General features: G+C 65.7%; 48 protein-coding genes and 6 pseudogenes. 27 read left to right on the top strand and 27 right to left on the bottom strand.

Features of this window, described 5'->3' with window-relative positions; translation table 11 throughout:
* The first annotated feature begins 357 nt into the window (after nt 1–357).
* Complete coding sequence (locus OR16_RS39450; RefSeq protein WP_006156553.1) at nt 358–1,101, top strand: H-NS family nucleoid-associated regulatory protein; 744 nt, start codon at nt 358–360, stop codon at nt 1,099–1,101.
* Nucleotides 1,102–1,163: 62 nt separating this feature from the next.
* Here OR16_RS39450 and OR16_RS03330 read toward each other — a convergent pair whose 3' ends face one another.
* Nucleotides 1,164–2,216, bottom strand: a complete 1,053-nt coding sequence (locus tag OR16_RS03330; RefSeq protein ID WP_006156552.1) for an NAD(P)-dependent oxidoreductase — start codon at nt 2,214–2,216, stop codon at nt 1,164–1,166.
* 475 nt (nt 2,217–2,691) lie between these two features.
* Here OR16_RS03330 and OR16_RS03325 point away from each other — a divergent pair, with 475 nt between their 5' ends.
* A complete protein-coding gene (locus OR16_RS03325; RefSeq protein WP_006156551.1) occupies nt 2,692–3,651 on the top strand; it encodes a Bug family tripartite tricarboxylate transporter substrate binding protein in 960 nt (319 codons plus the stop codon).
* A gap of 48 nt (nt 3,652–3,699) precedes the next feature.
* Nucleotides 3,700–4,619 (top strand): annotated as a pseudogene (locus OR16_RS03320) (SMP-30/gluconolactonase/LRE family protein).
* A gap of 21 nt (nt 4,620–4,640) precedes the next feature.
* Here the strand turns inward: OR16_RS03320 and OR16_RS03315 are convergent.
* Together OR16_RS03315 and OR16_RS03310 are read right to left on the bottom strand one after the other, a co-directional pair.
* Nucleotides 4,641–5,381, bottom strand: coding sequence for a hypothetical protein (locus tag OR16_RS03315; RefSeq protein WP_006156548.1), 741 nt, complete (start codon nt 5,379–5,381; stop codon nt 4,641–4,643).
* A gap of 55 nt (nt 5,382–5,436) precedes the next feature.
* Nucleotides 5,437–6,450 carry a S1C family serine protease gene (locus OR16_RS03310; RefSeq protein ID WP_050982872.1) on the bottom strand — a complete coding sequence of 338 codons (1,014 nt, stop codon included), beginning with the start codon at nt 6,448–6,450 and terminating at the stop codon, nt 5,437–5,439.
* Between the two features lie 328 nt (nt 6,451–6,778).
* On the opposite strand from OR16_RS03310, the gene OR16_RS03305 reads away from it, so the two are divergent.
* Nucleotides 6,779–6,964, top strand: a complete 186-nt coding sequence (locus tag OR16_RS03305; protein WP_043418293.1) for a YjfB family protein — start codon at nt 6,779–6,781, stop codon at nt 6,962–6,964.
* 238 nt (nt 6,965–7,202) lie between these two features.
* Here OR16_RS03305 and OR16_RS03300 read toward each other — a convergent pair whose 3' ends face one another.
* The 7 genes and pseudogenes from OR16_RS03300 to OR16_RS03270 form a co-directional block, all read right to left on the bottom strand.
* Entirely contained in the window at nt 7,203–7,565 is a 363-nt protein-coding gene (locus OR16_RS03300; protein ID WP_006156545.1) for a hypothetical protein, read from the bottom strand.
* Between the two features lie 71 nt (nt 7,566–7,636).
* Nucleotides 7,637–8,998 carry a TolC family protein gene (locus OR16_RS03295; protein ID WP_006156544.1) on the bottom strand — a complete coding sequence of 454 codons (1,362 nt, stop codon included), beginning with the start codon at nt 8,996–8,998 and terminating at the stop codon, nt 7,637–7,639.
* A 10-nt stretch (nt 8,999–9,008) separates the two neighbouring features.
* Complete coding sequence (locus tag OR16_RS03290) at nt 9,009–12,149, bottom strand: efflux RND transporter permease subunit (RefSeq protein ID WP_006156543.1); 3,141 nt, start codon at nt 12,147–12,149, stop codon at nt 9,009–9,011.
* Nucleotides 12,142–13,308: an efflux RND transporter periplasmic adaptor subunit gene (locus OR16_RS03285; RefSeq protein WP_006156542.1), complete on the bottom strand. Its 1,167-nt coding sequence runs from the start codon at nt 13,306–13,308 to the stop codon at nt 12,142–12,144. The genes OR16_RS03290 and OR16_RS03285 overlap by 8 nt, the downstream gene beginning before the upstream one ends.
* Nucleotides 13,309–13,753: 445 nt before the next feature.
* Nucleotides 13,754–14,110 (bottom strand): hypothetical protein, encoded by a 357-nt coding sequence (locus OR16_RS03280; protein WP_006156541.1) that lies wholly within the window; start codon nt 14,108–14,110, stop codon nt 13,754–13,756.
* Nucleotides 14,111–14,137: 27 nt separating this feature from the next.
* Nucleotides 14,138–14,839 carry an MgtC/SapB family protein gene (locus OR16_RS03275; protein ID WP_202801069.1) on the bottom strand — a complete coding sequence of 234 codons (702 nt, stop codon included), beginning with the start codon at nt 14,837–14,839 and terminating at the stop codon, nt 14,138–14,140.
* Between the two features lie 485 nt (nt 14,840–15,324).
* Nucleotides 15,325–16,391: pseudogene (locus OR16_RS03270) on the bottom strand (MFS transporter).
* A gap of 565 nt (nt 16,392–16,956) precedes the next feature.
* Here OR16_RS03270 and gnd point away from each other — a divergent pair.
* The 3 genes from gnd to OR16_RS03255 all read left to right on the top strand — a co-directional run bounded on the left by gnd (nt 16,957) and on the right by OR16_RS03255 (nt 20,771).
* On the top strand, nt 16,957–17,949 hold the full coding sequence (gnd, locus tag OR16_RS03265) for a phosphogluconate dehydrogenase (NAD(+)-dependent, decarboxylating) (RefSeq protein ID WP_043418286.1): 993 nt from the start codon (nt 16,957–16,959) through the stop codon (nt 17,947–17,949).
* Nucleotides 17,949–19,541: a glucose-6-phosphate dehydrogenase gene (gene zwf / locus OR16_RS03260; protein ID WP_006156538.1), complete on the top strand. Its 1,593-nt coding sequence runs from the start codon at nt 17,949–17,951 to the stop codon at nt 19,539–19,541. Before gnd ends, zwf begins: the two co-directional genes overlap by 1 nt.
* A gap of 267 nt (nt 19,542–19,808) precedes the next feature.
* Nucleotides 19,809–20,771, top strand: a complete 963-nt coding sequence (locus OR16_RS03255) for a chemotaxis protein (RefSeq protein WP_006156537.1) — start codon at nt 19,809–19,811, stop codon at nt 20,769–20,771.
* A 55-nt stretch (nt 20,772–20,826) separates the two neighbouring features.
* On the opposite strand, the gene OR16_RS03250 is transcribed toward OR16_RS03255, so the two are convergent.
* The 5 genes and pseudogenes from OR16_RS03250 to OR16_RS03230 form a co-directional block, all read right to left on the bottom strand.
* Nucleotides 20,827–21,555, bottom strand: coding sequence for an amino acid ABC transporter ATP-binding protein (locus tag OR16_RS03250; RefSeq protein ID WP_006156536.1), 729 nt, complete (start codon nt 21,553–21,555; stop codon nt 20,827–20,829).
* A pseudogene (locus tag OR16_RS03245) lies at nt 21,536–22,200 on the bottom strand (amino acid ABC transporter permease). Before OR16_RS03245 ends, OR16_RS03250 begins: the two are co-directional and overlap by 20 nt.
* Nucleotides 22,197–22,862 (bottom strand): amino acid ABC transporter permease, encoded by a 666-nt coding sequence (locus OR16_RS03240; RefSeq protein ID WP_006156533.1) that lies wholly within the window; start codon nt 22,860–22,862, stop codon nt 22,197–22,199. The pseudogene OR16_RS03245 and the gene OR16_RS03240 overlap by 4 nt, the downstream one beginning before the upstream one ends.
* Before the next feature lie 146 nt (nt 22,863–23,008).
* Nucleotides 23,009–23,791, bottom strand: coding sequence for a transporter substrate-binding domain-containing protein (locus tag OR16_RS03235; RefSeq protein ID WP_006156532.1), 783 nt, complete (start codon nt 23,789–23,791; stop codon nt 23,009–23,011).
* 66 nt (nt 23,792–23,857) lie between these two features.
* Nucleotides 23,858–24,592, bottom strand: a complete 735-nt coding sequence (locus tag OR16_RS03230) for a GntR family transcriptional regulator (protein ID WP_006156531.1) — start codon at nt 24,590–24,592, stop codon at nt 23,858–23,860.
* Nucleotides 24,593–24,957: 365 nt separating this feature from the next.
* Here OR16_RS03230 and OR16_RS03225 point away from each other — a divergent pair, with 365 nt between their 5' ends.
* Nucleotides 24,958–26,007 carry a porin gene (locus OR16_RS03225; RefSeq protein ID WP_063709560.1) on the top strand — a complete coding sequence of 350 codons (1,050 nt, stop codon included), beginning with the start codon at nt 24,958–24,960 and terminating at the stop codon, nt 26,005–26,007.
* A gap of 190 nt (nt 26,008–26,197) precedes the next feature.
* Entirely contained in the window at nt 26,198–26,710 is a 513-nt protein-coding gene (locus OR16_RS03220; RefSeq protein ID WP_006156529.1) for a GlcG/HbpS family heme-binding protein, read from the top strand.
* Nucleotides 26,711–26,884: 174 nt separating this feature from the next.
* Here OR16_RS03220 and OR16_RS03215 read toward each other — a convergent pair whose 3' ends face one another.
* Nucleotides 26,885–27,649, bottom strand: a complete 765-nt coding sequence (locus OR16_RS03215; RefSeq protein WP_006156528.1) for an alpha/beta fold hydrolase — start codon at nt 27,647–27,649, stop codon at nt 26,885–26,887.
* Nucleotides 27,650–27,798: 149 nt separating this feature from the next.
* Here OR16_RS03215 and OR16_RS03210 point away from each other — a divergent pair, with 149 nt between their 5' ends.
* Genes OR16_RS03210 through OR16_RS03200 form a run of 3 tightly spaced genes read left to right on the top strand, consistent with a single transcriptional unit; the run spans nt 27,799 to nt 30,801 of the window.
* Nucleotides 27,799–28,929: a Bug family tripartite tricarboxylate transporter substrate binding protein gene (locus OR16_RS03210; RefSeq protein ID WP_237716911.1), complete on the top strand. Its 1,131-nt coding sequence runs from the start codon at nt 27,799–27,801 to the stop codon at nt 28,927–28,929.
* Nucleotides 28,930–28,978: 49 nt separating this feature from the next.
* Complete coding sequence (locus OR16_RS03205) at nt 28,979–29,611, top strand: c-type cytochrome (RefSeq protein ID WP_237716910.1); 633 nt, start codon at nt 28,979–28,981, stop codon at nt 29,609–29,611.
* A gap of 53 nt (nt 29,612–29,664) precedes the next feature.
* Nucleotides 29,665–30,801, top strand: coding sequence for an acetamidase/formamidase family protein (locus OR16_RS03200; protein WP_006156525.1), 1,137 nt, complete (start codon nt 29,665–29,667; stop codon nt 30,799–30,801).
* A gap of 84 nt (nt 30,802–30,885) precedes the next feature.
* Here the strand turns inward: OR16_RS03200 and OR16_RS03195 are convergent, their stop codons facing one another.
* Nucleotides 30,886–31,725, bottom strand: coding sequence for a helix-turn-helix domain-containing protein (locus tag OR16_RS03195; protein WP_006156524.1), 840 nt, complete (start codon nt 31,723–31,725; stop codon nt 30,886–30,888).
* 232 nt (nt 31,726–31,957) lie between these two features.
* On the opposite strand from OR16_RS03195, the gene OR16_RS03190 reads away from it, so the two are divergent.
* Nucleotides 31,958–33,118 (top strand): alpha/beta hydrolase family protein, encoded by a 1,161-nt coding sequence (locus OR16_RS03190; RefSeq protein WP_006156523.1) that lies wholly within the window; start codon nt 31,958–31,960, stop codon nt 33,116–33,118.
* A gap of 65 nt (nt 33,119–33,183) precedes the next feature.
* Here OR16_RS03190 and OR16_RS03185 read toward each other — a convergent pair whose 3' ends face one another.
* Nucleotides 33,184–34,677: an efflux transporter outer membrane subunit gene (locus OR16_RS03185; RefSeq protein ID WP_081488641.1), complete on the bottom strand. Its 1,494-nt coding sequence runs from the start codon at nt 34,675–34,677 to the stop codon at nt 33,184–33,186.
* 142 nt (nt 34,678–34,819) lie between these two features.
* Between OR16_RS03185 and OR16_RS03180 the strand changes: the two are divergent.
* From OR16_RS03180 to OR16_RS03165, 4 genes and pseudogenes are all read left to right on the top strand, one after another.
* Nucleotides 34,820–35,379: pseudogene (locus tag OR16_RS03180) on the top strand (winged helix-turn-helix transcriptional regulator).
* A 21-nt stretch (nt 35,380–35,400) separates the two neighbouring features.
* Nucleotides 35,401–36,513 carry an HlyD family secretion protein gene (locus tag OR16_RS03175; protein WP_006156520.1) on the top strand — a complete coding sequence of 371 codons (1,113 nt, stop codon included), beginning with the start codon at nt 35,401–35,403 and terminating at the stop codon, nt 36,511–36,513.
* A gap of 71 nt (nt 36,514–36,584) precedes the next feature.
* Nucleotides 36,585–38,159, top strand: coding sequence for a DHA2 family efflux MFS transporter permease subunit (locus OR16_RS03170; RefSeq protein WP_043418277.1), 1,575 nt, complete (start codon nt 36,585–36,587; stop codon nt 38,157–38,159).
* Nucleotides 38,160–38,184: 25 nt separating this feature from the next.
* Complete coding sequence (locus OR16_RS03165; RefSeq protein WP_006156518.1) at nt 38,185–38,403, top strand: hypothetical protein; 219 nt, start codon at nt 38,185–38,187, stop codon at nt 38,401–38,403.
* A 22-nt stretch (nt 38,404–38,425) separates the two neighbouring features.
* Here OR16_RS03165 and OR16_RS03160 read toward each other — a convergent pair whose 3' ends face one another.
* The 6 genes from OR16_RS03160 to OR16_RS03135 form a co-directional block, all read right to left on the bottom strand.
* A complete protein-coding gene (locus OR16_RS03160) occupies nt 38,426–39,127 on the bottom strand; it encodes a TetR/AcrR family transcriptional regulator (protein WP_043418259.1) in 702 nt (233 codons plus the stop codon).
* A gap of 86 nt (nt 39,128–39,213) precedes the next feature.
* On the bottom strand, nt 39,214–40,203 hold the full coding sequence (locus OR16_RS03155; protein WP_006156516.1) for a tripartite tricarboxylate transporter substrate binding protein: 990 nt from the start codon (nt 40,201–40,203) through the stop codon (nt 39,214–39,216).
* Between the two features lie 24 nt (nt 40,204–40,227).
* A complete protein-coding gene (locus OR16_RS03150) occupies nt 40,228–42,210 on the bottom strand; it encodes an acyl-CoA synthetase (protein WP_237716909.1) in 1,983 nt (660 codons plus the stop codon).
* Complete coding sequence (locus OR16_RS03145; RefSeq protein WP_006156514.1) at nt 42,167–42,973, bottom strand: enoyl-CoA hydratase/isomerase family protein; 807 nt, start codon at nt 42,971–42,973, stop codon at nt 42,167–42,169. Before OR16_RS03145 ends, OR16_RS03150 begins: the two co-directional genes overlap by 44 nt.
* Before the next feature lie 74 nt (nt 42,974–43,047).
* Entirely contained in the window at nt 43,048–44,232 is a 1,185-nt protein-coding gene (locus tag OR16_RS03140; RefSeq protein ID WP_006156513.1) for an acetyl-CoA C-acyltransferase, read from the bottom strand.
* Between the two features lie 350 nt (nt 44,233–44,582).
* Nucleotides 44,583–45,134, bottom strand: a complete 552-nt coding sequence (locus OR16_RS03135; protein WP_006156512.1) for a TetR/AcrR family transcriptional regulator — start codon at nt 45,132–45,134, stop codon at nt 44,583–44,585.
* Between the two features lie 275 nt (nt 45,135–45,409).
* Between OR16_RS03135 and OR16_RS03130 the strand changes: the two genes are divergently transcribed.
* The 8 genes and pseudogenes from OR16_RS03130 (at nt 45,410) to OR16_RS03095 (ending at nt 53,265) form a co-directional block, all read left to right on the top strand.
* The gene (locus OR16_RS03130; protein WP_043418256.1) at nt 45,410–45,865 is read left to right on the top strand and encodes an SRPBCC family protein; all 456 of its coding nucleotides are present in this window, start codon (nt 45,410–45,412) and stop codon (nt 45,863–45,865) included.
* A 136-nt stretch (nt 45,866–46,001) separates the two neighbouring features.
* Nucleotides 46,002–46,505, top strand: a complete 504-nt coding sequence (locus tag OR16_RS03125) for a (2Fe-2S)-binding protein (protein WP_006156510.1) — start codon at nt 46,002–46,004, stop codon at nt 46,503–46,505.
* Nucleotides 46,498–48,873 (top strand): xanthine dehydrogenase family protein molybdopterin-binding subunit, encoded by a 2,376-nt coding sequence (locus OR16_RS03120; protein ID WP_006156509.1) that lies wholly within the window; start codon nt 46,498–46,500, stop codon nt 48,871–48,873. The genes OR16_RS03125 and OR16_RS03120 overlap by 8 nt, the downstream gene beginning before the upstream one ends.
* Nucleotides 48,870–49,754 (top strand): FAD binding domain-containing protein, encoded by an 885-nt coding sequence (locus OR16_RS03115; protein ID WP_006156507.1) that lies wholly within the window; start codon nt 48,870–48,872, stop codon nt 49,752–49,754. Before OR16_RS03120 ends, OR16_RS03115 begins: the two co-directional genes overlap by 4 nt.
* A gap of 74 nt (nt 49,755–49,828) precedes the next feature.
* Nucleotides 49,829–50,383: a DUF302 domain-containing protein gene (locus tag OR16_RS03110; RefSeq protein ID WP_158001322.1), complete on the top strand. Its 555-nt coding sequence runs from the start codon at nt 49,829–49,831 to the stop codon at nt 50,381–50,383.
* A gap of 81 nt (nt 50,384–50,464) precedes the next feature.
* Entirely contained in the window at nt 50,465–51,652 is a 1,188-nt protein-coding gene (locus OR16_RS03105; protein ID WP_006156503.1) for a thiolase family protein, read from the top strand.
* Nucleotides 51,653–51,756: 104 nt separating this feature from the next.
* The gene (locus OR16_RS03100) at nt 51,757–52,287 is read left to right on the top strand and encodes a winged helix-turn-helix transcriptional regulator (RefSeq protein ID WP_043418254.1); all 531 of its coding nucleotides are present in this window, start codon (nt 51,757–51,759) and stop codon (nt 52,285–52,287) included.
* 41 nt (nt 52,288–52,328) lie between these two features.
* Nucleotides 52,329–53,265: pseudogene (locus tag OR16_RS03095) on the top strand (2-dehydropantoate 2-reductase).
* Here OR16_RS03095 and OR16_RS03090 read toward each other — a convergent pair.
* Nucleotides 53,262–54,281: an AraC family transcriptional regulator gene (locus OR16_RS03090; protein ID WP_006156501.1), complete on the bottom strand. Its 1,020-nt coding sequence runs from the start codon at nt 54,279–54,281 to the stop codon at nt 53,262–53,264. The pseudogene OR16_RS03095 and the gene OR16_RS03090 sit on opposite strands and share 4 nt — an antisense overlap.
* A 168-nt stretch (nt 54,282–54,449) precedes the next feature.
* Here OR16_RS03090 and OR16_RS03085 point away from each other — a divergent pair, with 168 nt between their 5' ends.
* On the top strand, nt 54,450–54,986 hold the full coding sequence (locus OR16_RS03085) for a carboxymuconolactone decarboxylase family protein (RefSeq protein ID WP_006156500.1): 537 nt from the start codon (nt 54,450–54,452) through the stop codon (nt 54,984–54,986).
* 234 nt (nt 54,987–55,220) lie between these two features.
* On the opposite strand, the gene OR16_RS45200 is transcribed toward OR16_RS03085, so the two are convergent.
* Together OR16_RS45200 and OR16_RS03075 are read right to left on the bottom strand one after the other, a co-directional pair.
* Complete coding sequence (locus tag OR16_RS45200) at nt 55,221–55,643, bottom strand: hypothetical protein (protein WP_237716908.1); 423 nt, start codon at nt 55,641–55,643, stop codon at nt 55,221–55,223.
* Nucleotides 55,591–56,490, bottom strand: coding sequence for a cation:proton antiporter (locus tag OR16_RS03075; protein ID WP_043418248.1), 900 nt, complete (start codon nt 56,488–56,490; stop codon nt 55,591–55,593). Before OR16_RS03075 ends, OR16_RS45200 begins: the two co-directional genes overlap by 53 nt.
* 163 nt (nt 56,491–56,653) lie before the next feature.
* On the opposite strand from OR16_RS03075, the pseudogene OR16_RS40745 reads away from it, so the two are divergent.
* Nucleotides 56,654–56,833 (top strand): annotated as a pseudogene (locus tag OR16_RS40745) (transglycosylase domain-containing protein); the annotation flags it as partial.
* Nucleotides 56,834–56,918 lie beyond the last annotated feature (85 nt).

Here is a 56,918-nt window from a genome sequence, read left to right as displayed (position 1 = left end):
TGGCCGTGCCGTGTTGCGCACAAGCCGTGGCAGGGACAACCGGAAAAAGCGCGGCCGGGAAGCTGTATATGATAATCGTTCTCATTTAACTTGTGTGGATTTTGCATAGCGGTTGGGCGTGGCGGCGGGGCTTGGACGCGTGGTGGCCGGCGCTGTCCGGCGGCGGATTCACGGTCCTTGAGGGGCTGCCGGGCAGGGGCTTTTGGGCCGGCTTTTGCCTCCGGGATGAGGGCTGCGCGGGGGCAGGTCCCGCGCTCGGCTATCATGTGCGATCCTCAGGATGACCGGTGTGCGGCCAGCGCCGCATCCGCGACCGTTCCCCCGCCCCATCTACCTGCATTTATCGTGTCTTTTGCCATGCCTTCTTCTGATCCCGCCGACGTCAAGAAAGTCGCCGCCATCGTCTGGATTCGCGTCCAGATGGAGCGGCTCGGCATCTCCATGGATGAACTGGAGGCGGCAGGCTGTTTTGACTGGGTGGCGGCACCGGCCAAGCAGCCGATCGCCCGGCCGGTAGCAGAGGAAGCCGGGACGGATGCCATACCGGCGTTGTTGCCTGCGGGACCGATCACGGCGCCGCCCGCGCTGTTGCCCGCTGGGCCAATCATCGCGCCGCCCGTGGCGGCCGCTGCGCCATTGCCATTGCGCAAGGCCGAAGCGCGCAAACGCGCTCCTGCTCCTGTCAGGCAAGCAGTGCCGCCAGTTGTGCCTGTCGCAGCGCCTGTGGTTGTTGCCGCAGTCGCTGCTCAAGCCGTGCCCGCGGAAAAGCCTTCCGCGGCGCCGGTTGCCGAGCCAGTGGCGACGCCGGCCGTAGTTCCCGCACCTGCACGGGTCACCATGTCAGTGCCCGCGCAGAAGGCGGGAGTGGTGAAACCGGCGGCACCTGCCTCGGCGCCGGCACGGGTAGCCGAGGCCGTCGACGCGCCTGCTGCTGCAGCGCCTGCGCTGGCACCGGCTCCCGCGCCGGCACAGGCGAGCGCGCCCGCGCGCCGCTACCGCAATGCAGAGGGCCAGGTCTGGGATGGCGTGGGGCCCATGCCGGCGTGGCTGCTGCGCGCGGTCAACGCGGGCCAGTCGGTGGAGCATTTCCGGGTGAATTGACGGCAGCGGCCGATGGCCGCTGCCTTGGTAGCTGCGAGCCAGCTACCGCGCCGCGCTGCCGTTCAGGCCAACGGGTTGAGGATCGTGCGGCAGCGGATAAACGACGTTTCCGCATCCAGCGCGGCGGCCAGAGCCGGCGAGGGGACCTTGTCCAGGTCGGTCACCACATAGCCCATCTGGCCATGCGTTTGCAGGTGCTGGGACACGATGTTGACCCCGTCGCGCGCCAGCAACGTGTTGAGCGCGGCGAGCGCGCCGGCGCGTTGCCGTGCACGTTGAGCAGCCGCGCCGGCGACGTTAGCGGGCCAGGGCTCACCTCGGGGAAATTCACCGCGCCAATCGTGTCGCCCGTCCTGAGGAAGGCGATCAGCTTGGTAGCGACTTCCGTGCCGATATTCTCCTGCGCCTCTTCCGTGCTGCCGCCGATATGCGGCGTCAAGATGGATCGCGCCGCGCCGGAACTGCCGCAGCACGTCGGCATCGATCATCTTCTTGGTCTGCGCGGTGGCGGGCACGTGCAGCGTCACGATGTCGGCCTGCGACACCGCATCCGCCAGCGAGCGTGCCGCGCGCGCCGAGCCGAGCGACAGCTTGGCCTGCACATCGTAGTACACCACGCGCATGCCCATGGCCTCGGCCAGCACGCCAACCTGCGAGCCAATATTGCCGTAGCCGATGATGGCGATGGTCTTGCCGCGCGCCTCGAATGATCCGCTGGCACCCTTCGCCCATTTGCCGGCATGCGCCAGCGTGTTCTTTTCAGGAACGCGGCGCAGCAACAGGATGGCCTCCGCGATGACCAGTTCCGCCACGGAACGCGTATTCGAGAACGGTGCGTTGAATACCGGCATGCCGGCACGGGCCGCGGCGTCGAGGTCTACCTGCGAGGTGCCGATGCAGAAGCAGCCGATGGCCACCAGGTGCTTGGCGGCTTCGATTTCAGCGGCGCCAAGGTGCGTGGCGGAGCGAATGCCAAGAATCTGGTGGGCCGCGGGTGCGCGATGCAGTTCGTCGCCCGCGAGCGCGCCGGTGCGGCGCTCTACGGTGACTTGCGCTTCCTTGAAGCGCTCGACGGCGGTGTCATGGATGTTTTCAAGCAGCAGTGCTGAGGTCATGGCGATTGGGAGATGGCGGCAAAGGCGCGAGGTGGGTGCGGCAGCGTCAGGGCATGCGCAATGTGAAGCGTACGCTGCCATGGTAACGCAGGCAGCGCTGCCGGGCGGAACACCCACATTGCCGCCAATGGCAAATCCGCCCCGCCCGCGGCGAGGGCGGCTAGGGAAAGCCCCCGGATTGACCCGCGCATCAACGCCTCATACAATTAATTGGAACATTGTTCTATCTAACAGAACATAAATTGAGGCGGGGGTGAGCGCGGCGGCGTCGCGAATACCTTTTTGCGGCTGGAGGATCCTGGCCTTCACGGTAATGGCCACATGATGATGCTGGAGACGAACAACCTCGAGATTACCGGCCTGCTGCAGCAGTGGATGCTGGCCAATATCCGCTGCCGGGCCGCTTGCCAGGCCTGGACCATCGACAACGCCCCGTAGCCAATGACGGGCCTTGAGATCCTAGAAGGAGACAACCATGCATTTCCGTCATTGCGCCAGCCTTGCCCTGGCCGCCGTCAGCCTGGCTTCGCACGCCGGCACCTGGCCCGACAAGCCGGTGCGCATCGTCGTGCCGTACACCGCCGGCGGCACCACCGATTTCGTCGCCCGCCAAGTGGCGCAGAAGCTCACCGAGAGCACCGGCAAGTCGTTCTTCGTGGAGAACAAGCCCGGCGCCAGCGGCACCATCGGCACGCTACAGGTGGCCCGCTCCGCGCCCGATGGCTATACGCTGCTGGCCAACGACACCACGTACACCATGCTGCCGTCGCTGTTCAAGACGCTGCCCTGGGACTACAACAACGACCTGGTGCCGGTGACCACGATCGCGCAGACGCCGGTGATACTGATCGTGCCGGCGAGCTCGAAGTTCAAGACGCTGCAGGAACTGATCGACTTCGCCAGGCAGAGCCCCGGCAAGCTGAATTTCGGCTCGGGTGGCGCCGGCAGCTCCACGCACTTGTCCGCCGAGGTCTTCAAGAAGGATGCCAAGGTGTCGATCACGCATATCCCCTACAAGGGAGCAGGCGATGCGCTGATGGGGCTGATCGGCAACAACGTGGATATCCTGATCACCGCCACGCCGACCGCGGTGCCGCAGATCAAGGGCGGCAAGGCGCGCGCGCTGGCGGTCACGGGCGCCGCGCGCGTGCCCGCGCTGCCGGACGTACCGACCTTTGCCGAAGCGGGCCTCAAGGACTACAAGGTCATCAACTGGTTTGGCCTGGCGGCACCCAAAGGTACGCCCCCTGCGCTGGTGGCCAAACTGCAGGCGGAGGTGGGCAAGAGCGTGAACAGCCCAGAGGTGAGGGAGCGCCTGGCCAGCATGGGCGCCCAGCCTGGCGGCATTGCGCCGGCTGACTTCGCCAGGCGCATCAAGGACGACACCGCGCTGTGGGGCCAGGTGGCAAAATCCGCCGATGTGAAGGCCGAGTAACTGGGCACGCGCCGCCATTGCGCAGCGCCAGGACAATAAGGAACGAATATGTACTTCAGAACGGTGCCCCGGGAGATTTCCCTCCAGGTCTTCTCGGCCATGCCCGCGCATTTCCGCAAGACCGGCGTGCGCTCGGAGTGGGCCGATGCCAACAAGGGCGGGGCCTGTATCGACAGCTTCCTGGAAGGGCCGGTATTCGACCCCGCGGGAAACCTGTACGTGACGGACATCCCGTTTGGGCGCATCTTTCGCATCTCGCCGGCCGGGGCGTGGTCGCTGGTCGCGCAGTACCAGGGCGAGCCCAATGGCATGAAGTTCCTGAACGCGCGCGAGCTGGTGGTGGCCGACTATCGCAACGGGTTGCTGCGCGTCAAGGTGGACACGGGCGAGGTGACCACCTTGCTGGGGCGGCGCAACGCGGAGCAGTTCAAGGGCGTGAACGATCTGGTGATCGCCCGCAACGGCGACCTGTACTTTACCGACCAGGGCCAGACCGGCCTGCACGATCCCACCGGCCGCGTTTATCGCTTGCGTTCCGACGGGCAACTGGACCTGCTGCTGGCCAACGTGCCCAGCCCCAACGGCCTGGCGCTGTCCTGCGACGAGAAGGTGCTGTTCGTGGCGGCCACGCGCGGCAATTGCGTATGGCGCGTGCCGCTGCAGGCCGATGGCAGCGTGTCGAAGGTGGGGCAGTTCTTTACCTTCTATGGCACCAGCGGCCCGACGGCATGGCCATCGACAGCCGTGACCGGCTGTTCGTGGCGCATGCCAGCCTGGGCTGCGTGTGGGTGCTGAGCAGGCGCGGCGAGCCAGAGGCCATCCTCACAAGCCCCGCGGGCGCCACCACGACCAACCTGGCGTTCTTGTCCGCCGTTGAGGCGGGGCAGCGCCGCAAGGTGTTCGTCACCGAATCGGAGACCGGCACAATCCTGTTCGCTGACCTGGACGAGGCCGGGCTGGGCGCCTGACGGCACTTCAGCCCGCGACGGTCACTTCGATGGCAGCAGGTCTTGCAAATCCCGTAACGTCGCTGCGGTTGTGGGCCTCGCGGGCGCGGCGAGCGGCGGCACCGGGCGCGGCGCGCCATTCGTGCCATTCTTGCCAGTTGCGCCAGCCAGGCCGTTGCTGCCGCCAGCGGCGGCATGCGGCACGGCAGCCGGGTCGAGCCGGCCGTTCTGGCCCAGCGCGATCTGCGCGCAGCCGGTCAGGAAACCGTCTTTCTTCAGGCTGTTGGTGATATCGATCGCCAGGACGGCCGCGCGCTCCTCGATGGGAATGATGGTGCCGCCGCGGCTGAACGTATATTTGCCTTTCCACACCGCGCGGTTCTGCCTGACATCCGTCAGCGTCGTGCCATAGTTGATCGACAGGCGGCCGCCGGACGTATTGACTACGCCCCCGCCATTGGCGATGGTCAGCACCGTATCGGCGCCGAACGTACGCATCCTGCCGGTCAGCGCGGACGAATCCAGTTCCAGCCCCGAGATCTCGTCGTACGCCGATTCCACGCCGCACTGGCGGGTCACCTCCCGGAACTTGGCCGAGAACGCCATGGAAAAGTCGCTGTTCCAGCCCATGCCGGTGGTGCCCAGCACATACATGCGGGTGGGCTTGCCAGTGTAGTCGCTGGCGCGGCTGGTCACGCCGACGGTGGTCGGCGCGCAGCCGCCCAGCAGCATCGACCCCACGGCCAGCGCGGCCGGGGTGCTGATTCGAAAGAGGTTTCCCATGTCTTGTGCCCTGAGAGAGATGGCGAGGCGAACGGCTCCGGCCGGCGCCCGCAAGTTACTTCGTATAGGAAAAGTAATAGGGACTGGTAGCGGAGCGCATGACAAAGCGCCCGTCGGCCTCGGTCAGCCGATAACACGTCTGCATTGCGCTGAAGCTTGGGTTGGCCATCTCCAGGCAGACCTGGTTGGCTTCCGGCTCGATGCGGTACCGGCCGGGCGAATAGCCACGGCTCACTGAGTTGGTCACATCCAGGCTGCCGCTTTCCCTGACCTGCATCCAGAGCGTGACGCCGGACGGCGCGATGATATTGATCCGGCCCAGATGCGTGAAATGGCTGGCCAGCTCGGCCCCGGTCAACTGCCTGCCCTGCGCCGCGGCCGCGGGCTGCGCCGGTGCGTAAGCCGTGGCGCCCTGGCCAGGCTGGCTCGGCGGGACGGCCATGGCAGGCGGGGCGACGGATGCCGTCTCGCTACGGAACTTCTGCAGCGCCAGCGCGGAGCGCGCCGGCACCTCGCTGATCCATTGCGCGGGAATGGCAAAATTGATGTTCTGCGCGTCGGTCCGCATCAGGTAGGTAATGCCGACGAGTTGCCCGTCCGTATTGAACAGGCCACCACCGCTGGAGCCGGGGGAGATCGGGGCGGTGGTCTGGAGCCGGACGATGCGGTCGCGCTCGTCCTTGTTCAGCGAGGAGAGCAGGCCATCGCTCAGTGTCAGCTCGTAGCCGCGCGGCGCGCCGATGGCGTAAACCTTCTGCCCCACCTTGAGCGCGGACAGTGGCGCGATCTTCACGGCCGGGGCGGTGAGGCCCCTGGCGCGCAGGATGCAAAGGTCGCGCTCGACATCGGCGTGCACCAGGCTGGCGCCGTACGTGATCTTCTCGCGCCGGATGCTGATGGACTTGCCGCTCTTGAGCACGTGGCAGTTGGTGACCAGTTCCTCCGGCCCGATCACCACCGAGCTGCCCAGGCCGAACCGCGTGCCTTGCGCGTCAAAGACGGACACCACCCAGATGCTGGGCGATTCCCGTTCATAGAGCTCCGCCGAATCCAGCGCCAGGCAATCCATTGAGATGCCAAAAGCCAAACACGAAATAGCGATGTTTCCCGCAATCTTTTGCGCCCGACCCATGATGTTCATTCTGGTGACTGGTTTCGCCGGATTCAGCCGCCACCCCGAAGGTGCTGGCTGTCTGGTCTTTCCCGGCCAAACCGGCCGGGCTGCTAATCATAAACGTTCCGGATGCCAAGCGGGTGGCACGCTATTCTGGTCGCCGCCCTAAAGCTTCCGGGTTGGTTGCCGACAACATGGATGCTGGGAGGTGCGCCTTCCCGCTGGTTTCAACGCCAATCGTAGCTTCACCCTCAACTTCGATTTCAACCTGGAAGGTCATTCAATGGATATTTCCCTCGTCAGTGCGGCTAGCAACTCGGGCGGCGATCCGGTGCCCACCATGATGCTGCGCAAGTCGCTAGACCTGCAGGCTCAGAGCGTGGCAACCCTGCTGGACTCGATGCCGCAAGTCAGCGTCCCGGCCAGCAATCCCCCTCACCTTGGCCAGAGCATCGACATCAAGGTCTGATCCGGTAACGGGGCCCCGCTCGCCCGGGTTGACATCGAACGGGTGCGGGAGGGGGCTAGACGGCAGCGCCGGATACGGAGCGGCCGCGAGCTGGGGCTGGCCGGCGCGCGGGGTATTGCCATGAGCTGGCCTGGGGCTTGGCGCAAGGATGCGAGAGGAGGGTTCCGCCGCGCCAATCGTAGCTTTGCGCCGGAGTTCGGTCAATCGCGCCGGGCCCCCGCGCGGGTTGGGCAGGGCGTTACCCGGCGCCGCCAGCCGGTGAAGGCACCAGTGCCACGCGTCCGGCGCGCGCCGCCTCGGCATGGTCGCCCATGACCTCCAGGCGCAGCAGGACGATGGGCACGGACAGGAGGGCGCGTTCCAGCGCGACCAGGAGCTGCCCGGCGCGCATCTGCTGCATCCGGATATCGAAGCTCAGCATGCACTTGATCGGCGGCAGGCCTAGCGGCAACTGCCGCTCGTTGACCGGATACTGGCCACAGTCGCTGGCGGCGCAGCGCAGGGCCAGGCGCACGTCGGGCACGTCGTCCAGCCGCGCGATCACGCTCAGGCGATACAGGCGCCACCGCTGGACCGGTGGCGCCAGGTTGACTGCTTTCATGGCGGGTCTCCGTTAATTAGTGGCAATCGAAGCGTTTGGCGCACCCGGCCGTAGCCGGGCGCAACGGCCCTTCAGAGCGCGGGCCGCAAGCCGGTGGAAAGTTGCAGTTCCACCGTGGCGTTCGCCAGGTCCGCCTGGGCCTGGAGGTAGTCGAGGTAGGTCTCGTCCGCGGTGCGTTGCGCATCGAGCAGTTCCAGCAGGGAGGCAGCGCCCCGGCGGTACGACTGGCGCATGCCGTCCAGCACCCGGTCGGCGTCGGCGATCACCGAGTCGCGGTACCGTTGCAGGTTGTCCTGCGCGGCCTGGAACGCGGTGAGCGCGTTGCGCACATCGATCTCGGTTTTCAGCTCCGCCTCGCGCAGGACCAGCATGGCCTGCGTGACCTCCGACTCCGCCTGGATCAGTTCGCCGCGCTGCAGCCGCGACAAGGGCAGGGGAATCGACACCGACACGCCCAGCATGCGCGAGCGCGCCGTGCCGTCGCCGCCGGGCTGGCCTTCATCGTCCAGGGTGCCGCGCACGCCGGGGGTCATGGTCATGGCGAAGCTCACGGTGGGATCCACCCAGCGGTTGGCGCGCGCCAGTCCCGATTTGTCGCGGGCATTCTCCAGTGTGGCGCGCGCGATGCGCACCTCGTCGCGCGCCTCCATCGCCTGGGCGACCTGCGCGCCGCCATCGGTGCCAGGATCGTAGGGCTGGAACTCGCAAGCCAGTGGCGCGTTGCCGAAGGCCTCGGCCACGCGCACGCCAAGCTGGATGGACAGCTTTTGCATGGCGGCCTGCGCGGCGGCGCGCGCCGATTTCACCTCGGCGGTGAAGCGGTCGCGCTCGACCCGCGACTGCGACAGCTCCAGGCCGCCGATGTCGCCCGCCTTGCGGCGGATCTCGTTGGCGCGCACCACGTTGGACAGGGCGGATAGCGTCGACTCCTGCCGGACCAGGGCCTCGCGGCTGCGGCAGGCTTCGACAAAGGCGGTGGCGGATTCCTGGTACAGCGTGTGTTTGAAGCCCTGCAGGTTGGCCTCGGTCAGGCGCAGGTTGCTCTGGGCGGCCCGGATGCGCGCGTTGCGCTTGCCGCCCAGTTCGATGGGGATCTCGATCTCGAACTCATGGGTGCGCGGCGGCTTGGACGACACCGCGCGGCTGGTCTCGATGTTGCCACGGCCGTATTTGAGCACCGGGTCCGGGCGCACCCCGGCGATCGAGATCTCGGCCTCGGCCCCGCGAATGGTTTCCCGCTGCGCGGACAGGCCGATGTTCTGGCGCTCCACGGTGTCGAGATAGGAGGAGAAGCGGACCGGGGCGCGCGCCGTGGCCGCGGTGGTGGCGGGTGTGTCCTGCGCCCAGGACGCGGATGCCGCCAGCAGCGACGCAGCCAGGACGAGGTGGCGCAGCGCGGGTGCGGCCTGCAAGTTCTTGTCTTTGATTTGCATGGGATCCTCCTCAGGCCTGGCCGCCGGTGCTGGTCGCCGGTGCGGTGCCTTCGGCATCGATTTCCGATTCCCTGGTACCTTGCGCCGCGCGCTCGGCGCGGGCTTCGACCAGGTAGTAAAGGGCGGGCAGCAACAGCAGGGTCAGCAAGGTGGCGGTAAAGAGGCCACCCACCACCACGGTGGCCAGCGGGCGCTGCACATCGCTGCCTAACCCGACCGCCAGCATCGCGGGCGTCAGCCCGATGGCGGCGACGGTGGCGGTCATCAGCACCGGCCGCATGCGGCTAGCCGCGCCTTCGATCACCGCTACGCGCAGGGCCAAGCCGTCCTGCGTGCGCAACCGGTTGATCTGCGCGATCATCAGCACGCCGTTGAGCACGGCCACGCCGAACAGCGCGATGAAACCCACCGCGCTGGATACGTTCAGCGTCATGCCACGCAGGTGCAGCGCAGCCAGGCCGCCGATGGTGGCCAGGGGCACCGCCAGCAGCACCAGCGCCGGCTGGCGCAGGTTGCGGAACTCGGCAAACAGCAGCACGAACATCAGCGCGAGCGTCATCGGCAGGATGATGGCCAGGCGTGCCTGTGCGCGTTCGAGATTCTCGAACTGGCCGCCCCACTCGATCTGGATGCGCTTGTGGTCATAGGACACGGCGCGCTCGATGACGGGCTGGGCCTCCTTGAGGAAGCCGGACAGGTCGCGCTCGCGCACGTTCAGGCGCACGATGATGTGGCGGCGCGCCATCTCGCGCACGATCACGCTTTCGCCGGACACGGTGGTGATGCGCGCGACTTGCGCCAGCGGCACCTTGGCGCCGTTGGCGGCGCTCAGCATCAGGTCGCCCACGCCAGATGTGCTGGCGCGCATGGCCGGCGGAAAACGCACGGTCATGTCGTAGCTCTTCTCACCCACATAGAGCTGGCCGACCGGCGCGCCGCCGATGCCGGTCGAGATCAGCTCGGCCACGTCGGCCGCGTTGATGCCGTAGCGCGCGGCGGCGGCGCGGTCCAGGTCGATCTTCAGGTTGGGCAGCGGCGGCTCCACGTCGATCGCCACATCGGCCGCGCCGGGCACGCCGCGCAGCGCGGTGGCCACTTCGCCGGCAATGCGGCGCACGTCGCCCAGGTCGTCGCCGAACACCTTGACCACCAGGTCGCTATGGGCACCGGAGAGCTTGTCCTGGACCCCGTCGATCATCGGCTGCATGAAGCCGACCGAGTAGCCCGGCATCTGCGCGTAGCGCGCCGCCAGCTTGTCGATCAGCTGCTGCTTGGTCATGCCCGAGGCCCAGGTCTTGTACGGATGCAGGCCGACGCTGGCCTCGATATGCGAGGGCGTCCAGTAGTCGGTGCCGTCATCGTTGCGCCCGGTCTGGGTGACCACGTAGGAGACTTCCGGGAACTCGCGCGTCACCCGGCGCAGCTCGCTGGCCATGTTGGAGGCGCGCTCCAGGGTGATGCCGGGCGGCATCTGCACCTGCAGCCACAGCGAGCCTTCATCCAGGTAGGGCAGGAAGTCCCGGCCGATGGTGGCGCCAAGCGCCAGCACGCAGGCCAGGGCCAGCGCGCTGCTCGCGGCCACCCAGCGGACCCGGCCGATGCCGCGTTCCAGCGCCGCGCGGTAGCGCACGCCCAGCCAGTCCAGCACGGGGTTGTGGAACACGCGGCGCGGCTTGCGCATGGCAATCCAGGCCAGCCCCGGCACCAGCGCCAGCGCCACGATCAACGCGCCGAGCAGCGCCGCGCCCACGGCGAAGGCCATCGGCGAGAACAGCTTGTACTCGATGCGCTCGAAGGAGAACAAGGGCAGGTAGGCCGCCACGATCACCAGCATGCCGAAGAACATCGGCCGTGCCACCTGCAGGGTCGCGTCGATGGCGTCGCGCGGGGTGAGCGTGCGGTCCTTGTCCCGCTCGCGCCGGCGCAGGATGTTCTCCACCAGCACCACCGCGCCATCCACCAGGATGCCGAAGTCGATCGCCCCCAGGCTCAGCAGGTTGGCCGGAATGCGCAGGTGATACATGAAGACAAAGGCGATCAGCAGCGATAGCGGAATCGTCAGCGCCACGATGAGCGCCGCGCGCGGGCTGCCCAGGAACAGCAAGAGCACGATGCCGACCAGCAGCATGCCCTCGGTCAGCGTGAAGCCCACCGTGCGCATGGTGGCGTCGATCAGCGAGGTGCGGTCGAGGTAGGCGACTACCTTCACATCCTTGGGCAGCAGGTTGTCGTTGAGATCCCGCACTGCCTCGTGCACGCCCTCAAGCGCTTCCGATGCGTTGAAATCCTTGAGCAGCAGCGTGATGCCGGAGATCGTGTCGGGGTTGTCGTCCTTGCCCAGGATGCCGCGCCGCTCCACGTTGCCGTAGCGCAGCGTGCCGAGATCCTTGACCAGCACGGGGGTGCCGTCCTTGCTCGTGACCACCACGTTGCCCATGTCATCGAGCGAGCGCAGCAGGCCCACGCCACGCACCACGTACGATTGTTCGCCGCGGTCGATGACGCTGCCGCCCGCATTGACGTTGTTGGCGTTGAGCGCCTCGGTGACCTGCGTCAGCGTCAGGCTGTACTGCGTCAGCCGCGCCGGGTCGAGTTCCAGCATGAACTGCGTGGTGAGCCCGCCGAAATTGGTCACGTCGACCACGCCGCGGACCTTCTTCAGGCGCGGGATCACGGTCCAGGTCTGCAGCTCGGAGAGCTCGCGCAGGTCGCGCGTGTTGGACTCCAGCGTGTAGCGGTAGAACTCGCCTGTGGGCGAGGTGTACGGGTCCAGTCCCGGCTTGGCGCCGTAGGGCAGGTCGACCTCGTTCAGGCGTTCCTGCAGGCGCTGTCGCGCCCAGTAGCCATCCGTGCCATCCTCGAACACCACGGTGATCAGGGATAGCGCAAACAGGCTACGGGTGCGCAGCACGTGCATGCCGGGTGTGGCCAGCAGCGCGCGCTCCAGCGGGATGGTGATCTGCTGCTCGATTTCCTCCGCGCCGAGGCCCGGCACCTGGGTCACGATCTGCGAAGTCACGTCGGCAATGTCCGGATAGGCTTCGATGGGCAGTTGCTTCCAGCTGTAGGCGCCGTACAGCGCCACCAGCCCAAAGACCAGCCAGATGATGGCGCGCCGGTTAAAGCATAGGGTGACGAGGCGGTCAATCATGTAGCAGCACTCCGTTTTTTACGACGATGCGTTCGCCGGCCTTGAGCCCGGCGAGGATCTCGACCTGTCCGTCGGCATGCGCGCCCGTGGTGACCACGCGCGGCTCGAAGCGCAGCGGCGCCTTCTCTACCAGCACGCGCGTGTAGAGCCCGCTTTGCAGCAGCGCCGTGGGCGGCACCAGCAGCGCCGCGTGCTTTTCTCCCGCGAAGATCACCTTGGCAAAGAGGCCCGGGCGATAGCGTCCATCCGTGTTGTCGATGGCCACGCGGACCTTGACGGTGCGGGTGTCGGGGTCGAGGATCTCGCCGATGTAGCGGACCTTGCCGGTCACGGGCTTGCCGGGGTAGGCGTTGAGCAGGATCTCGGCGGGCTGGCCGACGAAGATCGAGGCGATGTCTTTCTCCGACACGCTGGCCGCGAGGTAGACCGTGGACAGGTCGGCCACCGTCATGACCGGCGCGCCGTTGTCGTTCCAGAAGCCGCCCTGCGCGCCTTCGAGCTCGATCACCCGGCCGGCCAGCGGCGCGTGCATGGTGTACTGGCGGTGCGACTGCGGGGCGCTCCCGGCGCCAAGCTGCGCGAGCCGGGCAGCCGTGGTTTCGGCGTCGCTGCTAGCTTGCGCGTAGGCCAGCTGGGCTTGTTCGTAGTCCTTGCGGGCCGCGATCTCGGCCTCGAACAATGCGCGTTGGCGGTCCAGGTTCAGCCTCGCGTCAAGCAGCGCCGCGCGGGCCTTGCTGGCCTCGCCCTGCGCCGCGCTCAGCTCGGCGGAATCCAGCGTGAGGAGCGGATCGCCCTTGCGCACGACATCGCCCAGCGCGGCGTGCAGGCGGACGATGCGCCCGGGCATCGGCGGCACGATCTTGACCAGCTTGGCGGCATCGGGCTCGATCGTCCCCGGGACCTCGATGGGGCGCTCCAGCGCTTGCTCGACAATGGTCTGAACCTGCAGCTGGGTACGCAGCGGCGATGCCTCGGGCACCGTGATGAAGTTGCCCTCGCGAACCGGTTCGGTGCTGTGCGCGGGTGTGTTGGCGATGGCGCCAGGCAGGCTGGCGCCATCGCAGCCGGCCAGCACGATGCATGCTGTGCAAATGGCGGCGAGCACAAGGCCTGGCGGCCGGTGCAGCGGCAAGTGTTGGCGGGTGGCGGGCGTATGCATTGGTCTTTCTCCTCGGTCGGTGCGCTTTTCCGTGGCGCTAGCCAGGGCGGGGGCACCGCTTGTTGCCGGTGCGTCGTCGATGGAAGCGCAAAGCGCAAGGCAGGATCCACGGACGACAGGAATCGACAGGCGTGACGCATCCCCGGCGCTGCGAGGTGGCAAGTCCACGCAGGTAACCGGTGATGGGCGAAACGCCCGCGTTGCTAACGGGAGGGCGGCGGCGCGGAAGGCGGGGCGGTTCCGGCGCACACGCGGCCGGGATGCCGCGAAACGCAATGGGAGCCAGGCGGGTCCAGGTGGCTGGCGCCGCGGCTCCGGCAGGGTGCTGGAAGCGGAATCAGGCCAACGGGAACACGCCGTGCCTTCGGCGCTGCCTACTGGAAGGGTCGGGGTCCATGTCTTTCCTCAGGCAATCGGGGTGGATTCTGGTGGGCCGGTCTTGCTCTCAGGCCGCCGCTAACGCACGCTCGGGCTGCGGCACGGTTTCCCAGCGCACGGCGCGAACCAGCGGCTCCAGGCCAAGGCGCTGCACCAGCTTGACCATGCCGGGCCTGCCGCCCGGCTGGCAATGCACCAGCACGCGCATCTCGACCAGCTCGCGGCGCTCGCACTGGCGTGTGCGCAAGCGTTGCAGCGAGAAATCGTGGGCGGCCAGCTCATGGCGAATCTGCTGCTCGAGCCGGGCGCCATAGTCGTCCTTGCAGAGCAGCACCACCTGGAACAGCTGGGCGGCAGTGCCGCGGCCCGCCTGGGCGGCGCGGCGGTTGGGGGCCTGGGGGAGCATCCAGTTGAACAAACGCATATCCAGCTCCTTTCTTTCTCCTTGGGGTTATTCGAGCGCGCTGGCCGGAATGGCCCAGCGCACGAGGGAAACGCTCTTCTCCATGCTGATGCGGCTGACGATCTGCTCGAGCTTGCCTTCATGGCCGGGCGCGGCCAGCACGTCGGCGCGGACTTCTATGTGTCCGCCGCCGGCGGTATCCTCGCTGTGCAGCGACTGCAGCAGCAGGGCGGGCATTTCGGTCAGTGCATGCAGCAGCAAGCCGCGCACGCGGATTTCTTCCTGGGCCGTGCATACCGTGGTGATGCGATAGACCATCTCGACTTCCGGCGCGGTGGCCGTGCCGTTGCGATTGATGCGCTGGCCCAGCATGCGCAGGCCAAAGTTGGCGCACAGGATGCAGGCGGTGCCGATCGCGGCTTCCAGCGCATGGCCAAGGCCGGCGAGCACGCCGACGGCGGCGGAGCACCACAGCGTGGCAGCGGTATTCAGGCCGCGCACGTTCAGGCCGTCGCGCATGATCACGCCGGCGCCGAGAAAGCCGATGCCCGAGACGACCTGCGCGGCAATGCGCGCATGCCCCTGCGGATCAAACGTAAAGGCGGAAACCGAAACAAACAAGGCCGCGCCAGCGGCGACCAGCGCGTTGGTGCGCAGCCCCGCCATGCGCTGGCGCAGCTGCCGCTCGGTACCGATGCAGGCGCCCAGCGCTAGCGCTTCGAGCAAGCGCAGGGCAAATTCGTGCCACACCATGAGAACTCCTGTATTGAGCAGGAAGCACCGGTGAGCCTTGTGCAAATCGCGGGCAAGCGCAGGCAGCGGCGTGCTGCAACGCAGGCGCGATCAGAAGAATGAAGCCGTATTCAAGAAGAGAGGCGGGACAGGACGTCTGGCCTCGAAGCACCGTGCCGCAAGCGGGGCACGGTCGCTAGGGATACCGTGGCCCGTCAGGCGGAGGTGCCGATCCTGGATCGACTACTGTCGTCGGAACAAGTGCTCACTGGGTAGCCCTGGAATTAAGAACCCGCGTACTGTAGCGGGGTAAGTTGAATGGGTCAAGCACAAAACGGCTGATGCCTGCGATTAATCGACTTTGAAGGCTGGATTAACGTTAATTGCCAGAATATCAATCGGATTTGTCTGAAAATAGATTAGGAAATTTCCGAATCAATTCATCGCCTCGGAATGCCTCGCGGCCTCGCCTGGCGTGCCGCGAGATTGGCGTGTTGCGATAGTCAGTGTGTCGGCGCCGACACGGCAGTCCGCCGCGACCGCGCCGCCAGCACCTGGCTCAGGCCTAGTCCGCCTAGCGCCGCCACGGCCGAAAACAGGAACACCGAGCCATAGCCCGCATGGCTGGCGATCACGCCGGCCACCGGGCCGGTCAGCCCCAGCGCCAGGTCCAGGAACAGCGCATAGGCGCCAAGCGCCGAGCCGCGATTGCTTTGGGGCACCAGCTTGACCGCCTCCATGCCCAGCGAGGGAAACACCAGGGCAAAGCCAAAGCCGGTGACGGCGGCGCCGATCAGGGCTTGCGCGGGCGTGGCCGCCAGCCAGATCAAGGCCAGGCCGGCAGCTTCCACGGCAAACGAGCACAGTGCGACCCGGTAGCCGCCAAAGCGGCCGATGCTCTCGGCCAGCAGCAGGCGCGCCATCACAAAGCTCACGCCCAGGCTGGTCAGCGCCAGCGCGGCGTGATTCCAGCCGTGGCTGGCGTAGTACAGCGTGACAAAGGCCGTGATGGCGCCAAAGCCCACCGAGCCCAGCGCCAGGCACAGCCCGAACGGCGTCATGTGGCGGAACACAGTGCGAAACGGCATGCGCGCGCCCTTGACCGTGGGCACGGCCGCCTTGCGCCGCGCCAGCGCGAACGCGGCCAGGGCCATGGCGGTGGCGACGATGCCCAGCGCGGCAAAGCCCCAGCGCGCGTCCAGCAGCACGCCGACCGGCGCGCCCAGCGCCAGTGCGCCGTAGGTGGTCATGCCATTCCACGAGATCACCTTGCCGGTATGGCGGGCGCCCACGTCGCCAATTTCTTGGGGCCTTGCAGGTCGCACAGGTTGCCGGCGTAAGCGCGGCTCAGCAGTGTGGCCAGGTACTGGATGCTGACCGCCAGCCCGGCCACGACCGTGCCAAAGCCGAGATCGCCGTGGACGAAGCCGGGCACCACCGCCAGCGGCAGGCCGACCGTCAGGTAGGCAATGAAATTGAAGAAGACGATGGCGGCGATGCGCCGGTTGATGCTGCCTTGCTGGTGTTCCCCGGATTCCGGGGCGGCGAGGGTCGTGCTGTTTGCGGACATGGCGATGCGATGGCGAGTGTCTTGGCGGTGAGGCGCTGGGCCCGGACGACGAACCGTGGCGCGCCATGCTTGGGGCGCGCGGGACAGTGCGGTCTTGGGGCGGGTGCGAAACGGATAGCGAAGGTGTGATGCTGGCGCTACTCGATGCGAGGGATCGATACGGCGGGGCGCAGGCGTTGGACTGGCGGCAAGAACTGGGACATGGCTAGGGGGCGCTAGGGGGCGGTTAGCCGGCCTGTGTCCCCAGAAGCTGGCCGGTGAAATCGGAGCCGCCCGGTCGTATGCAAGTCCGCCGCTGCTGGCCCGGCAATTTTAAGCGTCTGTTTAGTTGGTGTAAATCGGGCTTGCGGAGTTTTGTATCCCGTGTGCGCTCGAACGCGAGCCACGCTGAGCTGAAGTGCGCTAAGTGGCATGTTCACCGGGGCGGCGATGCCTGTGCAAGTGCGCTTGGAGAGGTAGACAATGCCTCGTGGCGGCAGCAGGTTTCGCCATCAACGTCGCTACCAGTGTCGTCACCAATGTCGTCACCAGTTTCTTCACCAATGACTCAGTGAGAGGACCGGATATGCAACTCGGAATCATAGGGCTCGGGCGCATGGGCGCGAACATCGCAAGGCGGCTGCTGCGCGCGCGGCACGAGGTGGTGGTGTACAACCGCAGCGCCGACAAGGTGCAGGCCCTGGCGGCGGACGGTGCCGTCGGCGTCACCAGCATCGAGGCGCTGGTTGGCGAACTGGCCGCCCCGCGCGCGATCTGGGTCATGTTGCCGGCAGGCGACGCTACCGAGCAGATGATTGCCGCGCTGGCGGACCTGCTCGAGCCCGGCGACGTCATCATCGACGGCGGCAACACTTTCTACAAGGACGATATCCGGCGCGCTGGCGAACTGGCGGCGCGCCAGCTGCACTATGTGGACGTGGGCACCTCGGGCGGAGTCTGGGGCCTGGAGCGTGGCTATTGCCTGATGATCGGCGGCAAGGAGGAGGTCGTCAGCCGGCTCGATCCGCTGTTCGATACGCTTGCGCCGGGCTATGGCGACATCCCGCGCACGCCGGGGCGCAACCCGGCGCACGACCGTGCCGAGCGCGGCTACATCCACGCCGGGCCGGCGGGCGCGGGCCACTTTGTGAAGATGGTCCACAACGGCATCGAGTATGGCCTGATGCAGGCCTATGCCGAGGGCTTCGATATCCTCAAGACCAAGGCCTCGGAAAGCCTGCCGGAGGCCGAGCGCTTCCAGCTCGACCTGGCCGACGTTGCCGAGGTGTGGCGGCGCGGCAGCGTGGTGTCCTCGTGGCTGCTCGATCTCACCGCGCAGGCGCTTGCCAGCGACGTCAAGCTCTCGCGCTTCTCCGGGGAAGTCGCTGACAGCGGGGAGGGGCGCTGGACGATCGACGCGGCTGTCGAGCAGGCAGTGCCGGTGCCGGTGCTGGCCAGCGCATTGTTTGCGCGGTTTCGCTCGCGGCAGGACCATACCTATGGCGAGCGGCTGCTCTCGGCCATGCGCTTTGGCTTTGGCGGGCATGTGGAAGAGCACGGCGGCGGGGAGCCCAGGTAATGGCGGCCCGCCAGGGCCGGGCCGCCACGGGCGCCACGGCCGCCATGGCCGCGATCGCCAAGCCGCCGCCTGCCTCGGTGTTCCTGTTCGGCGCGCATGGCGACCTGGCGCGGCGGCTGCTGGTGCCCGCGCTATACAACCTGCGGCGCGACGGCTTGCTGGGCGACGGCCTTGCTCTGGTCGGCGTCGATCACAACCCGATGACCGACGCTGCGTTTCGCGAGCGGCTCGCGCAGGGCATCCGCGCGCGAGCCCGCCCGGGCAGCGAGGGCGGGGCGGCAGGTGGCAAGGGAAAACCCAAGGCCAAGACGTTCGATCCGAAGATCTGGCGCTCCCTGGCGCGGCGCATCGCCTATATGCAGGGCGATTTTCTCGATGAGCAGACCTACGCCGCGATCGCAGCCCGCATCAAGGCCTCCGGCACCAGCAATGCGGTGTTCTATCTCGCCACCTCGCCGCGCTTCTTTGGCGAGGTGGTCGACCGCCTTGCCGCGGCCGGCCTGCTGAATGAAACGCCGGGCGCGTTTCGCCGCGTGGTGATCGAGAAGCCTTTCGGCGCCGACCTCAAATCGGCACAGGCGCTCAACGCGCGCGTGCTGCGCGCCATGCGCGAGCAACAGGTCTACCGCATCGACCACTTCCTCGGCAAGGAGACGGTGCAGAACATCCTGGTCAGCCGCTTTGCCAATGGCCTGTTCGAGGCGTTCTGGAACAACCATTACGTGGACCACGTGCAGATCACCGCCGCGGAGACGGTGGGCGTGGAGCAGCGCGGTGATTTCTACGAGCGCACCGGCGCGCTGCGCGACATGGTGCCCAACCACCTGTTCCAACTGCTGGCGCTGGTGGCCATGGAGCCGCCGGCCGCGTTCGGCGCCGATGCCGTGCGCGCGGAGAAGGCCAAGGTCATTGGCGCGATCCGGCCGCAGACGCGCAAGCAAGCGCTGGCCAATTCCGTGCGCGGGCAGTACCGGGCCGGCACGCTGGCCGGGCAGACGGTGCCCGGCTATCGCAGCGAGCCCAACGTGGCGCGCGCGAGCCGTACCGAGACCTATGTCGCCATCAAGGTGATGGTGGACAACTGGCGCTGGGACGGCGTGCCGTTCTACCTGCGCACCGGCAAGCGCATGGGCGTGCGCGACACCGAGATCGCGATCTGCTTCAAGCCGGCGCCATCGTCGCTGTTCCGCGATACCCAGGTGGACCGGCTCAAGCCTAACTACCTGATCATCCAGATCCAGCCCGACGAGGGCATGTGGTTCGATTTCCAGGCCAAGCGCCCCGGCCCGGCGGTGGAGATCGACAATGTGCAGATGGGCTTCGCCTATGCCAGCTTCTTCCAGATGCGGCCATCCACCGGCTACGAGACGTTGCTCTACGACTGCCTGATGGGCGACCAGACGCTGTTCCAGCGTGCCGACAATATCGAGAACGGCTGGCGCGCGGTGCAGCCCTTCCTGGATGCCTGGCGCGAAGCCGGCGAGGGGGTGCAGGGCGCCAAGGTGGAGGGCTACAGGGCGGGCAGCGACGGGCCCCGGGGCGCCGATGGGCTGCTGGCGCGCGATGGCCGTAGCTGGCACAAGCTGACCTGACCTGAGCAGGCCTGGTCCCCTGGGCGCGCTGCACCGCCGGCCTGTCTCATTGCGCACTTTAGTGGGGTGCGGCGCCGAATCGCCCGTCCTTTGCCGTTTTGCCACTAAATTTCCCCGGGGAATGGCCGTTAGCCGGAGCAGTGGCCCGTCATTGCACCGCGCCGCTCCAGCGCCAAGCGCCGCTGGAGCCACGCAGCGCTGCCGGGCCCGGGGGAAATCGATTAACACCGCGCGGCGAGCCCGCGCCAGGCGGGACAAAGGAAGCGTATGAGCAGCTCGATGAGAGACATCGACGAACGGACCAACCTGACCAACAACAACCAGTTCGAGTTGCTGTTGTTCCGCCTGGGCGAGTCGGACCAGTCCGCGCAGAGCGAAATGTTCGGCATCAATGTCTTCAAGGTCCGCGAAATCCTGGTCATGCCCCAGGTCACTACGGTGGTCGGCGGCGGCCCGGCCATGCTTGGCATGGCCGATATTCGCGGCCAGGTGATTCCGGTGATCGACCTGCCCAAGATGGTGGGATGCACGCCGCGCACCGGCCTCAACATCCTGCTGGTGACCGAATATGCGCGCTCCACGCAGGGCTTTGCCGTGGAAGCCGTGGAAGAAATCGTGCGCCTGGAGTGGAACCAGGTGGTCTCGGCCGAGACCAGTGTCAGGGGCGACATGGTGACCAGCATTGCCAAGCTCCATAACGAGGCCGATCCCGCGAACCCGCGCCTGGTTCAGGTGCTGGACGTGGAGCAGATCCTGCGCGACGTGCTGCCGACCCGCCAGCCGGACGTGGACCCCAAGACGGTCGGGCCGCAACTGAAGTTGCCCCCGGGCACCAGGATCCTGGCCGCCGACGATTCCGCTTTTGCCCGCAGCCTGATCGAGCAAGGCCTCAAGGCCATGGGTGTGCCGGTGCTGATGACCAAGACCGGCCAGGAAGCCTGGCAGCAACTGAGTGAGATCGCTGATCACGCTGCCGCCAACGGCCGCACCGTGCAGGACGAGATCGCGCTGGTGCTGACCGACCTGGAAATGCCCGAGATGGACGGCTTCACGCTAACCCGAAAGATCAAGGCGGATGCGCGCTTCAAGTCGATCCCGGTGGTGATCCACTCCTCGCTGTCCGGAACAGCCAGTGAGGACCACGTGCGCAAGGTGGGGGCCGACGCTTATGTGTCGAAGTTCCTGGCGAAGGACCTGGCGGATACGATCCGGGGCGTGTTGGCGAGGTAATGGCCTGCCCCCTCTGCCCCCTCTCCCGCGTGCGGCAGAGGGGGCAGGCAGTCCCTCAGGCCGCCATCCCCAGGAACTGCTGCAACTCCGGCGTAGCCGGATGGCTGAACAACTGCTCCGGCGGCCCGATCTCATGCACGCGCCCCTGATGCATGAACACCACCCGATTGCACACCTCGCGCGCGAAGCGCATCTCGTGCGTCACCATCAGCAGCGTCATGCCCTCGCCGGCCAACTGGCGCACCACGTTAAGCACCTCCATCACCAGCTCCGGGTCCAGCGCGGAGGTAATCTCGTCGCATAGCAGCGCCCGTGGCTGCATGGCCAGCGCGCGCGCAATCGCAACCCGCTGCTGTTGCCCGCCGGACAGCTGCTCGGGATAGCTGTCGAATTTCTCCCCCAGCGCCACCTTGGCCAGGCACTCGCGCGCGCGGGTCATGGCGTCCGACTCGCTGACGCCGCCCGCCACGGTGGGTGCCAGCATCACGTTGCGCCCCGCGCTCAGGTGCGGGAACAGGTTGAACTGCTGGAAGATCATGCCGACCTTGCGCCGCAGCGCGCGCAGCTCCAGCTCGCTGTCGCCGAGCTTGGCGCCTGCCACGGTGATATTGCCTTCGTCGATGCTCTCCAGGCCGTTGATACAGCGCAGCAAGGTGCTCTTGCCGGAGCCGCTCTTGCCGATGATGGCAATGACCTCGCCGGCCTCGACCTTCAGGTCGATGCCTTTGAGCACTTCGTTGGCGCCGAAGCGCTTCTTTACGTTTTCAATGGCGATGAGCGACATTGAGCTTCCTTTCCAGGTGACGGCTGTAGCGGGATAGCGGCCAGCACAGCGCAAAGTAGATCAGCGCGACCAACGCGTAGACGGTGAAGGGACTGAAGGTGGCGTTGGTGATCACCGTGCCGGCCTTGGACAGCTCGACAAAGCCGATGATGGACGCCAGCGCCGTGCCCTTGATGATCTGCACCACGAACCCCACCGTGGGCGCGACGGCGATGCGCAGCGCCTGCGGCAGGATCACGTAGCGCATCTGCTGCAGGTGCCCCAGCGAGAGGCAGCCGGCGGCCTCCCACTGGCCCTTGGGGATGGCCTCATGGCCTCCACGCAGCCGCGCCAGATCTCCGCCAGGTAGGCGCCGGACCACAGCGACAACGCCAGGCCGGCGGCCAGCCAGGCCGGGATCTCCACGCCGAACAGCGCCAGGCCGAAGAAGGCCAGGAACAGCTGCATCAGCAGCGGCGTGCCCTGGAACACTTCGATAAAGGCCCAGGCGGCGCGGCGCGCCGGTGCCCGGCGGCTGATGCGCATCAGCAGCACCAGCAGCCCGATGACGGCGCCGCCGGCAAAGGCCACCAGCGACAGCACTACGGTCCAGCGCACCGCCATCAGCAGGTTGCGCAGGATGTCCCAGTTTGAAAAATCGGTCATGACGCCCTCCGGAACAACTTGCCGCCGATGCCGCGCAGCACCTGGCGCAGGCCGATGGCGAGCAGCAGGTAGATGCCGGTGGTCAGCAGGTAGACCTCGAAGGCCCGGAAATTCCGGCCCTGGACGAAGTTGGCGGCAAAGGTCAGGTCCTCGACCGCGATCTGCGAGCAGACGGCCGAGCCCAGCATGACGATCACGACCTGGCTGGACAGGGCCGGCCAGATCTTCTTCAGGGCGGGGCGCAGCACCACGTGGCGAAACACCTGGAAGGGCGACATCGCCAGGCTGGCGCCGGCTTCGAGCTGGCCGCGCGGCACGGCCGCAATGCCCGCGCGGACAATCTCCGCGCTGTATGCGCCAAGGTTGATCACCATGGCCAGGATGGCGGCCTGCATTTCTCCCAGTTGCACGCCCGCGCTGGGCAGGCCGAAGAAGATAAAGAACAGCTGGATCAGGAACGGCGTATTGCGGATCAGCTCCACATAGCCGCCCGCGATGGCCGCCAGCCAGGGCGGGCCCTGGGTGCGTGCCCAGGCGCAGGCGATGCCGAGCATCACCCCCAGCGCGCCGCCCACGGCGGTGAGCTCAGCCGTGACCTGGATGCCGTGCGCGAACACGCCGGCGTAGTCGAAGGCCGAGAGGAAATCGAATTGGTAGGACATGCGGTAGCGATCGGTGGCGGCGCCCGCCTTGGGGCGCTCATGAGCGCGGAGCTGGCGCAGTACGCCGTGCCGCGGCGGCTGGCCGCCGGGCACGGCTTCCCGTGGCTTGATTCGTCAGTGCATCAACGCATCAAAGCATCGACGCGTCAAAGCGTGGCCGGCAGCGGCATGCCCAGCCACTTCATCGTGATCGCATTGAGCTCGCCATCCTTCTTCACTTGCGCCAGGATCGCGTTGACCTTGGCTTGCAGCTTGGGCTCGCCCTTGTTCAGGCCGATGAAGCAGGGCGAGTTCTTGATCAGGAACTTCGGCTCCGGCTTCTTGGGCGGGTTCTTGGCGAGGATGGCCGCTGCCACGACGTTGCCCGTCGCCACCAGTTGCACCTGGCCGGACAGGAATGCGCTGATGGTGCCGTTGTTGTCCTCGTAGCGCTTGATGGTGGCCGCCGCCGGGGCGATCTTGGTCAGCTCCAGGTCCTCCACCGCGCCGCGCGTCACGCCGATGGTCTTGCCGGCCAGCTCGGCGGCGCCGGTCACCTTCTGGTCGGCGGGGCCGAACACGCCGTTATAGAACGGTGCGTAAGCCTCGCTGAAATCGATGGCCTTCTCACGCTCGGCGTTCTTGCCCATGCTGGAGATCACCAGGTCCACTTTCCTGGTCTGCAGGTAGGGCACGCGGTTGGTGCTGGTGACCGGCACCAGTTCCAGCTTCACGCCCATTTTGCTGGCGATCAGCGCGGCCACGTCGATGTCCAGGCCCTGGGGCTTCATCTCGGCGTTGACCGAGCCGAACGGCGGGAAGTCCTGCGGCACCGCGACCTTGAGCACGCCGGCCTTGACCACGTCGTCCAGCGCTTCAGCGCCGGCGCTTTGCATCGTGAAGGCGAGGGCGGCGGCACCCAGGCCGAGGAGGAGTTTGGAGAGCTTCATAAGGGTCCTTGCTGGCTTGTCGTTGGGGTGGAAATGCAAAAAATCGAAATCGATGAAGCGGCTAGCTCAGGCCGCATGCCCCAGCGGGCTCAATGCCTGGCGCAGCGGATCCGGCGGGGCCGGCGGCGTGGCGGCGCTCAGGCCGGCCTCGACGTGGCGCAGGTGCGCGTCCATCAATGCAATGGCGCGCTCGGTGTCGCCCGCGGCCAGCGCGGCCACGATCAGCCCATGCTCGGCACAGGATTCGTTGGCCTGGTGGCTGGACTGGTAGCGCATGGCAATCAGCGTGGTGCGCGCCGTCAGGTCGCGCAGCGTATCGGCCAGCAGCACGTTGCCCACGCATTCGCCCAGGCACACATGGAAGTCGCCCAGCAGGTAGCTGCGCAGGGCGGTGTCGTCGGCGCTCAGCGCGCGCTGCTCCTGCGCCACGTGCTCCTGCAGCCGGCCGATGGCGTGCGCCGAGACCGGCGCGGCATAGCGCAGCAGGCCCAGCTCGATCGCGCGCCGGGCCGCAAACGCCTGCCGGGCTTCCTGGCGCGAGGGCTCGATCACAAACCAGCCGCGCCGGGCCGACACCGTGACGATGCCGCGCGCCGCCAGCCGGGTCAGGGCTTCGCGTACCAGAGTGCGGCTCACGCCGAACAGCCCGGCCAGCGCCTGCTCGCCCAGCCGCGTGCCGGGCGCCAGGCGCTGAGCCAGGATCGATTGCGTGATGCGCTCGGCAATCTCGGCGGAGGTGCTGCCGCGCAGGGGGCCGGCGGCATCGCTGAAGGCGGGAAGGGAAGGAGCGGCGAAAGTCATGCCAGGCTCAGTCGCAAGAGGTATGCCAGGCTGATATACAAGCGTGATGTGCAGGTTTTGTACGCAATACAGGGTCGGCATGGAGCGGGCGCGCACCAGTTGGGCGCGGTGTTTGCCGCTGGCGGGTGCAGGCGCACGACAGTGGTGCGGCGCACGCATTTCTGGCTTCCCTGGCAAATGGCCCGGTCTTTCTGGACGTAACCGCAAGCCGCGCGACGATTGGGATAGGTGGAAAAGCCTGTCGCGCCTTAATCTCCCTTCTGCCGATCCGCGCACCAGTCAAACGATAACTACGTGGCGCGAAGATAAACAAGGCGGCTAAGCAGAACCTTAACAACATAAGCATTAAGCCGGAGGAGAATGGGATGAGGAAGGCACGAGCATTGGTTGCGGTCGCATTGATAGGCCCCGCGCTGGCAAACGCTGAGAGCGGTGTGACTCTTTATGGTGTCGTGGATACCTACGTGGAATACGTGAAGAGCGGCAGCACTAATGTAGCGCGCCTGGAGGACGGGGGGCTGTATCAGTCCCGCTGGGGCCTGAGGGGCAAGGAAGAACTGGGCAATGATCTGGCTGCGGTGTTTGCGCTAGAGGCAGGCCTGGCGGTTGACACCGGCACCCTGCAACAAGGCGGGCGCCTGTTCGGGCGCCAGTCCTGGGCTGGCCTGAGCAGCCTCAAGTGGGGGGCGCTGACATTCGGACGTCAAAATACGCCGATCTACTATATCGAAGGGGCGGCATCCGCATTTGGCTTTTCCCCGTATGGCCCGCTGGGGCGCTTGCAAAATGGCGGCCCCGCGGGCAGCAGCCTGACTGCTCGGGCCGATAATTCAATCCGCGTCGAAAGCGCCGATTATGGCGGCTTGCAGGCCTCCTTGCTCTATTCCTTCGGCTCGGAACGCGCCACCGCGCCACGGGATGCCGATCGGATCAAAGCACTGGGACTGACCTATGGCCGTGGGCCGTTATGGCTGGGCCTGGCCTACGAACGGACCAGCAGTATCGGCGCGGTCGACGGAATGGACCGTGATGAGCGCGCGATCGGAGCCAGCTATGATTTCACGCTGGTCAGGCTCTACGCCAATGTACGCCAGGCAATTCTCTACAGGCCGGCCCAGGCGGAACTCAGGGATCGTGGGTGGCACGTGGGCATGACGGTACCGGTTGGTGCAAACGGCATGGTATTGCTTGCCTATGGTACTCAATGGACAACGGGCACGGGAAATCGCGGCGATCAACTGTCTTTTGGTTACCAGTACTTCGCCTCGAAACGGACGACGCTATACGCCAATGCCAGCAAGATCTGGAATACGAACCTGGCCAACTATACGTTCTCCAATATTCCCAACCAGGTCAGCAAGACCGGCGTTTCCGATCCGCGCGGTCTGATGGCAGGCATCCGGCATCTGTTCTGAGGCCGCGTGGGCAGGGCAGGGGAGGAAAGAAGTGGACGATTCGATAAATCCGCGGCTTTTCCCGCCGCTCACCCCCGCCCATACTCAGCGGGCTGGCTCGCACTGGCGGGCCAGTTTCTATCTTTGAAGCTGGAATGCATCCCTTGCTTCACTTCTTGTTTGACTTTCGCCTCGCCAGGAATGTAGTGACATGGGCAATTATGCATCTTGGTTGTTCCGCAGCGTGATAGCCGCATTGATTGCGGGCGGCCCGCTTTTCCCGATCCAGGCGCAGGCCCAATCGATCGATTTGACACGGGCCAGCCAGATGATTGCGGGCGCCATGCAATACGCGGCAAAGAACAAGCTGGCGGTGAGCATCGTGGTGGTCGACGCAGGCGGGCACTTCGTCTCCGGTGTGCGGATGGACGGCGCACCTTTTGGCACCTTCGACGTGGCACGCGGCAAGGCCGCCGCTACCGCAGCCACGGGAGGCGCATCCGGCGCGGACCTGGTGAAGCGCTATCAGGCCAACCCCATTGTCTTCGGGCAGATGAGCAGCTTGGTCTATGGAGGGCCGCTCTTTCCGTCCCAGGGCTCGCTAGGTGTATTTGTGGCGGGAAGGCTCGAGGGCGCTGTTGGCGTCAGCGGCGGCCCTTCGGACGCAGACGAGGAGGCCGCGCGGCGTGGAATCGCTGCGATCGGCGCAAGCGAGGCGCCATAGCGCGGTTGAAATCGCTACTGGCATCAAGATGCATCCCCGGAGTTCGTGACATCATATCTTGCCAGCCAAAAACAGCCAAAAAAAAAAAACAGCCCAAAACGGGATCGCGAAGAACAGATGCGAGCGGCCCGTTCGCCAGCGAGGCCGGGCCGTCGCCATTCCCGCCAGCCCCGCTTAGCGCTGATCTTGCAGGTACCGCTCAATGAGCGATACCAGGTTCACCGGCGTTTCGTTCATGGGATAGTGGCCGGCGTTCCCGATGACCTCCAGAGAAACATTCCGATAAAGTTGGCCGTATGTATTTTCCATCAAGGCGGGTGTGATAGAAGGATCATGCTCGCCAACCACCAGCAATGTCGGTGTCTCATTTCCAGCGACCTGGGCGGACAAGTCCGTATCCGCCCAGGCGTGGAAATACTGCTCGAATGCAGATTGCTCCGAGTGTGCAATGGAGTCCTCCACCATTGCCTGCAACCATGTTCCCGAATGCCGCTTTCCCGTTGTGTTATCGATAATGCCGTAGCGTGCCTGCGCATCGTGCGCGGCACTCTCGAAGTAGGCACGGGTCGCCTGATCGAACGGCACCGGACCCGGCGGCACGGGCGTAATGCCCACCATGGCGGCCACCTGCTCAGGAGCACGTATCGCCATGGCCTGCATGGCTTTGCCGCCCATCGAATGGCCCATCACGGAGAATCGTTTCCAGTTCAGCCGGTTCGCGAGCCGAAGCGCGTCGCCGGCGGTTTCCGCAATGCTGAACTCGCCACCCATTTCACGCGAGCCGCCATAGCCGCGGCAATCGAGGAAAGCATAGGTGAACCTTTCGACATCAAGGAGCTGCTGGAATGGGCCCCACCCCCTGGCATGCCCGAACCATCCGTGCAATGCGATCACCTGAGCCGGACCGTGGCCAATCAGTGTGTATGAATTTTCGTGCATCTGCGTCGCCCTCCATTTGTTTGTGGTTCTAATATATTGCAATATATTGGAGTATAAATAACCATCCGCATTCGAATTTTTGGATGATTAGGTAATTAACGTAATGGATGGTGATGTCGATTTCACGGTGTTGAGGTTCCCGAGAGTCTTTGTCCATCTTCATCGTGTTCTTCCGCAGCCGCGGTGCGGTGGAGGAAGCGGTAAATTCATGGATGATCTGGAAAGCAGTGTTTTATGAAAATGCTAGAGTAGAAGATAGCATTAATAATAAGGAGGCAGTAACTATGTTCTACAAGAAGAGATCGATCCTTTGCGCCGGGAAGGCCGGTATCGCGACGTGCCTGGCCCTCCTGGGCCTGCTTGCGGGGCCATCCTTCGGGCAGGCCGCCAGCGACTGGAAGCCGGCGAAGCCGGTCACGTTTATTGTTCCGTTTCCACCCGCCGGCATCAATGACGTGCTTGCCAGGATGCTCGCGGAGCGGCTCGGGAAAGCGCTTGGCCAACCGGTCATCGTGGAAAACAGGCCTGGCGCAAGCGGAAATATCGGTGCCGACGCATTGGCAAAAGCAGCGCCGGACGGACAGACGATCGGCATTCTGAATAGCATTCACGCCGTCAATGCGGCCTATTACAGGAAGCTCCCCTATCGCTTGCCGAGCGACCTTGTCCCGGTTGCACCGCTTGGCGAATCACCGCTGGTGCTGGTCGCAAATCCGCATGCGCCATACAAGACCGTGGGAGAGCTGATTGCCTACGCCAAGCTCAACCCGGGAAAACTGAACTTCGGAGGCCCGACCGGCTATCCATTGGAGATGATCAAAACGATGTCGAATGTCGACATCACCAATATTCCCTACAAGGGTAGCGGTCCAACCATCAACGACATGATCGCCGGCCATATCGATCTGGCCATGGGGCCGCTGCTGGAGTACATGCCGCATGTCAAAGCGGGAAAGCTGAAGCTGCTGGCGGTGGGGACGGCGAGGCGCCTCAAGGAACTGCCGGATGTCCCGACGGTGGCGGAGAGCATTCCCGGGTACGACGTGACCGTCTGGTATGGCATGTTCGTGCCCAAAGGCACGCCCAGGCAGGCCGTTGAGCGCCTGCGCGCGGAAACCAAAGTCATCCTCAACGATCCGGCGGTTCGCAGGCATCTGGCTGAGCTGAGCGTGGACACGAGCTTCAGCCAGGACGGAGCGGATGCCCTCGCCAGCCGGGTAAAGGCGGAGACCGACAAGTCCCAGGCCATTGTGTCCAGGACCGGCGCTTATCTCAACTGACGAGGATGCCTGTCAGATGCGAAGAAATGACGATTCGAGACGGCTTGTTGTGCACCGATTGGGCACCGCCGCGGCGGGAGTTCTGCTGCTTGCGGCAGGCGCGGCTTCCGCGCAGGCACCGCAGGCCGCGCGTGGTCTGCCAGTGGCGAAGATAGCGGCGCAGACATGCGCGGCATGTCATGGGCCGGCCGGCACCAGCGCAGGCGGACAGTTTCCGAACCTGGCTGGACAGAACGAAGCCTATCTCTACAAGCAACTGGGGCAGTTCAAGGGCGGCGCGGGTGGCAAGCCGCTGCGCAGTAGCGAGATCATGGAGCCGATCGCACGGCAACTGGATGACAAGCAGATGAGGGCGCTGGCCCGTTTCTATAGCCGCCAGCTGCCGGGCCCGGGCAAGGCAACCGATCCCGCCCTCGTCGAGGCTGGCAGGTCGGTCTATTGGAAAGGGAATCCCGCCAGTGGCTTGCCCGCCTGCGTCTCCTGCCATAGGCCGAACGGCGAGGGGATTGTCCCCGATTTTCCCCGCATAGCGGGCCAGCACCCCGAGTATGTCGCGCAGCAGCTCAATGCGTGGAGATCCGGCGCGCGCGGCGGGCCGGGAAAACTGATGAGCCTTCTTGTTCCGCTGATGACGCAAGAGGAAGTCTCGGCGGTTGCACAGTACGTTGCGCAACTTAAGTAGGAACATGGTTGTCGGCGCGATTCGGAAACCTTATCAAGTTCAATGGAGTTCCCATGATGACAGACAGACGGCAGTGGTTGAAGACGACGGGCTCGCTAGGGCTGGGAGCAGTCTGCACCAACGCGCTCAGCGCATCGATCGGTAATCCTGCCTCGGGCGGCGAGCAGGCAGTGAGCGAGCCGCTGCCGGTTACGAAACCTCGCATCATGCACCGCGTCGTGTCGAGCGATGACACGGTCAGGGTCGGTATCCTGGACCCGAGAGCGGCGCCCGTTGCCACAATCGACTCGGGCGACCTTGTTGCTTATCCCAATACCTGGGTGAACTGGGCCAACGGGGCCAAATACGGCATGGCGTACGACGAGCGCGAGCCAGTAAGAAGGCGGTTTCCCCAGGGTCCGTACTCCAATGTGGGCCCGGTGGAAATCCGGGGCGCAATGCCTGGGGATGTGGTCGAGTGCAGGATGATCAAGCTGCGGCCCATCGGGTGGGGCTGGAATTCCGCGCCAAAGGGCGTTGGTGCGCTGCCCAGCGATTTCGATAAACCCTACTTGCGATATTTCAAGTTTGACGAGTCGCGGCAGCATACCGAGTTTGCGCCTGGCGTGCAGATCAAGCTGGCGCCATTCCAGGGTGTCATGGCAGCGCAGCCAGCCGGCGACGAGCCGGTCAGCGGCATTCTGAGCGGGCCGTACGGCGGCAATCTCGTCTTGCGGGAATTGGTCGAGGGAACCTCGCTCTTCCTGCCGGTGCAGCGGCAGGGCGCTCTCATCTGGACAGGCGACTCGCACGCGGTCCAAGGCGACGGCGTCGTGAATCAGACGGCCATTGAAACCGCGATGGAGGATCTGCAGATCCAGTACTTCCTGCACAAGAAGGTGGCCCTGGCGCAGCCAATGGCGGAGACGCCGACGCACTGGATAACGCTGGGCTTTGGCAAGAACCTGGATGAGGCGCTGACTTCCTGTGTGCGCCAGATGATCGCGTGGCTAAGCTCGGCCTCTGGCATCGAGCCTCAAGATGTCTATTCACTTTCGAGTATTGTGGCCAGCTTCCGAATCACTCAGTACTCAAACCAGACGGCTACCGCATATAGCGCGATTCCATCCAAGACGGTACACGGGATGATGCCAAAGTCGGCGTTCAGCAAAGCGCTTCGCGACCGTATATCGAGCTCGCTCCGAGCCTGACGCGTCGCTTGTTGTCATGCAGGGCGGCCACGTGGTCGCCCTCATTGTTTTCAGGCAGCGGGTAGCCGCGAGGCTTGAGAATACTCAGGCCAACGCGCCATTTCGGCGAAACTCGGTGGGACTCAGGCCAAGGTGCTGTACGAAGAAGCGAGTGAAGTGGCTTTGGGCGCTGAATCCCAGTTGATGCGAGACGTCGCCGACGCTCACGCCGGGCTGGGCCAGCAGTCGAGTGGCCTGGCGTACCCGGACCCAGTCCAGGTATTGCTGTGGCGACACGCCCATGCACGCCTTGAACTGGTCGAACAACCGGCTGCGCGATATCCCGACCGCGGCCGCGACGTGTTCCACGTTCGGATTCTCGGCGGCATGCTGGCGTATGTAATCGGCAGCCCGCCGGACCCGGAAGTCCAACGGGCGCGAATTGGCCAGGATCTCGGTCATGTTCCGTTGTCGCAGATGGTTCTGTGCCACGCCCTGAACCAGGCTCGCCAGCACGGCTTCGATGCCGTCGGCGCCGTCTTCGGTACCTTGCTGCGCCATCAGCGTTGCCAGCCATTGGAGGTCGGTCGCGGTCTTCTCGCTAACGGGCACGCTTGCGCTGCAGAAATGGCAACCCGATGCCGGATTGGTGACGCCGGTGGCGTTGCCGAGCCACTCCGGCTCAAGCAGTAACGCCAGGAGCAGTGAAGGGTCTCCACCGCTGTCGAGCTTCGAGTGCGAGACCCATGGATTGAACGCTAGCGCCGAGCCATCGAGAACGCGCACCGTTTGGCCATCCGCGACGAAGCTCGCGTCGGCGCCGCCAAGCTTGAAGATGAGATGGAATTCAGCATGCGCATGGGAAACCAGCGCACCGTCGATCAGGTGCAAGGTTGCGCGGCCATATCTTCCTCGTGCGATGCGAATCAGGCGGTCCTTGGTCATGAGAAATCTCCAGCCATTTCATTCATTGGCAAATCGGCATTATCGGACGATCCGGTAATTGCGATGATGGTTGGGTTATGCCAATGCTGTTGAATTTCTCTAGAGTCTACGTGTCAGGGTGCGGCCTTAACAATAGGTAGTTCCCTGCGGAATCACGGTGAATTCAAGGTGTTCATGTTCGCATTAATGCCCATTGCATGAAGCCGATGACTGACAAGAACTTGGAGATGTTATGTTTCAGTATTTTCCCGGCAACTATATGTGGTCTCTCTCGGTCCTGCGCTGCCTGGCGGGCGGAGGGCTGTTCGGCGAAATCGATTGGGCGTGCCGCAATCTTCACGAAGCGTCCCGGGTGGGCGCTGCGGGCGATGGGGAGGCCTGGTACAAGGCATGGGGGCAGCTTGCCGAGCAGGTTGAGGCGGTTGCTGCCGAGGCTGCCCGCGATGGCCGGAATGTGACCGCGCGGGAGGCATACTTTCGGACAGCGCAATACTACCAATGGACAGAAGCATTCCTGGATCCTGACGATGCCCGCGCCCCCATCGCCTATGCCAAGCATCTGGCTTGCTTTGAACGCTTCGCCCAATTGTCCACGCCGGAAGTCGAGATATTCGACATTCCTTTTGATGGGGCAGCGCTCACGGCTTATTTTGTCAAGGCGCAAAATACCAGTTCACCCGCGCCGACCGTGCTGCTGCACGACGGGCTCGATGGCACCAAGGAAGAAATGTTCTATGTGGCGCGTTCCCTTTCGGCACGCGGTATCAACTGCCTGGGATTCGACGGTCCTGGCCAAGGCGCTACGCTACGCCTGAAGAAGCTCGTGGCCAGGCACGATTCGGAAGTCGCCCTTGGCGCCGTGGTCGACTACGTATCGAAACGCGCAGATGTCGATGCATCCCGCATTGGCCTGATGGCAGCGTCCATGGGAGGCTACTACGCGCCGCGCGCGGTATGCTTCGAGAAGCGGATCAAGGCATGCGTGGCCTGGGCTGCCATCTATGACTACTATGCTTGCTGGCAGCGGCGCGTGGGCTATGAAAAGGGCGTAGGCATCAAGCAACTCGATGGCAACGCGGCGCTCGGTACCACGGGCAAGCATTTCCTGCGCATCATGGGGGTCGAGAACTGGGACCAGGCGTTCGACAAGCTGGAGCGCTTCCGTCTCAAGGGCGTGGCATCCAACATCACCTGCGACTTCATGATCGTCCACGGCGAGCACGATCGCCAGACGCCGCTCGGGGAGGCGCAGGCGCTGTTTGCCGAAGTCAGCTCAAAGCACAAGGTACTGCGGGTCTTCCGGGAGGAAGAGGGCGGCGCCGCGCACGTGCAGCTGGATCGGCCCGAGCCAGCGCTTAGCATGATCTGCGACTGGTTTGTCGAGCGCCTGTAGGCGCTGGCATCCCGGCGCAGCGGGAGGCGGCGAGCCTTTGCCGCCTCCCGCTGTGCGGTCTCGGCTTACCATCCGCCGCCCAGCGACCGGAACGTCGCCACCGCGGCGCGGGCGTTGTCCGCGTGCACGCGCGCCTGCTGGTCGCGCGCGGCCAGCAACTGGCGCTCCTCATCCAATACCTCGAACAGGCTGACCGTGCCGCCTTTGTAGGCGTCCTCGGTGGCGCCGCGCGCACGCTCGTGGGCGTCGATCTCGATGCTCAGCTCCTTGCCTTGCGATTCCAGCTCGGTCAGCGTGACGATGGCGTTCTCCACGTCCTCGGTGGCGCGCAGCATGGCCCGGCGGTAGTTGACCAGCGCCTCGGCGTTGGCGCCTTTGGCTTGCGCCACCTCGGCATCCACGCGGCCGAAGTCAAACAGGCGCCAGCGCAGGCCCGCTGCCGCCACCGGCTGGAACGCAGCGGCGGAAAACAGCTTGGCGCCGCTCAGGCTTTCAAAGCCGAGCAGCGCGGATAAGGACAGCTTGGGGTAATACTCGGCCGTGGCCGCGCCGATGCGCGCGCTGCTGGCGGCCAGCCTGCGCTCCGCGGCGATCACGTCGGGGCGGCGGCGCAGCAGGTCGGCGGGCCCCTGGGCCACGGAGATGGCCGGCACGGACATGCCGTTCGGCAGGGGGCCAAGCTCGGCTGCGTAAGTGCCCGGCTGCGCGCCCATCAGCACATCGAGCCGGTTCAACTGGGTTTGCAGCTCGATCCGCAGCGGCGCAATGGTGACGCGCGCCTGCGCCACCAGCGCCTGCGCCTGGGCCACCTCGCGGCTGGAGGCCAGCCCGTCGTGCAAACGCAATTGCACCAGGTCCAGCAGCTTGCTGTTGTTCGTCACCTGTTCCTGCGCGATGGCAATGCGCTGCTGGGCGCCGCGCACGCGGAAGTAGGCATCGGCGGCCTCGGCGGCTACGGAGACGCGCGCGCCGAGATGCTCGGCCTGCGCGGCCTGCGCCTCGGCGTCGGCCGCCTCCGCGCCACGCCGCAGGCCGCCGAACAGGTCGATCTCCCAGCTCGCGCCTGCGCCGACATCGTAGAGCGCGGGATTGCGGTTGTAGCCCGGGAACTTGCTGGCGATCTTCCCAAGCGGGCTTTCCAGCGACTGCCGCTCCTTGGCTGCCTGCGCGGACAAGTTGCCCTGGGGCAGCAACTGCGCGCCGGCCTCGGCGGCAGCGGCCCGCGCCTGCTGCACGCGGGCGAGCGCGGCGGCCAGGTCCAGGTTCTGGTCCAGCGCGCGCTGGACGATGCGCGTCAGCGCTGGATCGTCGAACCCCGTCCACCAGGTATCCAGCGGCGGCGCCGGCAGGTGCGTCTCGCGCGCGGCCAGCACATCGGCATGCGGGTAGCTGGCCGCCGTGTCGGCTTCGGGTGCCTTGTAATCCGGACCTACCGCAGCGCAGGCCGCCAGGCTAAGTGCCGTCAGCGCTGCCACGGCAAGCGCCGTGGCTCGCTCCGCATGCCGGCGGATGTGCGGGTTCGACAGGGTGGGCCCGCAACGGGGTGAAGTCCGATTCATGTCCATCTCCTTCAGGGAAGCGCCCAAGCGGCGTGCTCTCCGCTTCGAATGCTCTGTTCAATAAGTTACTTGCATGATGATATTTACAACTCTATACTAACTTTCATATTGATAGCAACCTGATTTCCCGGAGGTCGCAAACATGCAGAAAAAGCCCCTAGACAATGCGCCTTGCCCCATCGCCCGCAGCCTGGCGCGGGTGGGTGAACCCTGGAGCATCCTGATCCTGCGGGAGGCGTTCTATGGCAACAGCCGCTTCGACGAATTCCAGAAGCAGTTGGGCATTGCACCCAACATGCTGGCGCGCCGCCTCGAAACCCTGGTGCGTGAAGGCTTGCTGGCGCGGCGCCAGTACTGCGAGCGGCCGCCACGCTTCGAATACCTGCTGACGGACCGGGGCCGCGAATTCCGCCCGGTGATGCTGGCGCTGCTGGCCTGGGGCAACCGCCACTTCTCGCCCGAGGGTGAGAGCGTGCAACTGGTGGACCGCCGGACCGGGGCCACCGTCACGCCGATCCTGGTGGATGCGCCGGCCGGGGCAGTCCCATTACCGACGCGGATCACGTCGTCGTGGCCGGGCCGGCCGCCAGCGAGCGCATGCGCGCCAAGCTTCTACAGTCGGCGCGGGCGCGCGCGGCCACCATCCCGGACGTGCCGCAGGCGGCGGCCGTATCTGAAAGCACTACTGCCCTACACGGTTAAAGCGAAACAAGAGGAAACGTCATGACAAGCGACATTACCGCCGAGCGTGCGGGCCCGGCACCCATCCCCGTCTCCAGCAAGCCCCGTATCAGCCGCAAGCGGCTGCTCGCGACCGGCGCGCTCATCGCCGCTGGCCTCGGCGCCGTTGCCTATGGGCAGCACTGGTGGACGCACGGCCGCTTCCTGCAAAGCACCGACGATGCCTATGTGGGTGGCGAAGTCACAGTGATCGCACCGAAGGTGCCGGGCTACCTGGCCGAAGTGCTGGTGACGGACAACCAGCAGGTGCACGCCGGCGACCTGCTGGCCCGCATCGACGACCGCGACTACCGCGCCGCGCTGGCCAAGGCGCAAGGCGCGGTGGCCGCCCAGCAAGCGCTGCTGGCCAACCTCGATGCCACCCGCTCCTTGCAGGAAGCCGTGATCGGCCAGGCCCGGGCAGCGGTCACCGCGGTGAATGCCGACACGCTGCGCTCGCGCGACGACCAGGCCCGTTACCAGAGCCTGGCAGCCAAGTCGGCCGTATCGGTCCAGAGCTCGCAAAAGGCCGACTCGGACTACAAGCAGGCTCTCGCCAACACGCAGAAGGCGCAGGCCAGCCTGCTTGCCGCGCAACGTCAGGTCGACGTGATCGCCACGCAAAAGCTGCAGGCGCAGGCGGCGCTGGCACAGGCGGTTGCCGAACGCGATATCGCCAAGCTGAACCTGGACTACACGGAGTTGCGCGCGCCTATCGACGGCACCATCGGCAACCGCCGGGCCCGTGTGGGCGCGTACGCCGCGGGCGGCGCGCAACTGCTGTCGGTAGTGCCGGCGCGCGGCCTGTGGGTCGATGCCAATTTCAAGGAAGGGCAGCTTGCGCGTCTGCGGCCGGGCATGCGTGCCACGGTCGAGGCCGATGTGCTGCCGGGCCGGGTATTCCACGGCCGCGTGCTCAGCCTGGCGCCGGCCACCGGCGCGCAGTTCAGCGTGCTGCCGCCGGAGAACGCCACCGGCAACTTCACCAAGATCGTCCAGCGCGTGCCGGTGCGCATCATGCTGGATGACAACGAGGCCACGCTGGCCATGCTGCGGCCAGGCCTGTCCGTGGTGGCCGAAGTCGATTCCCGCGCCGATGCGCAGGTGCAACCATGAGCAGCGATGTCCTGGCCGGGCCCGGGCAGGCCACACTGCCTGTCCAGCCTTCGGCGCCCACCGATCCCAAGATGCCGCCGCCGGCTTTTTCCCCGGCTTCCATGACCACGGCCGCCAAGGTGGTGGCTTTCGCCACCATGTGCGTGGGCATGTTCATCGCCTTGCTGGATATCCAGATCGTCTCGGCCTCGCTGCGCGATATCGGCGGCGGGCTGTCCGCCGGCACCGATGAAACCGTGTGGGTGCAGACCAGCTACCTGATCGCCGAGATCATCGTCATTCCGTTGTCCGGCTGGCTGTCCCGCGTGATGTCCACGCGCTGGCTGTTTGCCGTATCGGCGGCGGGCTTTACGCTGACCAGCCTGCTGTGCGGCATCGCCTGGAATATCCAGAGCATGATCGCCTTTCGCGCCATGCAGGGCTTCCTGGGCGGCTCGATGATTCCACTGGTGTTCACCACCGCCTTCGCCTTCTTCGCCGGCAAGCAGCGCGTGATCGCCGCGGCCACCATCGGCGGCCTGGCCTCGCTCGCGCCTACGCTCGGGCCCACGGTGGGCGGCTGGATCACCGACAACTACTCCTGGCACTGGTTGTTCTTCATCAACCTGGTGCCGGGCATCTTCATCGCGGTGGCGGTGCCGATGCTGGTGCGCGTGGACCGGCCGAACTGGTCGCTGGTGCGCGGTGCCGATTACCTCGGCATGACGCTCATGGCGCTGTTCCTCGGTTGCCTGCAATACACGCTGGAAGAAGGCCCGCGCTGGGACTGGTTCGGCGACGACGTGATCCGCACCACCGCCTGGATTTCGGCCATTGCGGGCGTCGGCTTTGTCTGGCGCAGCCTGACCTACGCGCAGCCGGTGGTGGACCTGCGCGCGCTCAAGGACCGCAACTTCGCGCTGGGATGCTTCTTCTCGTTTGTCGCTGGCGTGGGCATCTTCGCCACCATCTACCTCACGCCGCTGTTCCTGGGCCGCGTGCGCGGCTTCAGCGCACTGCAGATCGGGCTGGCGGTATTCTCCACCGGCGTGTTCCAGGTCATGTCGATTCCTGTGTACGCCTTCTTCGCCAACCGCGTGGACCTGCGCTGGCTGATGATGTTCGGGCTGGGCTGCTTTGCCTTCTCGATGTGGCAGTTCGCGCCCATCACGCATGATTGGGGCGCGCAGGAATTGCTGCTGCCGCAGGCCTTCCGCGGCATGGCGCAGCAGTTCTCGGTGGCGCCGGCGGTCACGCTCACACTGGGGGCGCTGTCGCCGGAGCGGCTCAAGCTGGCTTCCGGCCTGTTCAACCTGATGCGCAACCTGGGCGGCGCGATCGGCATCGCAGGCTGCGCGACCATCCTGAACGACCGCACCAACCTGCATTTTCAGCGCCTGGCGGAGCACCTGAACTACAGCAACGAGGCCATGGGCGCGCTGCTGCAGGCGGTGGGCAGCAATATGGCCGCGCTGGGGCACGACGCCGCCGATGCGCAGTCCGCCGCGCTCAGGCAACTGTGGGCGCTGACGTGGCGCGAGGCGCAGACGCAGACGTTTGGCGATGCCTTCCTGGTCATCATGGTGTGCTTCGTCATTGCTACCGCCATGGTGCCGCTGATGCGCAAGGTGGCGCCGCCAAAAGCGCCGTCGGCCGATGCGCACTGAGACCAATGTCATCCGGAGATTGATCATGCATACCCGTTTAACCAGCGCCCTGGCCTGTGCCGCGCTGCTTGCCGCCATGGCGGCCCAGACCGTCCACGCCAGCACGGAGCGGCCGCGCGACAGCGGTGTGGGTTGGGCCGGCGCCGACAATCGCTACTGCAAGGTTCCGCATGATGCCGTGGCCGGCGATGCGCGCTCGGCATCGCCGGAGTCGGAGTCATCCCCATCGGCGGCAGGGCGCTGATGCCGGGATTCCGGCAGGTCCGCTACGAATGCGCGGCGGCGCGCCGCGCCCTCGGCTTCGCGGCAGCCGGCGCGGCTGCCGCGGCCTTTGCCTTGCCGGCAGCCAGCAGGCCTGTCAGGACGAAATCCTGTACGGCCTGCCGCCACTGCGCCAGGGTCACCTTCGGGCGTGTGCTTGGTCCGGTCGGCTTGGCGCTGAAGAACATGCTGACGCCGTGCATGGCGGACCATGCGCAGCGCACCATCATGTCGTCGAACTGGTCCGCCAGGCCGTGCGCATTGAAGTAGTCCTGCACCGCGCCAAACAGTAACTGGTAAGACGCGGTTCCCGCTTCCAGCAGCTCGGGGTAGTTCTCCTTGCCGGCGATTTGCGGGCCGAACATCAGGTAGAACAGGGCTGGGTGTTTGACGGCGAACTCGATATAGCCGTCCATGACGGTCAGCAGCCGGGCGTCGGCCGTCATGTCGGCCGACAGCCGGGCTCGCCGTGTCGCCACCAGTTCGCGGAACCCGTCGGCGGCAATTGCGGCAAGCAGGCCTTCCTTGTCGGCGAACTGGTTGCGAGGCGCGCCGTGCGAAACGCCGGCGAGCCTGGCGGCCGAACGCAATGTCAGGCCATGCACGCCTTCGGCGGCCAGGATTTCCCTGCCGCAGCGGATCATTTCTTCCCGCAGGTTGCCATGATGATAGCTTTGGCGGGCCGGGGGAGTCGTAGCGTTCGTCATGGGTTGCCGTTCGTGGTGTCTTCAGGCCTCCATGTTAGCGCTAATGAACACCGGGCCAGCGCAGGCCCGGCCGGCCCTTGCTGCGCCTATTGCAGGGTGATGTGTTTTTCGGCGACGACCTTGGCCCAGCGGTCTGCGTCTTTCCGGATCTGGGCGTCGAACGCGGCGGCCGTGGTGCCACTGGGTTCCGTACCCAGTTCGAGCAGTTTCGACTTGACTTCCGGCAGCATGACCGCCTTCGACACCTCCGCGCTGAGACGGTTGACGATGGCATCGGGCGTGCCGGCCGGCGCAAACAGGCCGAACCAGCCGACGTCGGCAAACTGCGGATAGCCTTGCTCGACGAAGGTCGGGACGTTCTCCAGCCCCTTCCAGCGCCGCGGCCCGGTCACGCCGATGGCGCGCACGGTGCCCGCCTGGATGTGCGGCTTGATCGAGAGCGGATCCACGAACAGGCCGTTGATCTGTCCGCCGATCAAATCCTGTATCGCGGGGGCCGAGCCCTTGTAAGGAACGTGCAGCATGTCGAGCCCGCTAGCAGAAGCCAGCAGCTCGCCCCAGAGGTGGGAGCCGGTGCCGGTGCCGAATGAGCCGAAATTGAGCTTGGTGCTGGTTGTCTTGCCGTATGCCAGGTAACTCTTCAGGTCGGTCACGGGCAGCTTGCGGTCCACCACGAACACGACCGGCGACGCCGTAATCTCCGCCACGCCCCTGAAGCTCCTGATGGCGTTGTACGGGAGATCCTTGAATAGCGCCGGCTGGATGCTGTGCGCGGAATTGTTCATCAGCAGGGTGTAGCCGTCCGGCGCGGCTTTCGCCGCGATCGAGTAACCCACCACCGTCTGCCCGCCGGGCCGGTTGTCCACGATGACCGGCTGGCCCAGCTGCCGCGACAGCGCGGCGCCGAGGGTGCGGGCGATGATGTCGGTACCGCCGCCGGCGGCATAGGGAACAATGATGCGGACCGGATGCGCGGGGTAGTCCCCTGGCTTCTCGGCCAGCGCGGGTTGGGCCGCCAGCAGCAGGCTGCTGGCGACACCGGCCGCGACGCGCGCGGCCGTGTCGGATAGGGTCATGGCTGTCTCCTTCGTCTATTCCGTTTACTCGTACACCACCGCGTACTTGATGGTCAGCGTGGCGAATGCGGCGTCGATCGTCGTCCGGGCGGCCTCGCGCTCGGTTGCGCTCAGTGTGGCGGGCAAGACCAGCGTCGAAGTCAAGCCCTGGTCACCCCGATCCTCGACGCGAATGTCCTGCACGGGCACCGGAGCGTCCGTGGCGGCGTCTGCCAGCATCTGGTGCTGGGCGCGCCGGATGGCGTCGCCGCGCAGGACGTTCTTCTGGATCTTGCCGACCGCCGTCTTGGGGATGACATCGACCAGGTAGAACTGCTTGGGCACCGCGGCGCGTTCGGGAATCACTTCGTAGGCGTAGTGCTTCAGCCGGCCGAGCGGATAGTCGTTGCCAGGCTTGAGCGCAATGTAGGCGACCGGTAGTTCGCCAGCATGCGCGTCCGGGATGCCGATTGCGGCAGCGTCGAACACGGCGGGATGGCGGTAGAGCGCTTCCTCGATCATGCGCGGGTCGATATTGTTGCCGCCGCGGATGATCAGGTCCTTGGCCCTGCCGGTCAGCCAGAAGTAGCCCTCCGGATCCACGTAGCCGAGATCGCCGGTGTTGAACCAGCCGCCTTCGAACCAGATGTTCTGGTTGTGCTTCGGCTCCAGGTAGCCGTTGAAGATATTGGGGCCGCGCACCACCACCACGCCGGGCTCGCCCGGCTCGCAATCGCGCACGATGCGGTGGTCGGCCACCTTGACCGCCTTCATCTGCTGATAGGCCTTGCGAAAGCCGATCGAGCCCGTGCGCGCCTCGCCATAGCGCGGGTTGCAGGCGCTCAGGGCAGTGCCTTCGGTCAGGCCGTAGCCTTCTATGATGACCGATCCGGTCTTCTTCGCGAAAGCCTCGGCGATCGCCGTGGACAGCGGCGCGGTGCCGCAACTCGCGGCCTGCAGGGAGCGGATGTCGGCGTCTTCGATCGGTATGTTCAGCAGCATGTTGACGACGCTTGGCACCATGCCCAGCGCGGTGACGCGGAATCGCTCGATGATCCGCCAGATATTGCGGATCACCGAAGGATCGCGCCAGCCGCCGGAGGTCAGCATGACCACCGAAGCGCCCCGGGCCAGCGGCATCAGGCAGTTGGTCAGGACGCCCGTGACGTGGAACATCGGCACGCCGCAGACGCGTACATCCTCCGGCTGCACGTCGTACTGCATGCCGCTGACCCAGGCCATGAAGACCTCGTTGCCATGCGTATGCAGGGCGAGCTTGGGCGTACCCGTGGTGCCGCCGGTGTGGAACATGGAGGCAGTGTCGTCCGGTGAAAAGCGGCGTCCGCTGTCAAGCGTCTGGGCGTTGAAACGCGGCAGTTCGGCATCGAGGTCGACAACCGCGCTTTCGCTGGCCTGGCCTCCGCCCGCCTTGATCCAGTGCCGCACGCCGGGCAAGTCCTGCCGGATCAGCATGGCCTTGTTCCACGCCTCGATGTCCGGATCGGGGCCGTAGACGATGACCGCCTTTGCCCCGGCATTGCTCAGCAGGGTACGGATGATCTCCGGCTCCAGCATCCAGTTGACCGGGCAGGCAATCCCGGCCGCTTCGCTGCCCCAGATCGCGTACTGCGATTCCAGCGCAACCGGCATGAGGATGCCGATCACGTCGGTCGGGCCGAGGCCGAGGGCGTGCAGCAGGTTGGCGGTCTGGGTAATGCGCCCGAACAGCTGGCCGTGGGTGACCGTGGTGGTGCGGTCGAGCTCGTCCCCGGAGGCGAAGTGATACAGCGCGGGGCATCCGGCGCGCGATCGCGCGCCATGCGCAGCAGCTCGTAAGTGCTGGGGGGCAGGTTGCGCTCGGCCAGCGGCGTTTGCTCGAAACGCTCGATATCGGCGATCGTGCGGACCTGCAGCCGTGGCGTGTAGAGATCGGGATGTCCGGTGCGGGCCGCGTGTGCGGCGTCCATGGTTGCGTGGCTCATGATCAGGTTCCCCGGTAGACCGGACGGCGCTTGTTGAGGAAGGCATCGCCACCTTCATGCATGTCGTCGGTGCTGAAGAGCGTGGCGAAGGCGAGTTGTTCCATCATCAGCGCCGTGTCCAGGCTGGCGTCCTGGCCGTTGTTGATCATCAGCTTGGCCATGGCGATGGAGTGCGGCGACTTCTCGGCGATGCGCTGCACATAAGCCTTGGCCTCATCGAGCAGAGCCGCGGCAGGTACCACTTTGTTGATCAGCCCGATGCGGTAGGCTTCGTCCGGCTTGATGATCTCGCCGGTAAAGATCATCTCCTTGGCCCGTGTCGCGCCCACCAGGCGAACGAGGCGCTGGGTACCCCCCCGCCCCGGGATCAGGCCGACATTGGTTTCGGTCTGCCCCATCAGCGCGTTGTCGGCGGCCACGCGCAGATCGCAGGCCATGGCGAGCTCCAGCCCGCCGCCAAAACAGGGCCCGGCAATGGCCGCCACCACCGGCACGGTACTGTGGTGTATCAATGCCCACAGGTCGGGCGCGCCGCTGGTGGGGCTGAACGACTCGATCGGGCGACGCTTGAGCATCTCCACGAGGTCGCCCCCGGAGACGAATGCCTTGGTGCCGCCCCAGAGGACGATGCCGCGGATGGTCTTGTCGGCCATCAGCGAGGTCATGGCCGCGTAGAGGTCATTGCGCAACGCGCCATTGAGCGCGTTGTACTTCTCGAGCCGGTTCATCGTCACGATGCCGCAGCTGCCGTCCCGGTCGACGAACACGGTGTCGTACTCGGTGATGTTGGTGGTGGGATTGCTTGTCATGGCTTGGTCTCCTGATGTGCTGATGTGCTGACGTGCTGACGTGCTGATGTGCCGAGGTGCTGGTGCGCCGCCGCTCAGTGGATGAACTCGAACAGGCCAGCCGCACCCATGCCACCGGCGGCGCACATGGTCACCACGCCATACTTCGCCTTGCGGCGGCGGCCTTCCAGCAGGATGTGGCCGACCTGGCGCGCGCCGGTCATGCCATAAGGGTGGCCGATCGCAATGGCGCCGCCATTGACGTTCACGCGCTCCTCCGGCAGGCCGAGCTGGTCGATGCAGTACAAGGCCTGGCAGCCGAATGCTTCATTGAGCTCCCACAGGTCGATGTCGTCGACGCTCAGTTCATTGCGCTCCAGCAGGCGCGGCACCGCGCGCACCGGGCCGATGCCCATCTCGTCCGGCTCCACGCCCGCGGTGGCCAGGCCGATGAAGTAGCCAAGCGGCTCAAGGCCACGCCGCTGCGCCTCCTTCTCGGACATCACCACGAGCGCGGCCGCACCGTCCGACAGCTGGCTGGCATTGCCGGCCGTCACCTGGTATCCCTCTCCTTTCACGGGGGGCAGGGCGCTGAGCTTTTCCAGCGTGGTGTCCGGACGGTTCCCTTCGTCGGCGTCCAGCAGGCAGGCCTCGGTGACCGTTTGTCCGGTCGCTTTGTCAGTCACGCCTTTGATCGTGGCCAGCGGCACGATCTCATCCTTGAACAGCCCGTCCTGCTGGGCCTTGGCGGTGCGCTGCTGGCTGCGCACGGAGAACGCATCGGCCCGTTCGCGTGCCATGCCGTAACGCTTGGCCAGGATCTCGGCCGTGTCGATCATGTGCAGGTAGACATCCGGCCGGTGCTTGGCCAACCAGGCTTCCTGCTGGGCCGTCTTGAGGGTGACCGGCTGCGACAGGCTGATGGATTCGACACCGCCTGCCACCATGACCGGCACCTTGTCGATCAGCACGCGCTGCGCCGCGAAGGCAACTGCTTGCAGGCCGGAGGCGCAGAAGCGGGTGAGCGTGGTACCGCTGACCGACACCGGCAGGCCCGCGCGAATGCCGGCAGCGCGAGCGATGTTGCCGCCGGTGACGGCGATCGGCTGGCCGCAGCCAAAGATGATGTCCTCGACTTCGGCGCCGTCGAGGCGCGCGCGGCTGACCGCGTGCTCGATCACATGTCCGGCCATGGTGGCGCCATGGGTCTGGTTGAAGGCCCCGCGCCCGGCTTTGCCGATAGGGGTGCGGGCGTACGAAACGATGACTGCGCGAGACATAGGTTCTCCTTTGGCTTTGATATCGACGGCTGCGTGCGCATGCAAGATGCAGCTGCACGGCACATATAGACAGTGGATACATTAAGGCGGAATCAATCCTGACTACGACTTGACTTGCGTTGGTTCCCGCGTCAGGACGGATAGTCTTGCTGGTGTATCCACTGTCTACATCGTAGTGACAGGATTTCGTGAGGTCAAGGAGCCAACGCCGGGGCGCGGGTTAACCTCGATTGAGCCGTGTGTTATTGAGAGGCGACGCGCGCCGCAGCGTCGACGCGATCGCATCGACGCGAGGAGGGGAAGAAGGGAAGGGGGAAGAGGGAAGAGGGAAGAGGGGGAAGCGTTCGCGCTTATCGGGATGCCTGCACGGCGTTCACGATTTCGGTGGACAGCGCTTCGGAGCGTACGGCGCGCGCGAGCACCATGGCGCCGACCATCGTGGCGAGCATGGCAATCGCATCTTCGCGCGCGGCTGGGGTCTCGTCTCCCGCGATCAACTCGATCAGCGAGGCGACCCGGGCCTCGAAGCGCCGGCGCGTCCTGGCATCGAGCCTTGCGACGTCAGTGCCCAGGGCGGCGATCGCACAACCTTTTTCAACATGGTCGCGATGCCGTTTGCTCATATAGGCATGCATGATGGCGCGATTTCGCTGCTTTGGCGGCGACGCGGCGGCCGCGTCGCCGAGAAAGGCCATGGTCTGGTCGAACGCGGCATCGAGTGCGTCGGCGACCAGCGCATCCTTGGAGTCGAAATGCGCATAAAAGCCGCCATGGGTAAGGCCCGCACTCTTCATCAACTGCGCAACGCCAACGCCATTGACGCCGTGTTCGCGAAACTCGATGGAGGCGGTCTCGACGATCTGCTTGCGGGTTTCGGCTTTGTGGTCTGGCGAGTAGCGCACGATTGGACTCCGTTGCATTTGCATTTGTATTTGTATTTAAACGTACCTCTGTAATATATAGTATGACGATCATCATTGCATAGTGGGTGAGCGAGGATGATGTGCAGGCAGGAGAAGCGGGTGTCGCGTGGACCGCGGTCCTAGGGTTAGCACTGAGGCCAAAATGCGTCTCCTTGCTTGACGCTGTCCCAGTGCTTTCCTAGGATGTAGACATCGGATACATATCCGGGTTTTTCTACTGCGCCGTCTGGCGCAGCCCAGGGGAGGAGCGGGAATTGGAATTGACTGGCACACAGGTAATCAAGGCGCCGCGGGCGGAGGTGTGGCGGCGCTTGAACGACCCGTCCACGCTGCAGAAGTGCTTGCCCGGATGCGAGCAGTATCAGAAGGCGGAAGACGATAGCTACGACGCGGTGATCGTCGCCGCGATCGGTCCCATCAAGGCCCGTTTCAAGGGGACCGCCCGGTTCTCGGACCTGCGCGAGGGCCTTGGCTACCGCATCGAGGGCAGCGGCACGGGCGGGATGGCCGGCTTCGGCAAGCTGGGCGCGGATGTCCGCCTGGAGGACATCGATGGCGGCACCACCTTGCACTATGCCGCGGTTGCCCAGATGGGCGGCAAACTGGCGCAGTTCGGCTCCCGCCTTGTGGGGGCGGTAGCAAACAACAAGTTCCTCGCGGATTTCTTTTCGCGGTTCGAGCAGTTGGTGTTGGACAATCCGGAAACCTGAAGACCGTCGCGGGAGCCATCTGTCACGAAGGCTGGCCCCATCGTCTTTCTTCGTTCTTTAGTATGATGATCATAATTCTATGAGCCACCGCGTCGGCGGAGGGTGACGGCGCCGCAAGGCGGCCAAAGGAGACAAGGTGGAAAAAGTGCAGCTACACAACACCATCAATGATGTGAGCGAGACGCATGAGGTCGAGCCGAGGCAGCTCCTGGTCCACATGCTTCGGGATTCGTTGCGCCTGACCGGGGTTCACATCGGTTGCGACACGTCCCAGTGCGGCGCATGTACCGTGCTGCTCGATCAGCAGACTGCCAGGTCTTGCACCGTGCTCGCCGTGCAGACGGAGGGGGTATCGATCCATACGATCGAAGGCATGGAAGGCGATCCGACCGTGACAGCGCTAAAACAGGCATTCAACGAACTGCATGGCCTGCAATGCGGCTTCTGCACACCGGGCATGCTGCTTGCCGCGCGCTCGCTGCTGCTGCGCATGCGTGATCCCTCGGAGGCGGAGGTGAGGGAGGCCCTGCACGGCAACCTGTGCCGCTGCACCGGTTACCAGAATATCGTCGATGCCGTGTTGCTCGCGGCTGCAATGCTGCGGCAAGGCGTGGCGGTTGGGGAGCCTTGCCATGAGTGAAGCCTTGCATGATGCCGCGCGGACCTATATCGGCAGGCCCATCCGGCGCAGGGAAGACCAGCGCTTGATGGGCGGGCGTGGGAAGTTCACCGATGACTTCCAGTTTCCGGGCATGGTATTCGCCGCCTTCGTCAGGTCGCCGTTTGCCCATGCCGATGTTCGGCATATCGACACGGCCAGCGCGCTGGCATTGCCCGGGGTGGTGGGTGTCTTGACCCACGCGGATATCCAGGGAAAGGTTGGCGATATCCGTCCGAACTGGGTGGTGGGAGATTCAAAGGTGCCGGCCCATCCGCCGCTGGCCGCAGGGCGGGTGCGCTACGCCGGCGAAGCCGTGGCCATGGTGCTGGCCGCAACGCGCGAACTGGCGGCCGACGCGGCCGAACTGGTGGCGGTCGACTACGAGGAACTGCCCGTGGTGGTCGACGCCGAGGCCGCGTTGCTGCCCCAGGCACCCCAGCTCCACAGCAATGTGGCGGGCAACCTGATTGGTGTCTACCGTGTCAAGGGAGGCAGCTACGAGGATGCGGTCAAGGCGGCCGACCGCGTGGTCGCCATCCGGCTGGTGAACCAGCGCCTGATTCCCAGCCCGCTGGAGCCGCGCGCGCTGTGCGCCAGCTACGACCCGGCCGACGAGCGGCTGACTTTCATCGTGCCGACGCAGGTGCCGCATATGTCGAGGCGTTGGCTTTCGGAGGCCCTGGGCTGGCCCGAGCATCGAATCCGTATCGTCGCGCCCGACATTGGTGGCGGGTTCGGGGCAAAGATGCATTTCTACGCGGAGGAAGTGCTGGTCGCGTTTGCCTCCCGGCATTTCAGCCGTCCGGTAAGCTGGACCGAGTCGCGCAGCGAGAATCACCTGGCTACCACGCACGGCCGCGCGCATGTGGAGTATGTCGAGGCCGCGGTCAAGGATTCCGGCAAAGTGCTGGGCATCAAGGTGCGGTCTATCGCCAACCTTGGCGCCTATCTGTCCAATATGGCCACCGGTATTCCGACGGTGAACACGGCCAGCTACGTCACCGGCAACTACCAGATCACCTCGGTCGATGTCGAAGTCAACCTGGTCACGACCAATACCACGCCGGTCGATGCCTATCGCGGGGCGGGGCGGCCAGAGGCGGCCTATATCGTCGAACGGATGATGGATGCGGTGGCCGGGGCGCTGGATATCGATCCGGTCGAACTGCGACGGCGCAACCTGGTGCAGGCCGACCAGTTCCCCTATCAGCCGCATAACAACGCGCGCGGCAAGTGGGACAGCGGCGACTACCAGGCGTGCCTCGACAGCGCCACCGAGCTGATCGACTACGCAGGCTGGCGCCGGCGCCAGGCCGCGCTGCGGCTGCAAGGCAAGTACGTCGGCATCGGCGTGACCTGCTATCTGGAACTCGTTGGCATGGGCCTCTCCGCCATGCTGCCCAAGGTCGGCTTCGATCGCGGTGGCTGGGAGAGCGCTCATATCCGCGTGCATTCCGACGGCAAGGTGACGCTGTTCAGCGGATCGATGCCCCAGGGGCATGGCCATGCCACCAGCTATGCCCAGATCGTGGCGCAGGTGCTGCAGTTGCCGATGGACGATGTCGATGTGGTGCAGGGGGACACCGATCGCGTGCTCGCCGGCCATGGCACCTTCAATTCACGCTCCATGCCGGTCGGAGGGTCCGCCGCCTATGTGGCGGCCGGAAAGATCCTTGCCAAGGCCCGCAGGATCGCGGCAATCATGCTGGAAGCCGCTGAAGAGAACGTGCGCTACGCCGACGGCGAGTTCAGGGCGGCCGGCGGGGGCAACGCCGTTGCATTCGCGCAGGTGGCGCGCATGGCCTATGTCGCCAGCAAGCTGCCCAGGGATGTCGAGCCCGGACTGGACGAGCGGGTCTTCTATGAACCCACCTCGATGGGCGCGCCCAACGGTTGCCATGCGGTGGTGGTGGAAGTGGATGCCGAAACCGGGCTGGTGAAGATCCTCGACTACGTCGCGGTGGACGACGTCGGCGTATTGATCAATCCCATGCTCTGCCATGGCCAGATGCATGGCGGGATTGCGCAAGGGATCGGGCAGGCGCTCTTCGAAGAGGCCAAGTATGACGAGGCCGGCCAGTTGCTGTCGGGCTCGCTGCTCGACTACGGCTTCCCCCGCATCGAGCAGGTTCCCCGCATGCGCACCAGCTTCCATGTTTCGCCCTCGCCCACGAACCCGCTGGGGGTAAAGGGCATCGGCGAAGCCGGTTGCGTCGGCGCGCCGCCCGCGGTGGTGGCGGCCGTCTGCGATGCGCTGAAGCCATTCGGCATTACCCATCTCGATATGCCCCTGACGCCGCCCAAGATCTGGCGCGCGATCGATGAGGCTAGCAGGAGCGCGGCATGATTCCCTACGAAGTTGAGTATGTCCGGGCCAGCAGCGTGCAGGATGCACTCTCGCTGCTGTCGGGCGACGCGGATGCGAAGATCCTGGCCGGCGGCCATTCGCTGGTGCCCATGATGAAGCTGCGGCTGGCCAGGCCGTCGTTCCTGGTCGATATCGGCCGCCTTGCCGAACTCAGGGGCATTGAAGTCCATCCGGATCGCGTCTCGATCGGCAGCGCCACCACGCACGCGGAGCTGGCTGTTGACAGCCGGCTCAAGACGCTGGCGCCGCTGTTTGCCCTGGTCGGCCAGGTCATCGCGGACCCCGCGGTACGCAATCGCGGAACCATTGGCGGCTCGCTGGTCAATGCCGATCCGGCGTCAGACTGGCCGGCTGCGGTGCTGGCGCTCGATGCGATCATGGAGGTGGCAGGCGCAAACGGCTCACGGCGCGTGCCGGTGCGGGATTTCTTTGTGGGGTTCATGGCCTCGGCGGTGCGGCAGGACGAGATTCTCACCCGCATCCATATTCCGTTGCCGGCTGCGGTCCGGGTCGGCTACCGGAAATTCCGCCATCCGTCGTCGGGCTACGCCGTGGCCGCCGCCGCGGTGACGCTGCGTTTCGACGGGGACAAATGCCTGGGTGGGACCATCGGGATCACCGGCGTCGCCGATATGCCGTTTCGCGCCTATGCGGCCGAGGCTTTGCTGGCCGAAGGCTTCGCCGGCGGTGTCGATGAAATGGCCCGTATCGCCGCCGCGGCGTTCGACGGGGTGGCGCCGCTGGAGGACAGCTTTGCCGATGCTGGGTACCGGCTTCAACTCGGCAGAGTCATGCTGAAGCGGGCCTTGGCGGATGCTTGCGCAGGCAACCAGGCAGGCACGACATGTTCCGAAACCTGATCATCCTCGGCCCTGGCCTGGCGCTGACGCTCGCGCTGGCCAGCGGGGCCGCAAGCAGTGGAGAACCGATCACAATGAAACCGACCGCAATGCCGCCCCCGTCCGCCCTGATCAAGCTGGTCTCGTCCCGGCAGGTCAGTGTCACGCACCAGGACCTGGAGATCGAAGTCAGCTATGCGGCCTTTACGCGCAACTTCGAAGCCATCCTCGGCAGGTTCGATCCCACGGTTTCGGCCACGCTTGCCAGCGATCCGGCCGCGGCGCAGGCGCGCATCAGGCAGATGGAAGGAGAGCAGGGCCTGATGATCTTTGCGGTGCAAAACCACGGCGCGCTGTTCGCTCTGGCCGGGGCGCAACGCCATGCCAAGCGCTATCACGTGGGCAACCCGGGGATCGCGTTTCAGATGACGCGCCACGACATCCGCGCCGGGCTCTACGCGCCGTTGTCCGTGCTGGTCTACGAAGCAAAGCCAGGTGCGGTGAGGGTGGAGTTCGACCAGCCGTCGACGCTGTTCGGGCAGTTCGGCGACGCCGACGTCCTGGCGGTGGCGCGCGCGCTCGACGGCAAGCTCGAGAAGGTGATCGAGCATGCGGCGATGCTGGCCGTCAGCCAGCAGCCAGGCCAATGACCGTTTTTTCTACCCGGCCTGGTGCCGCGGCAGTTTGCCGCTGGCCACCGGCCGGGCTGTCCACACGCGAGGGGTGATGTGATGAAAGCAAGAGAAGTCGTACTGTGCCAGCCCGTGCGCACCGCTATCGGGTCGTATAACGGGTCGCTGAAGACAACGCCGGCGACCGAGCTTGGGGCCGCGGTGATCCGCGAGACGGTCCGCCGCTCTGGCGTCGATCCGGAACGGATCGGCAGCGTGGTGTTCGGCAATGTGATCCAGGCGGGCAACAGGATGAATCCCGCCCGGCAGGCGGCCATTGGCGCGGGCCTGCCGGTTTCGCTGCCGGCGATGACTGTCAACCGCGTATGCGGGTCCGGCGCGCAGGCCATTGCCAGCGCCGCCGATGAAATCTGGCTTGGCCATGTCGAGGTGGCGATTGCCGGCGGCATGGAGAATATGGACCAGGCGCCCTACCTGATGCCCGCCGGCCGCTGGGGCAGCCGCATGGGCGACGCGGCATTGCAGGACAGCATGCTGCGCGACGGCTTGGTGGATGCGTTCTCGGGCGAGCACTCTGGCTGGCATACCGAGGACCTGGTGGCGCGTAACAAGATCAGCCGCGATGAGCAGGACCACTGGGCCGAACGTTCGCAAAGCCGCTTTGCGCGCGCGCAGGAGCAAGGCCGCTTTGTGGAACAGATTGTCGGCGTGCCAGTAAAGGCAAAGGGTGGCCCGGCCACATTCAACGTGGACGAAGCGAACCGGCCGGACACCACTTTCGAGGTTCTCAGCAAGCTGCGCCCGGCATTCCGCAAGGACGGCACCATCACCGCGGGCAATGCCCCGGGGCTCAATAGCGGTGCGGCAGCCATGCTGGTCGCCGAACGATCCCTGGCCGAGCGCTTCGGGCTGGCACCGATGGCCCGGCTGGTGGCCTACGGCGTGGGCGCCGTCGAGCCGGGACTGTTCGGCCTGGGCCCCGTCCCCGCTGTGCGCCAGGCGCTGCAGCGCGCGCAGTGGGCGCTGGGCGATGTCGAGCGGATCGAAATCAATGAGGCCTTCGCGGCGGTGCCGCTGGCGGTGGCAGGCGAACTCGGGCTGCCGCTGGACTTGATCAACGTGGAAGGCGGCGCCATCGCGCATGGCCATCCGATCGGCGCAACCGGGGCGGTGCTGACAACACGCCTGCTGTACTCGATGCGCGCGGACGGGATACGCCGGGGCATCGTGACCCTGTGCATCGGGGGCGGGCAGGGCATTGCGCTGGCGCTCGAAGCGCTGGACTAAACAACATGCCGAGGGCGGCAAGGCGGGAGGGTTTCCGGTTTTACCACGCAATAATCCAGCTATCATATTGAAAGTATCTTGATGCCGGAGCGGAGCCCTCGACCATGCAAAGAAAGACCTTCAGAAACATGCAATGCCCCATCGCCCGTGGGCTGGAGCGGGTTGGCGAGTGGTGGAGCATGCTGCTGATGCGCGAGGCGTTCTACGGCGCGCGGCGTTTCGACGACTTCCAGAAGAACCTGGACATCGCGCCCAATATGCTCACGCGCCGCCTCACCGCGCTGGTGGAGGAGGGGCTGCTGGAGCGGCAGCAATACTCCGAGAAGCCGCCGCGCTACGAGTATGTGCTGACGCCGTGCGGGCGCGATTTCCTGCCCGTGCTGCTGGCCATGCTGGCCTGGGGCAACAAGCACTTGGGGCGGGACGGCCCCAGCGTGGAGTTGCGCGACAAGGAAACCGGCAAGGTGGTCGATCCGGTGCTGGTGGATGCCGGCACCGGCGAGCCCCTGAGTTTCAGGCGGCACGCCCTGGTCGCGGGTCCGGCCGCCGCCGACGGCATGCGCCGGCGCCTGGCATCCGCCGCCGGCTTCCTGTCAGGCGCGGAGGAGGCCGCGCAGGCCGGCGGCGGGTCGTAGGCAGCTTTTTTTACATCGAAGTCACGAGAGCGGGGAACGTCATGAAGATTCTGGTCCTGGGCGCTGGCGCCATGGGTGGCTATTACGGCGGGCGCCTCATGCAGGCTGGGGCTGATGTCACGTTCCTGGTGCGGCCACGGCGAGCGCAAGTGCTGGCAAAAGATGGCCTGGTCGTACGCAGCGAGCTTGGCGATATCCGCGCTGCCGTGAAGACGGTGCTGGCCGAGCACGTCAAGGCGGATTACGACCTGGTCCTGCTGGCATGCAAGACCTACGACCTGGACAGCGCCATGGCTGCGCTGGCCCCGGCGCTCGATGGCGGCGGCGGCAAGGGCGCGGCGATCCTGCCGCTGGTCAACGGGTTGCGCTCGTACCAGACGCTGGACGCGCGCTACGGCCGCGAACGGGTACTCGGCGGTGTTTCCTACATTGCCACCACGCTGGACGCCACTGGCGCGGTGGAGCACCAGGGCGCGGTCGACCGGCTCATCGTAGGCGCTCGCGCGGAGTCGGCACAGGCGCTGGCCAGCGCTTTCCATGCGCTGGCGGCCAGCACGCCCGGCACGCGCGAGCTGTCGTTGGCCATCGACCAGGCGCTGTGGAACAAGTGGGTGATGATTTGTGCCGGCGCGTTGATGACCTGCCTGATGCGCGGCACGGTCGGCGAGATCACGAGGACCGTGGACGGCCGCAAGCTGATGCAGCAGGCCATGGACGAATGCGCGGCGGTGGCGCGCTTGTCCGGCCATGCCTTGCCCGAGCCGGTGGTTCAGGCCATGGCCGCGCGCCTGCTGGACGAAACCTCGACGTGGGCCTTCGATGCGGCGCGATATCGCGCAGGGCGCGCCGCGCCTGGAGGCTGACGACATCGTTGGCGACATGGCGCAGCGCGCCGCGCGGCTGGGGCACGACGTGCCGCTGGTGCGCATTGCCTATAGCCATCTGCAGGTCTACGAAGCGCAGCGCGCCGCGGCCTAGCCCGCCGTTTCGTCCTGGTCGTCCTCTTCCTCCTCTTCCTCCTGGTCCTTCACGGCCCCCGTGGCCATCGCTGCGGCGGCGGCCGAGCGGCGCTCCCGCGCCGCGCGCCGGAAACTGCCCGGCCCAACGCCAAAGTACGCCTTGAAGGCACGCCCGAACGCGGCCTCGGAGGCATAGCCGCAATGCTCGCCGATGCTGGCCGCGGATTCGCGGTCCTGCGTCAGCAGGCGGGCCGCCATTTCCATGCGCAAGGTGGTTACGAACTGAAGCGGCGTCTCGCCGCTGAGCTGCGAGAAACGCCGCGCAAAGGTGGCGCGTGACACATTGCACACCGCCGCCAGCGACGCCACCGACCACGGCTCGGCCGGCGCGCGCAGCACCGCGTCGATCGACTTGGCTAGCCGCGCATCGGCCATCAGCGCCAGCACGCTATGCGTGACGCCGCCCTGCGCGATCAACGCGCGCAACAGCAGGGTCAGCAACGCGGTGGAGAGCTGGCCGATGACCGCCGTGCCACCCGGTTCGGGTGCCTGCGCCTCGTTGCGCATCATGCCGATCAGCGCCTCCAGCCAGGCGCAATCGGCGCGCTGCGCGGTGGCCACGCGCAGCACCGGCGGCAGGTTGCGCAACAGCATCGTGCCCGGCAAGCCCAGCACGAACGTGCCGCACAGCATGTCCAGCGGATGTGTGTCGCCGGGTATCGTCACCTCGGTCAGCAAGCCATTGAAGCGCGTTGCCTGGGCCGGCGTGCGGGCGTCGGCACCGCCCGCATCGTCGGGCAGGCTGCGCAGCGTGTGCGCACTGCCGTGCGGGAACAGCAGCACGTCGCCCGCACGGAGCGAGATGGCCTCTTGCTCCACCAGCGCGCGCGCCTGCCCCTTCAGGATGATGTGATACGGCAGGTGGCCGGCGGGCGCCGCCGCGTTGTCCACCCGCCAGTTGCCGGCAAAGCGGCAGTGCAGGTCGACGGTGCCGGCGGGCGAAAGCATGCGCACAAGTTCGGTCAGGCTATCCATGGCGGGAACGGTGGGATCAGAGCGGTAGCGCGGTATTGAGACGATGGGGCAAGATAATGCGACGATTATATGCGGTAAGTCGCGTCTGGTGCGCCTAGACTTCAGTCCATGGAAGCAGCGCAACACAGACAGCGCGGGTCCATCAACCAACCGTAAAGGAGTGTCGTCATGTCCCGTCTTCACACCATCAACACCGCCGAAGCTACCGGCCAGGCCGCCCAACTGTTCGCCGCCATCAAGGGCGCCGTGGGCAAGGTGCCCAACGCTTACGCGGTCATCGGCAGCAATGCCCCCGAGGTGCTGGCCCACGCGCTGCAAACCGGAGCGCTGCTCAAGACCTCCACGCTCAGCGCGCGCGAGCTCGAAGCGATCAACCTTGCCGTCAGCGAAGCGTCGGGTTGTGACTATTGCGTGGCCGCGCACACCATGACCGGCAAGATGGCCGGCTATAGCGCCGAACAAACGCGTGAACTGCGCGCCGGCGCATACCCGCAAGACAGCAAGATCGATGCGCTGGTCCGCTTCGCCCTGGCCGTGGCCACGACCTCCGGCACGGTGCCCGCCAGCGTCGTGGCCAATGTGCGCGAAGCCGGCTACACCGACCGCCAGATCGTCGAGAGCATCCAGGCCATCAGCGCGATCCTGTTCACCAACATGATCAACCGCGTCAACGATACGGTGATCGACTTCCCCAAGGTGGCGTGAACAGGGCGGCAGGCGGGGCGATCATGGCCCGCCCGCCGTCTTGTTAGTGTCTATCGAAATGCGGAATCTTTCGTTGCGCTCCGATGCCCCTGTTGTGGACAAAGAGGATCGCTAGCGTCATGTCAGCGCGGTGTTTGGCAGCTGGGCACAGGCGCAGAACCGGCATTTCGCCGATGGTGGCGAGTTCGACAAGATCTGCCAGAGCCGCCAGTAACGCGGCCCGTGCCGGACCGGCTATCGCTTCGCGCTCAAGCCGTTCAGGTGCTTGACCAGCTTGCCCAGCGTGGTGGCCTGGATCAGCAGGCTGAACACCACCACCAGGTAAGTCACGCCGATCAGCATCTCGCGGCCAGGGAACTCCGGCAGCGATAGCGCTAGCGCAATCGAGATGCCGCCGCGCAGGCCGCCCCAGGTCATGATGGTGGCCGAGTGCGGATTGAGCCGGCGGAAGTTCTGCAGCGCCAGCAGCGGGACGGCTACGCTGATGCCGCGTGCCAGCAGCACCACGGGAATCGCGGCCAGTCCCAGCCAGACGATATGCAGCTGCAGCGACAGCGCGATGATCTCCAGCCCGATCAAGCCGAACAGCACCAGGTTGAGCAACTCATCCAGCAGGCCCCAGAAGTTGAACAAGTGCTCGCGGGTCTTTTCCGACATGGACTTGGAGGTGCTGTGGTTGCCGATCACCAGGCCCATGATGACCACTCACCAGGCCCATGATGACCACCGACAGCGGCGCGGACACGTGGACTGCCTCGGCCAGGCTGTAGCCGCCGGTGGCCAGCGCCAGCGTGATCAGGATCTCGACCGGATAGCTATCTATCCCGCGCAGCAGCACCGACGCCACGTAGCCCACCACGACACCTAGCGCAACGGCGCCCAGCACTTCGCGCACCAGCGCGAGCGCCACGTCGGGGGCGGAGAATTCCGTGGTGCCCGTCGCCAGCCCCACCAAGGTCAGGAAGGCCACCACCGCCGTGCCGTCATTGAACAGCGACTCGCCGGCGATCTTGGTTTCCAGGCTTTCCGACGCACCGGCGTTCTTGAGCACGCTGAGAACAGCGATCGGATCGGTGGGCGAAATCAGCGCGCCAAACACCAGGCACCACAGCAGGCTGATCGGGTGGCCCAGCCATTGCGCGACATGGAAGAAGCCGAACCCGACCGCGGCGGTGGATATCACCACGCCGACCGTGGCCAGCATGACCACGGCCCGGCGCTGGCGGCGCATGCGCGAGAGGTCGACGTGCAGGGCGCCGGCGAACAGCAGCAAGCTGAGCAAGCCGTGGAAGACCACGTCGGAGAAATCGATCTGGGCAACCAGCTTGCGGGCCTGCGCGACCATTTCAGGGTGGTTGAAGCCGAGGATGGACACGCTCAGGCAGGTCACCAACCCGACGGCGGTGATGCCCAGGGTGTCGGGCAGCTTGATGAAGCGATGGTTGATGACGCCGAAAATGGCGATCAGGGTGAAAAGGGCGCCAGTCCCTTGGAATACAGTCATGCGGGAAGTTTTCCTTGCTCAGGGGCGTTGCGGGCATCGCGGGCGGGGTGCGATGCCATATTTGGATTTTGTGCCGCATCAACCATACCAGTGTTTGGGAAATTTCCTCAAGGGGCGCTCGCCAACGAAAAGGGGGGTAGCCGCCGCTATCCCCCTTGCTGGCCTAGCCGAATGCGCGATGCTGGCCGGATTGCCCAAGGCGCCCTCGGCGAATAACCCCGTGGTGAATCCTCGGCGCGCCCGGCAGCGGCAGGCTTATATCTTGCTGCGGATGCTGGAGTTGGGGAGGATTGGGAGGGGGAAATATGATGCGGCGTTGTTGGAGCCGTTGAGGTTGAAGTAGGGGATGGATTGGTGTTTGGGGGGGGGCGGGTCGCTGTTTGATTGATCGGCGTTGGTTATTGCGCCCAAGAGCGTACGACATCCCC

It is taken from the genome of Cupriavidus basilensis OR16 (assembly GCF_000243095.1).
GTDB classification, from domain to species: Bacteria; Pseudomonadota; Gammaproteobacteria; order Burkholderiales; family Burkholderiaceae; genus Cupriavidus; species Cupriavidus basilensis_D.
Note: the sequence above shows the minus strand (reverse complement) of the source record. Positions and strands in the feature narration are given on the sequence as shown.

Coding starts and splice junctions, on each gene's coding strand:
- OR16_RS03120 (WP_006156509.1), top strand. CDS start 46,498: ATGAGTGAAGCCTTGCATGATGCCGCGCGGACCTATATCGGCAGGCCC.
- OR16_RS03105 (WP_006156503.1), top strand. CDS start 50,465: ATGAAAGCAAGAGAAGTCGTACTGTGCCAGCCCGTGCGCACCGCTATC.
- OR16_RS03175 (WP_006156520.1), top strand. CDS start 35,401: ATGACAAGCGACATTACCGCCGAGCGTGCGGGCCCGGCACCCATCCCC.
- OR16_RS03255 (WP_006156537.1), top strand. CDS start 19,809: ATGAGCAGCTCGATGAGAGACATCGACGAACGGACCAACCTGACCAAC.
- OR16_RS03295 (WP_006156544.1), bottom strand. CDS start 8,998: ATGCAAATCAAAGACAAGAACTTGCAGGCCGCACCCGCGCTGCGCCAC.
- OR16_RS03315 (WP_006156548.1), bottom strand. CDS start 5,381: ATGGGAAACCTCTTTCGAATCAGCACCCCGGCCGCGCTGGCCGTGGGG.
- OR16_RS03280 (WP_006156541.1), bottom strand. CDS start 14,110: ATGCGTTTGTTCAACTGGATGCTCCCCCAGGCCCCCAACCGCCGCGCC.
- OR16_RS03305 (WP_043418293.1), top strand. CDS start 6,779: ATGGATATTTCCCTCGTCAGTGCGGCTAGCAACTCGGGCGGCGATCCG.
- OR16_RS03225 (WP_063709560.1), top strand. CDS start 24,958: ATGAGGAAGGCACGAGCATTGGTTGCGGTCGCATTGATAGGCCCCGCG.
- OR16_RS03155 (WP_006156516.1), bottom strand. CDS start 40,203: ATGACCCTATCCGACACGGCCGCGCGCGTCGCGGCCGGTGTCGCCAGC.
- OR16_RS03170 (WP_043418277.1), top strand. CDS start 36,585: ATGCCGCCGCCGGCTTTTTCCCCGGCTTCCATGACCACGGCCGCCAAG.
- OR16_RS03310 (WP_050982872.1), bottom strand. CDS start 6,450: ATGGATTGCCTGGCGCTGGATTCGGCGGAGCTCTATGAACGGGAATCG.
- OR16_RS03145 (WP_006156514.1), bottom strand. CDS start 42,973: ATGACAAGCAATCCCACCACCAACATCACCGAGTACGACACCGTGTTC.
- OR16_RS03090 (WP_006156501.1), bottom strand. CDS start 54,281: ATGGATAGCCTGACCGAACTTGTGCGCATGCTTTCGCCCGCCGGCACC.
- OR16_RS03300 (WP_006156545.1), bottom strand. CDS start 7,565: ATGAAAGCAGTCAACCTGGCGCCACCGGTCCAGCGGTGGCGCCTGTAT.
- OR16_RS03150 (WP_237716909.1), bottom strand. CDS start 42,210: ATGCCTTCCTCAACAAGCGCCGTCCGGTCTACCGGGGAACCTGATCAT.
- OR16_RS03250 (WP_006156536.1), bottom strand. CDS start 21,555: ATGTCGCTCATCGCCATTGAAAACGTAAAGAAGCGCTTCGGCGCCAAC.
- OR16_RS03290 (WP_006156543.1), bottom strand. CDS start 12,149: ATGATTGACCGCCTCGTCACCCTATGCTTTAACCGGCGCGCCATCATC.
- OR16_RS03215 (WP_006156528.1), bottom strand. CDS start 27,649: ATGCACGAAAATTCATACACACTGATTGGCCACGGTCCGGCTCAGGTG.
- OR16_RS03220 (WP_006156529.1), top strand. CDS start 26,198: ATGGGCAATTATGCATCTTGGTTGTTCCGCAGCGTGATAGCCGCATTG.
- OR16_RS03325 (WP_006156551.1), top strand. CDS start 2,692: ATGCATTTCCGTCATTGCGCCAGCCTTGCCCTGGCCGCCGTCAGCCTG.
- OR16_RS03160 (WP_043418259.1), bottom strand. CDS start 39,127: ATGACGAACGCTACGACTCCCCCGGCCCGCCAAAGCTATCATCATGGC.
- OR16_RS03200 (WP_006156525.1), top strand. CDS start 29,665: ATGATGACAGACAGACGGCAGTGGTTGAAGACGACGGGCTCGCTAGGG.
- OR16_RS03185 (WP_081488641.1), bottom strand. CDS start 34,677: ATGAATCGGACTTCACCCCGTTGCGGGCCCACCCTGTCGAACCCGCAC.
- OR16_RS03075 (WP_043418248.1), bottom strand. CDS start 56,490: ATGACTGTATTCCAAGGGACTGGCGCCCTTTTCACCCTGATCGCCATT.
- OR16_RS45200 (WP_237716908.1), bottom strand. CDS start 55,643: ATGTCGGAAAAGACCCGCGAGCACTTGTTCAACTTCTGGGGCCTGCTG.
- OR16_RS03330 (WP_006156552.1), bottom strand. CDS start 2,216: ATGACCTCAGCACTGCTGCTTGAAAACATCCATGACACCGCCGTCGAG.
- OR16_RS03100 (WP_043418254.1), top strand. CDS start 51,757: ATGCAAAGAAAGACCTTCAGAAACATGCAATGCCCCATCGCCCGTGGG.
- OR16_RS03115 (WP_006156507.1), top strand. CDS start 48,870: ATGATTCCCTACGAAGTTGAGTATGTCCGGGCCAGCAGCGTGCAGGAT.
- gnd (WP_043418286.1), top strand. CDS start 16,957: ATGCAACTCGGAATCATAGGGCTCGGGCGCATGGGCGCGAACATCGCA.
- OR16_RS03165 (WP_006156518.1), top strand. CDS start 38,185: ATGCATACCCGTTTAACCAGCGCCCTGGCCTGTGCCGCGCTGCTTGCC.
- OR16_RS03195 (WP_006156524.1), bottom strand. CDS start 31,725: ATGACCAAGGACCGCCTGATTCGCATCGCACGAGGAAGATATGGCCGC.
- OR16_RS03230 (WP_006156531.1), bottom strand. CDS start 24,592: ATGACTTTCGCCGCTCCTTCCCTTCCCGCCTTCAGCGATGCCGCCGGC.
- OR16_RS03085 (WP_006156500.1), top strand. CDS start 54,450: ATGTCCCGTCTTCACACCATCAACACCGCCGAAGCTACCGGCCAGGCC.
- OR16_RS03240 (WP_006156533.1), bottom strand. CDS start 22,862: ATGTCCTACCAATTCGATTTCCTCTCGGCCTTCGACTACGCCGGCGTG.
- zwf (WP_006156538.1), top strand. CDS start 17,949: ATGGCGGCCCGCCAGGGCCGGGCCGCCACGGGCGCCACGGCCGCCATG.
- OR16_RS03140 (WP_006156513.1), bottom strand. CDS start 44,232: ATGTCTCGCGCAGTCATCGTTTCGTACGCCCGCACCCCTATCGGCAAA.
- OR16_RS03235 (WP_006156532.1), bottom strand. CDS start 23,791: ATGAAGCTCTCCAAACTCCTCCTCGGCCTGGGTGCCGCCGCCCTCGCC.
- OR16_RS03285 (WP_006156542.1), bottom strand. CDS start 13,308: ATGCATACGCCCGCCACCCGCCAACACTTGCCGCTGCACCGGCCGCCA.
- OR16_RS39450 (WP_006156553.1), top strand. CDS start 358: ATGCCTTCTTCTGATCCCGCCGACGTCAAGAAAGTCGCCGCCATCGTC.
- OR16_RS03110 (WP_158001322.1), top strand. CDS start 49,829: ATGAAACCGACCGCAATGCCGCCCCCGTCCGCCCTGATCAAGCTGGTC.
- OR16_RS03190 (WP_006156523.1), top strand. CDS start 31,958: ATGTTTCAGTATTTTCCCGGCAACTATATGTGGTCTCTCTCGGTCCTG.